This is a genomic window from Roseicyclus sp. (assembly GCF_965662675.1).
Taxonomy (GTDB): domain Bacteria; phylum Pseudomonadota; class Alphaproteobacteria; order Rhodobacterales; family Rhodobacteraceae; genus Roseicyclus.
The window spans coordinates 1-44,951 of sequence record NZ_CBFIIK010000011.1 but is presented as its reverse complement, the minus strand read 5'-3'; the positions used below and the strand labels follow the sequence as shown (position 1 = coordinate 44,951).

Genomic DNA, 44,951 nt, shown 5'->3' with positions numbered 1-44,951 from the left:
TGGTCTGAGCGCATCGATCACCGGCAACGACGGTACGGGTGCTGACGCAGGTGCCAAGCTGAACGCAAGCTATGCTATGGACGCGATCACTGCTTCGCTCGAGTATAAGGCTGGTGATGTTGGCGACGCGATCACCAAGGTCGGCCTGGCATATGCCGCAAACGGCATGTCGGCCAGCGTATCCGCTGACACCAACGACGACTGGGATCTCAGCGTTGGCGCAGAATTGGGCGGCATCTCGCTCGGCTACGCCACCGACGAAGAGTCGGCTTGGGAAGCAACCTTCTCCTACGCTCTCGGCACGGGCGCTTCGCTCGCCGGTGGCGTGAATGCGGCTGAATCGTCCTTCGTTGGCGTTCGCTTCTCGTTCTAATCCTAGCCAGGATTGGAAACAGGATTGGGGTGGGCTTCGGCTCACCCCTTTTCTTTTGGTGCATCGCCGATCTACTGGCCAATCACATGCCGATCGCGCTTGGTGTGGCAATTGATCATTCGCATGCTGCCTTGCAAAGCGCTTCATATGCGCCCTGTGGCGATAAGTGTTTGAACGTTGCATGGAATTCCCGGTTCCGCATTGATCCAATCGTTCACGCTCAATTGCGTGAGTGCGAAACATCGCGAAACCTTCATGCAATTGCGGCGATATCATGAATTGGTATGGTGGGTATCAACCGCAATTCGCCTCAATGCCCGATCAAATTGAAATTGACATCCTGTCAAAGGATATTTTCTCGTTCGAAATTGCCAGAAATCATTCTCTTTCGTCTGGAGGGCGGTTTAAAAACCAGATGCCTCATCGCGATCTGAACCGGGTGCGCCCCCATCGCGCGCGGTCGTATTCCAAGCAACCCCCGTCGCTTTCCGCCTTGGAAACAAGCCAAGATGGCTTAGCTTCACCTCATGTTTCTCAGCGTCTTCGACATCTTCAAGATCGGCGTCGGCCCGTCCTCGTCCCACACGATGGGGCCGATGACAGCGGCTGCGCGGTTCTTGGATGATTTGCGTTCGGGCCGCGAGAAAGAACCGGGCGCGGGCGATCTGGCCGCTTTGGGCGCCAGTCTGCATGGCTCACTCGCCTTTACCGGCAAGGGGCACGCCACAGACCGGGCGGTGATCTTGGGGTTCGCGGGCTTCGTGCCCGCCACGCTCGACCCGGACCGTGCCGAGGTGATCGAGGCCACGGTCCGCGCCGATGGCATGGTCACGCCACCGGGTCTGCCGCCGCTGCGCTTCCATCCCGACCGTGATCTGGTCTTCGACTATGGCCCGCCCCTGCCGGGTCATGCCAATGGCATGATTTTGCGCGCCTATGACACGGCGGGGCGGCTTTATCTGGAAGAAACCTATTATTCCATCGGCGGCGGTTTTGTCGCCACCGCGCGCGAGTTGGAAAGTGCCGCACAAGGTGGCGTGTCGGCCGATACGCCGGGCGGCTACCCTTATCCTTTCTCGTCGGCGGCCGAGATGCTGGCGATGGGGGCGACTGCGGGCAAATCCATCGCGGCGATGAAATGGGCCAATGAAACCGCCCATGCGCCGCGCGCCACGGTCAAGGCCAAGCTCGACGCCGTCGCGCAAGCGATGGATGACTGCATCGACCGTGGCCTCAGGGTCGATGGCGAATTGCCCGGCGGTCTGCGCGTGAAACGCCGCGCCAAGGCGATCCATGAACAGCTTGTGGCCGAGCGCGGCTCGAACCTTGCGCAACCGCATACCATCACCGATTGGCTGTCGGTCTATGCCATGGCGGTCAACGAGGAAAACGCCGCCGGTGGCCGTGTCGTGACCTCGCCCACCAACGGGGCGGCGGGTGTGGTGCCCGCCGTGCTGCGCTATTACCGCGACCATTGCATCGGTGCCACGGATGCAGGGCGCGAGATATTTCTCATGACAGCCGCCGCCATCGGCGGGCTGATCAAGCACCGCGCCAGCATTTCCGGCGCCGAGGTCGGCTGTCAGGGCGAGGTCGGATCGGCCAGCGCAATGGCCGCTGCCGGGCTATGCGCGGCCTTGGGCGGCACCAATGAACAGGTTGAGAACGCCGCCGAGATCGCACTCGAGCATCACCTTGGCATGACCTGCGACCCGGTGGGCGGGCTGGTCCAGGTGCCTTGCATCGAGCGGAACGGTCTGGGCGCGATCAAGGCGGTCTCGGCGGCATCCCTCGCGCTACGCGGTGATGGCACGCATTTCATGCCGCTGGATAACTGCATCGAGGCGATGCGCCAGACCGGCCGCGACATGTCGATGAAATACAAGGAAACCAGCCTTGGCGGGCTGGCCGTCAACCTGCCTGAGTGTTGAGGACGTTTCTTACCCGCGCACGGTATCGCCGGGCAAAAACACCGGATCGAGCGTGATCACCGCATCGGTCAACTCATTGGCCGCGATCAATTCCGCCGCGCGGCGTCCGATCTCGTGGCGTTGGCTGTCCATCGTGGCGATCCGCATCGGCAGACCGTCCAGCACCTCGAAGGAGTTGAAGCCTGCAAGCCCGATCTGGCCGGGGATATCCATCCCCTGTTCCAGACAGTAAAGCAGCCCGCCCGCCGCGTTGATATCGCTGTTGAAATAGAGGAAATCGAGGTCGGGTGTCCGTGTCATGATCTCGGCGGTCATCGCCCGCCCGGTGCCGAACCCCGAGGTACCCGCGTAAAGGCAGCTATCGGTCAGTTGCAGCCCTGTCTCGGCCAGCCCCGCGACAAAACCCTGACGCCGTTTTTGTGCCCGATGATCGGCGATGGAGGATGAGCCGCAATAGCCGATCCGGCGATAGCCGCGTTGGGCGATCTCTCGGGCCATCTTGCGTCCGGCTTCATGGTGGCTGATGCCGACGCAGGCCGCGACCGGGTCGCCATCGACATCCATCACCTCGACCACGGGGATGCCGGCATTGGCCATCATCGCGCGGGCGGCATCGCTATGTTCGAGCCCCGCCACGATCAACCCCGAGGGCCGCCAGCTGAGCATTTCATAGATGACCTTTTCTTCGAGATCATCGTCGTATTTCGACGTCCCGATGACCGGCTGCAAAGGCGTTTCGTCCAACACCTCGCTGATGCCCGAAAGCACATCGGGAAAGACCATGTTCGACAGCGACGGAATGACCACGCCGACAAGGTTGACCCGGTTCGAGGCCAAGGCCCCCGCGATCTTGTTGGGCACATAGCCCAGCTTGCGTGCCGCGATATGCACCCGGTCGCGCGTTGCGCCCGACACATCGCCCCGGTTGCGCAAAACACGGCTCACCGTCATTTCGGACACGCCCGCAGCTTCGGCCACATCGCGCAGCGTCATCTGGGGTTTGCCATCGAATGGGTTGCGTCCGCGCAATGGGCCAATCCTGCATGGGTGCGGCTGTTACCGCCGTGATAGGTGTCGTAGCCTAAGCCCGCAAGTGCCACGACGCAATTCCGGGTTGCCCGTTTCGTCCGAATGACCGACAACACCCACGGCTGGCCCCGTGGCTCAAATGGATAGAGCAATCCCCTCCTAAGGGATAGGTTACAGGTTCGAATCCTGTCGGGGTCACCAAAGAGCCCCCATGAAACAAGCTTTCTTGCACCTGTCCCAAAAGCTTCGCGGGGTCCGGTCGCAATGGCTTCGCACCCCGGGCATGTCGCAAGCCCGTGTTGGCGCGGCGTGGGATGGTTCGGATCGGGTCGCAGGGCCGCCCGCCCCTCGGGTTTTTCCGCATCGCCACGGCATGGCGGCGTATCGCGACAAAGCGCGCAACCATCGCACACGGCAGGTCCGATCACAGGCGCAGCTCACGGTCCTTTGATGAAGCGTCAGCCAGAATTTGGCGCATCCTTGCGATCTTTCAGCTAGATGCCTCCTGTCGCTGCGGCTACCGTTTCATGCGCGCAAATCGCCCGCAAGGTGACGGCAGCGCAAGTATGGCCGTGGTCATGGCGGCCAGAAAACCGACCACCGCCGTAGTGACGGCTTTGCGTAGAAGTCGTATCAGTACCACCCTGAAAGAAATGGACCAGTCATGCGCCTTATTTCCACCCTCTCGATCCTTGCGACGCTCTCCGCTGCCCCGGCCATGGCCGATTGGCAGGCGACGCGCGATGCCGCGCGCGGCCAGACGGTCTTTTGGAACGCTTGGGGCGGGGATGCGCGGACCAATGCCTTCATTGATTGGGTGGGCGCGCAGACCGAAGAGCGTTACGGCGTGGCCATCAGCCATGTACGCCTGACCGACACCGCCGAGGCGGTGATCAGGGTGGTCTCGGAACGGGCCGCGGGGCGCGATAGCGGCGGGTCGGTTGACCTTATCTGGATCAACGGGCCGAATTTCCTTGCGATGAAGGAGCAGGGGCTATTGTTCGGCCCCTTTGTCGACGACCTGCCTAATTCTCAGTTCGTCGATCTTGTGCCGCCCGCCCCCGCGGCATTGGATTTCACCGTGCCGGTCGAGGGGATGGAAAGCCCGTGGCGCTTGGCGCGTTTCGTGTTCAACTATGACAGTGCGCAGGTCGATGCGCCGCCGCGCGACATGGCGGCTTTCGTCGATTGGGCCGCGGCCAATCCGGGCCGCGTCACCCATCCCGACCCGTCGAACTTCATGGGTGCCACCTTTCTCAAGCAAGCATTGATCGAGCTGGCCCCCGATCGCGCGGTGCTTCTGGAGCCGGCCAGCGATGCCAGCTTTGCCCAGCAGACCGCGCCGCTTTGGGCGTGGTATGACGCGCTGCGCCCGAACCTGTGGCGCGGAGGCGAAACCTTTCCCGAGAATGAGAGTGTGCAGCAACAATTGCTGAATGATGGCGAGATCGATATCGGGATGTCGTTTGATCCGGCCTCGACCGCTGCGGCCATTGCGCAGGGCCTTTTGCCCGAGACCGCGCGCGTTTTCGTGCCCGAGGGTGGCACGATCGGCAATATCAGCTTCGTTGCCATCCCCTACAATGCCGCCAACGCCGCCGGCGCACAGGTCGTGGCGAATTTCCTGCTCGACCCCATGGTGCAGGCGCATATGCAGAATATCGAGGTTCTGGGGTCTTTCTCGGTCCTCGATCCTGCGCGGCTCGATGATGCGGCGCGTGCGGCTTTCGATGCGCTGCCGACTGCGCCTGCCTTGCCAAGCCTCGAGGATCTGGGCCCCACCTTGCCTGAACCGCATGCAAGCTGGATGACCCGCCTGACCGAGGAATGGGCAAGGCGCTACACAAGGTGAAGGCCGCTTTTGCCGATGGGCGTGGGCTGCGGGCTGGCGTGTTGGTCACGGTTGCCCTTGGGCTAGTGCTGCCTATCGCGGCTGGGCTGTGGCAAACGGCACGTGCCGGGGCAGGTATGCTGCCCGCCATCGGCGCGACCGATCTTTCCTTCGGCCCGGTTCTTGATCTGATCGCGCTGCCGGGCTTTGTCTCGGCTTTGCGGCTGACGCTTGTCACCGGGCTTTTGTCCAGCGTGCTGTCGCTGCTGCTGGCCATCGGCGTTTGCGTGGTGATGCATGGGCGGATCTCACAGCGGGCCAGTGGGCGGCTTTTGACCCCGTTTCTCGCGGCGCCCCATGCGGCGATGGCGATCGGTCTGGTCTTTTTGTTATCGCCATCTGGCTGGATCGCGCGCGCCTTTGCGCCGCTCATGGGCTGGGACCGACCGCCGCTTTGGGCCAGTGTGAATGATCCGGGCGGGGTGGCGCTGATCCTTGGGTTGATGGTCAAGGAGGTGCCGTTTCTTTTGCTCGTGATGCTCTCGGCGCTCAGCCAGATCCCCGTGCGCCAGCATCTCGCGGCGGGCCGGTCGCTGGGCTATGGGCGCAGTATCGTCTGGATCAAGGTGATCATGCCGCAGCTTTGGCCGCTGATGCGGCTGCCGGTGATGGTGGTCTTGGCCTATTCACTGTCGGTCGTCGATATGGCGTTGATCTTGGGCCCATCTCATCCGCCGACCTTGGCGGTGCTGCTTTTGCGCCTGTTCACGGCGCCCGATATCGGGCTGTTGTTGCCCGCTTCGGCGGGTGCGCTGTTGCAGGCGATGCTTGTTGCGGCGGCCTTTGCGCTGTTGTGGGTGCTGGAACGGGCCGGGCGCGCGATCGGGTGCTGGTGGGTGCGGCGCGGCGGCCGAGGGTCGTCGGTGGAACCGGGTCTATGGGTGGCCACGGGCTTGGCGGTCTTGCTGTTTGCAGCGGGGGCGCTGGCGATGATGTCCTTGCTTGTCTGGTCGCTGGCGTGGCGCTGGCCTTGGCCCGGTGTCTGGCCCGAAAGCTGGTCTCTGCGCGCATGGTCGATCCAAGGCGGCGGCTGGGCCGCGGCGCTGGGCAATACGCTGATCTTGGCCATGGCCACCACCGCGCTGTCGTTGACGCTGGCCATCGCTTGGCTCGAAGGCGAAGACCGCGCAAGGCGCGGGCGCGCGGGCTGGGCCGAAGCGCTGATCTATCTTCCGCTTCTGGTGCCCCAGATTGGCTTCTTGTTCGGGCTGAACGTGCTGTTCTTGCGGCTTGGGCTGACGGGCGGGTACCTGGCCGTGATCTGGGCGCAGGCGCTGTTCGTCTTTCCCTATGTGATGATCGCGCTCTCCGATCCTTGGCGCGCGCTGGACCCGCGGCTTGGGCGTGCGGCGGGTGCGCTGGGTGCGGGGCCGTGGCGGCGGTTGTTCACCATCAAGTTGCCCGTGCTGTTGACCCCGATCCTGACGGCGGCGGCCATCGGCATCGCCGTGTCCGTCGCGCAGTACCTGCCGACGCTGTTCATGGGGGCAGGGCGGATCGCCACCCTCACGACCGAAGCGGTGACGCTCTCCTCTTCCTCGGATCGGCGGGTGACCGGGGTCTATGCGACGCTCCAGACCGCGCTGCCCTTCGCGGCCTATGGTGCGGCCTTCCTGATCCCCGCGCTGCTGCATCGCAACCGCCGGACCCTTTTGCCGGGGCATGCGACATGACGCTGTGCCTGCATGCGGTGAGTGTGACGGCAAAGGCGGGTGGCGCGCTTTTTCCGCCCATCACATTGACGGTGCAGCCGGGTCAAGTGGCCACCGTCATGGGCCCCTCGGGTATCGGCAAATCTACCTTGCTCGACGCGATCGGCGGACATCTGGCGCATGGTTTCACCCTGTCGGGGCGCATCCACCTCGATGGGATCGACATCACCCCCCTACCGCCCGAAGCGCGGCGGGTGGGGCTGATGTTCCAAGATGCAGTGTTGTTTCCGCATCTGTCTGTGGGCGACAATCTTGCCTTTGGGCTGGCCCGCAGCGTCCGAGGGCGTGCAGCGCGGCGCGCGGCGGTCGAGGCGGCGCTCACACGGGCGGGGCTCTGCGGCCTTTATGATCGCGATCCGGCGACGCTATCGGGCGGGCAACGCTCGCGCGCGGCACTCATGCGCACGCTTCTCGCAGAACCCCGCGCCCTTTTGCTTGATGAGCCCTTTTCCAAGCTCGACGCCACCCTGCGCGACGACCTGCGCGCATTCACCTTCGCGCATATCCTCAGCCGCGCCATCCCGGTGCTGATGGTCACACATGACCCCGCCGACGCACAGGCCGCAGGCGGTCCGGTCATCGAGCTGACACGCTAGTCCGCAGCGCCCCAAGGCGCATCGCGACGGATCGGCACCCGCTTGACGGAAAGCCGGTTTTTGACATCACCGGATGATTTCGGAGAGAGGAATGTTGCGCTGAAGGGATTGGGGTCTAGGGTATAAGATGTTGAATTGATAATATTAAAATTTCGACATTTTTCGGCGCCCCCAAAAATGCCCCTAGCCGTACGCCTTTTGCTGTCTCTGCGATGTCAAGCTGATCCGCTCTGACAGCGCAGCTGCGAGCCCAAATCAAGCCTATGACCAGCAATCTTCGCGATAGGCACTCAGGCCGGGGGCGCCACAGTCAGGCCTTGCACGCGGTGCTTTTCAATCAGCTGCGCAATGAAGCCAGATGACTTGAAATCTTCAACCACACCGGCCAACCAAGCTGCTGCATGGGCGTTGTGGCGCGGTGTTCCGACTGCCTGCTGGACCGCGCTGAACTGCCCTTCCAGAATGCGTGCTCCGGGAAGGCGCTCGACGTCTTGCAGCAATCGCGGCTTGAGCCCGGCCAAAGCATCGAGTTCCTGTTCGACAAAGACCTCAAACGAACCGTCTATCGTGTCTGTTCGAAGAAGCTCGGCATGGCGGAGGTTGTTCTCTAGCCATAATCCGTAGGCCGCGCGCCCCTTGGTCGCGATGCGAACACCGGGACGATCCACATCTTCGATCGAGCGGATCGAAGACCCTGCTGGAACGAGGTAGGTCGCTTCAATCTCGCAATAGGCGGGAGTGAATGTGATTGTCCGCGCGCGCTGGGGCTCGGCGCCGATATTTCCGATGTCCCATTCGCCGCGCTCTGCCGCGTCGGCCAGACTCCCGGGGTCAGCATATGGGATCATCTTGAGCGCAACACCAAGGCGGCGCGCGATTTCAGCGGCGACATCCGGTGATACGCCCACAGGATCGCCATTTTCCGCGCGATCCGTCACCAGAAGGAAGTTACCGGTGTTGATGCCTGCGCGAAGAATGCCTGTCGGTGCAAGCTCGGCCCGAACGCTTGGGTCTGCTTCGAAAGTGGTCACGAAAGATCTCCTTGGTGTGCTGGCCGCTCGCCGATCGCATAGAGCGTTTTGCGATCTAAATTGCTGCGCCAATCGACCCAACGATGCACTCGACGGCATGCCTGATGTCAACACTCATCGGGGGAACGTGGCCCACCCTCCGCCAAGAGCAGCAAGACGCATAGGCACCGAAAGACATGCGTTTCTCACGCCCTGCAACGCGATACTTCATGTGCCAGAGCCGCGAGCCGGTTGGCGTGACTGTCATGTAGAGCCCATCGAAATCGCCGACCTTGTAAGGCTTTGCCTTGGGCTTGAGGTTCCTAATCTGAACGTCCGACAGGGGCATGATGGGGGCATCCTATTTTACGCCTACTCGCGATGCCCCCAAGAAAGCCCCCAATTTGGGGGTATTTCAACGCACTTGCCCGGATGGTATCGGACAAAAGAGTTTCGCAATCCCCTTATAAACATGGCGTTCTAGGATATCACTGGATGATCTCGGAGAGAAGAATGGTGCCGCTGAAGGGACTCGAACCCCCGACCCCATCATTACGAATGACGTGCTCTACCAGCTGAGCTACAGCGGCATTCTTCTCTGCGCGGGACATTGGCCCGCCGTGCCGTGTGCGATCGAGGAACGACCGCGCGGCGGCACACTGCGCGGCCTCTTAGCAAGCTGTGCAGGGCGTGCCTAGCCCTAATTTCGGGCGGTTTCCGAGGTGACGCCGGTGTCGTCCTGCGCCGTGTCCTCGACCGGGGCGCCATCCATGATCTCCGCCTCCTCGGTGTTTTGCTGGCGGCTATCCTCCAATGCGCCCACGATCAGCGGCAGCATCTGTGCCGGGCCCATCAGCGCCGCGTCGCTTTGGGCCACCTCTTGCCAGCTGAGCCTGTCGAAGCTGCCGCAATGGCTGCACACCGGGCGCCATTCGGCATGGATATGGCCACAGCCGCCACAGACCCATTGCATACCGCGCGGGGCCATCACCGCCTTGGCCAGCCATGCGCGCACCAGCCGATCCTCGGCACCGGCGCCACGCTCGATCGCGGCCATGATCGTCAGGGTGCGCGCGGTTGGATGTTCCTCGGCCAGATCGCCCAGCGCGCGGCGCGCGGCGGGGAAATCCTCGGCGGCGATCTGCAATTCGGCTTCGAGCATCTTGGCCTCGGGGTGGCCCGCATGTTTGGCGATCAGCGGCTTGAAACGCTTCACGCGCTCGGCGGGCGTCTCGCCCGGTGCGATCTCGGCGAAGGCGGCCGCCAGATCGGGGTGCGGGTCGGTTGCCCAAGCCGCTTTCACGATCTTTTCGGCCTGTTTCGCCTTGCCATCGGCAATGGCCAGACGCGCGGCCATCACCGCGGCGGGCACCAGCCCCGGCGCCATGCGTTGGGCGGTTTCCGCGTCACGCTTGGCCTCGGCGATCTTGCCCTCGGCCATGGCGTCGCGCGCATGGGCCAGTGCCAGCACCGCATCGCGCCGCTTGTGCACATCGCGCGGCAGGTTGCCAGATTTCAGGGCGGCCGCCAGCGTTGCGCGCGCGCCCGCCCAATCCTCGTGCCGCGCTTGCAGCTGCAACAGCGTGGTCTGCACCTCTTCGTTGCGCGGACGGATCGCAAGCGCCTTTTCGGCCAGCTTCATGGCGGTATCGGTGTCACCGGCCGCCAGCTTTTGCTTCATCAAGCCACGCACACCGACGAAACGGGTGCGATCATCGGCGACCAGCGCCTTGAAGGTCTGTGTGGCAAGTGCTGCATCCCCCACCATTTCCGCGCCCTGTGCGACCACCAGCTTGGTCAGTTCGGGGCGGCCGAGGTATTTCTCGGCCCGTTCTGCCTTGCGGATGGCCAAGCGCCCTTCGCCCGCGGCGAGCGCCATCATCCCCTCAGCCAGCGCCTCGTAGCCCTTACGCTCGGCACGGCGGTTGAAATAGCGGCTGATCGCTGTCTCGTCGCCATTGAGAAAGCGCAGCGTCGCGACCAACAAACCGACCAGCTTGAACAAGAGCCAGACCGCGATCAGCAACACGATCGCACCGAGGATCGCCAAGAGCGGTGTCAGCACGAATTCGCGCCCCATCACCGTCAACAGTGCAAGATCCCCCATCCCCATGAGATGGTCCGCGCCATAGGTGAGCCCTGCAACCAAGGCGATGAAGATAAAGACTTTCAGTAAGGACCAAAGCATCTTTGCGCCCCCCTCAATTACCGTTGGCCGCAAGCGCGGCGGTCAGGGATGCAAGCCCCGCCTCGGCTGCACGACGCGCTTCGACATCGGCGACCCATGGTGCCAGCACAGCGCGCGCCCCTTCGGGCAAGGCCGCGATCTCGGCAATCGCGCCCTCCAGATCGCCGCCCGATACCGCGGCCCCCACGCGGCTCAGCACCGCATCGGGGTCATCGCCCTCGCGCGGCGCCACAGCGCGCCCGCCGATCTGACCCATGACAAAAGCGCCCAACCGATCGCCCACGCTGTCGCCGGCGGTTTCTTGCAATGCCACCGGAAGGGCGGCACGCGCCAAGGGGGCAAAGCTGCGTGTCAGCGTGTCTTGTGTCGCTACACCCGTCTCGGCCAGTGCTTGCAACGCCTCCGGGATCGTGACCGTGGCCGCGATCGTGGCCAGTGGCGCGGCGAAACCTGATCCGCTGGCCAGCGCCGCCTGAACTTGGCCAAGGGCCGCTTCGGCGGCGGCGCGGGCAAGGGCGGCCTGTGCTGCTGCTTCGGCCTCGGCGATGGCCGTTGTTGCGGCGGCCTCGGCCTCGGCGGCTTGAGCGGCGGCTTGGGCGGCGGCCTCTTGCGCGGCGGCGGCCTCGGCGGCAATGGCGTCGCGTTCGGCGGCCAGTTCGGCCGCGCGCGCATCGGCGGCTTGCTGCGCCGCCAAAAGATCCTCATCGGCATTGCCGGTAAAGACAGGGCGATTTTCCAAGGCACCGACCCGCGCGGCCAATGTCGCGATCCCGTCGGTCGAGGCGCCGATCTGGCCCGACAGCGCCGCGATCTGGTCGATCACCGGCGATAGGTCGAGATCGACACCGGCTGGCGCTGCGGCCGGCGATGGTGCTTGCGTCACGGACGCGCTCAGCGCCGCGATCTGGTCCTGCATGGCCGAAAGTGCTGCGCCCTGCTCGGCCAAGGCCGCAGCCAAGGCAGGATCGGCTGCATCGGCCCTTTGGCCGGTTGGCAACCAGCCCATATAGGCCGCGCCATAGCCGATCCCGGCGGCAACCAGCCCGCCAAGCACCAGCGGCACGATCCCGGCCCGCTGTTGCGGCGCTGCTTGTGGCGCTGGCGCGGGCGGTGGTGTGACGATTGCATCCTCGATCACGGTCGCATCTTCGATATCGGCGGGCTGTGTGGTCTCGTCGCTGATGGCCGCGGCGGCCTCTTGCGCGGGATCGGGATCTGGCGTGGTGATCGCGGGTGTATCCTCTGCCACGGGTTGTGTGGCCGAATCGTTCGCTTGGGTCTCGGCACTGGCCATTGCGGTGTCGGTCTTGGTTTCAGCGGTGTCGGAGCTGGGCTTTACCTTACGCCGATTGCCTGTACCGGTTGAGCTTTTCGAGCTTGCGCGTACCACCTGATCCCGTCCTTCGAATGTACACCCTACCATGTCAAACGCAGCTTACAGTTGCGCTCGGGCAAGCCTAGACCAGCCTTACCAACCCCTCAAGCCGCGGAATGCGGTGAAATCACCGCAGCCATGGCACGGATCATCGCAGGGGCATCGGGTTGGGCGGCGACATGCGCACGCGCGGCCATCGCGGGGGGCAGGGCCGCGCGCACCGCATCGCTCAGTACCACGGGCATGACCGGCGCATGACTCGCAGCCTGCGCGAAAAGCGTGGCACTGCGCGGCGAAAACAGCGGTACGATCACCGGCCCCGGATGGGAAAGCGCAGCAGCAAAGACCGCGTCAGGCGCCACAGCCCTTTGGTCGTAGATCGGAGCGGCCACAGCCTGCAGCCCGGCGGCGCATAGCCGGGCGGCCACATCGCCGCGCTGATGGATGCCGCAAAGATGCACCAGCCGCCCGCGTGGTGCGGCATGGCTCAGGAGTGCGACCAGCGCCTCGGCGTCGCCCTCGGCGCTGTGTGCCGTCAACCCGATCGCCGCCGCCGCCGCCGCTGTGCGTGCACCCACGCACCATGCGGGCAGATCGCGCCGCGCGCTTTTCGCGGCAAAGACATCCACCCCCGCCGCCGAGGTGAAGATGAGCCCGGCCGCCACATCCAGATCGGGGACATCGCCCTGCGGCACGATCTCCATCAAAGGCGCGATGCTGACTGCGACGGGCCCAAGCGCCTTGTGCAAGGCTTCGGCGAATTGCGCCGAGGCTGCCCGCGGACGGGTCAGCAAGATCAATGGGGGGAAGGCTGCGGCATTGTCAGACATGGGGTGCAGTGTTACCTGCCAAGTCCTGATCTGACAACGCGTGCCCATGACCATTGCCCTGACCATCCTCGGCCTTGAATCCAGCTGCGATGATACCGCGGCCGCGGTGTTGCGCGCGCGCGACGGCGGGGCGGATATCTTGTCCAGCATCGTGGCGGGCCAAACCGATCTGCACGCGGCCTTTGGCGGTGTCGTCCCCGAGATCGCGGCGCGCGCGCATGCCGAAAAGCTCGATCTGGTGGCGGAACAGGCGCTGTCGGCGGCTGGCGTGGCCTTGTCCCAGATCGACGCCATCGCCGTGACCGCGGGGCCGGGGCTGATCGGCGGGGTGCTTTCGGGTGTCATGGCAGCCAAGGGGTTGGCGATGGGCTTGGGCAAACCGCTGATCGGCGTGAACCATCTGGCGGGCCATGCGCTGACCCCGGTTCTGACCGACGGCTTGGCTTTCCCCTATCTGATGCTCTTGGTCTCGGGCGGTCACTGCCAATTCTTGCGCGTCGATGGCCCGGATGCCTTCATCCGCCTTGGCGGCACCATCGACGACGCACCGGGCGAGGCCTTCGACAAGGTCGCGCGGCTGTTGGGCCTGTCGCAACCCGGTGGCCCTGCGGTCGAGGAAGCAGCCGGTGCCGGCGATTCCGCGCGCTTCGACCTGCCACGCCCGCTTTTGGACCGCCCCGGCTGCGATCTTAGCTTTTCGGGGCTGAAAACCGCCGCCCTGCGGCAGCGCGACCAGCTGATCGCGGCCCAAGGCGGGCTGTCCGAACAAGACCGCGCTGACCTTTGCGCCGGGTTCCAGGCGGCGGTGGCCGATGTGCTGGCGATCAAATCAGCCCGTGCGCTCGCGGATCAACCGGGGCTGACAGGCTTTGCCGTTGCAGGGGGGGTGGCCGCGAACCGCGCCTTGCGCGCGCGCCTGATCGCCGTGGCGCAAGAGGTCGGCCTGCCCTTTGTCGCGCCGCCCTTGGCGCTTTGCACCGACAATGCCGCGATGATCGGCTTTGCCGGGCTTTTGGCGCTGCAATCGGGGCGGATCGACGATATGACGCTGTCGGCCCGGCCACGCTGGCCGCTTGATACGGCAGCCGCGCCGCTGATCGGATCGGGCAAGAAAGGGGCCAAGGCATGAAGGGGCGTATCGACATCATCGGCGCGGGTGCCTTTGGCACGGCGCTGGCCATCATCTATGCAAAGGCCGGGCATGCGGTGACGCTTTTGGCCCGCGATGATGCCGACGCGATGGCGCGCGCCGGTGAAAATACCCGCCGCTTGCCGGGCTTTGCCTTCCCCCCCGGCCTGCGCGTGACCAATCAGGCCGCCGATCTGAGCGCCGATCTGGCGCTTTTGGCGCTGCCGACGCAAAGCCTTGGGGCCTTCTTGGCGCAAACCCCGCTGGGCGCGCAAAGGCTGGTCTCTTGCGCCAAGGGGATCGACCGCACCACCGGGCTTGGCCCCACGGCGCTGATCGCGCGCCACAGCGCGGCGCTGCCCGCACAGCTGACCGGCCCAAGCTTCGCCGTCGATATCGCGGCGGGGCTGCCCACGGCGCTGACGCTGGCCTGTGCCGATGATGAGGCAGGGGCGGCACTGCAAGATCGCCTGTCCACGCCGCATCTGCGGTTATATCGCAGCACCGATGTGCTGGGCGCGGAACTGGGTGGCGCGTTGAAGAACGTGATCGCCATCGCCGCCGGTGCCGTGATCGGGGCGGGCTACGGCGAAAGCGCGCGCGCTGCGCTGATGACGCGCGGTTTGTCCGAGATGACGCGCCTTGCCATGACCCTTGGCGCGGAGGAGGCGACGCTGCGCGGCCTGTCGGGCTTGGGCGATCTGATCTTGACCTGCAGCTCCGAGAAATCGCGCAATTTCCGCTATGGCTTGGCTTTGGCGCGCGGCGAGCGGCTCGCGGCTGATATCACCGTCGAAGGGCTGCACACCGCCCGCGAGATCGCCGCGCGAAGCGATCTCGACACCCCGATCGCCGATGCGGTGGCCGCCTTGGCCGATGGCCGCGCCAATTTGGCGGCGCTGGCCGATATGTTGCTCAACCGCCCCCTGAAACCCGAGTAACCGCGATGCGCCATTGGCTGTTCAAATCCGAACCCGACACATGGTCATGGGACCAGCAATGCGCCAAGGGCGAGACCGGCGAGGAATGGTCGGGCGTGCGCAACTACCAAGCGCGCAACTTCATGCGCGACATGGCGCTGGGCGATCTGGGGTTCTTCTATCATACCCAAAGCGAAAAGGCGCTGGTGGGCATCGTTCAGGTCATCGCCACCGCCCATCATGACAGCACCAGCGATGATCCAGCGTGGGACTGTGTGGACATCAAGGCGATGCAGGCACTCCCGCGCCCGGTGACGCTTGCCGAGATCAAGGCCCAACCCGCATTGGCCGATATGGCGCTTGTCAAAAGCCCGCGCCTTTCGGTGCAGCCGGTGACAGCCGAACAATGGGCGATCATTTGCAAGATGGCCGGGTTGTAGGCGCGCGATATGAGGGCGGTGCGCCTGACGGCGCGCCTTCTCTCACGGAAAAAAGGAGGGCCCCGACAAGGCGAGGCCCTCCACCACCCACGCGCTCACTCGCTCCGCGTGTTCTTGATGTCGGGCCCGTCCATCCTGGTCGGGCGTTGTGGCTGTCATACTGCAAGCTGCAAGCGCAGGCAAAGAAATAGCCCGTCCCATTCAAGAAGTATTCGCCTCAAATGCGAATGGCCCACCCCGATTGGATAGGCTCAGCCGTAAATGCTTTCTTTTTTGAAATGCTTGGCCAGCATGTAGTAAATCACAGCGCGGTACTTGTTGCGCTCGGATTTGCCGTAGGTCTCGATCACGCTGTCGATTGCGGCGTCAAGCTCGGGACCGTCCTTGAGGCCCAGCTTCTTGATCAAGAAATTCTTCTTCACGGTTTCGATCTCGCCCGGCTGGCTACCTGCGACGGTCGATGCATCGGCGTCGTAGATCGAGGGGCCACAGCCGATGGTGACCTTGGTCAAAAGGTCCATATCCGGCGTCATGCCGCACTTGTTCTTCAGATCGTCGGCGTAGCGCGCGATCAACTCGTCCCGTTTGCCCATACTTTTTACTCCCAGTAACGCATGTCCCGACTTGCCCAAATCGGCCAAGCTCTTGCGCGACGTTACCCAAGGTGGCCCCGCTGTCAAAAGATTAATTCAAAAGAAAATAGATACGACGCAGCCAAGCCACAAAATCCCATGAAAAAAGCCGCCCCGTTGGGGGCGGCTGATCCAGCGCGATTTGCGCGCACTCAATAGCGGTAATGCTCTGGCTTGAAGGGGCCTTCCTGCGCCACGCCGATATAGTCGGCCTGATCCTTGGACAGCGGCGTCAGCTTGACGCCGATCTTGGCCAGATGGAGGCGCGCGACCTTTTCATCCAAGACCTTGGGCAGGACATAGACCTCGTTGCCATAGGCCTCGCCACGGGTCCACAGCTCGATCTGCGCCAGAACCTGGTTGGTGAAGGTGGCCGACATGACGAAGGACGGGTGGCCCGTCGCGTTGCCAAGGTTCAGCAAACGCCCCTCGGACAACAGGATGATCCGGCTGCCCGAGGGCATCTCGATCATATCCACCTGGTCCTTGATATTGGTCCATTTGTGGTTCTTCAGGGCGGCGACCTGAATTTCATTGTCGAAATGGCCGATATTGCCGACGATCGCCATGTCCTTCATCGCGCGCATATGCTCGATGCGGACCACATCCTTGTTGCCGGTGGTGGTGATGAAGATATCGGCGCTATCCACCACATCCTCCAAAAGCACCACCTCGAACCCGTCCATCGCGGCTTGCAGCGCACAGATCGGGTCGGCCTCGGTCACTTTCACGCGCGCACCCGCACCGCGCAAGCTGGCGGCAGAGCCTTTGCCCACATCGCCATAGCCACAAACCACGGCAACCTTGCCCGCCATCATCGTATCGGTGGCCCGGCGGATGCCGTCGACGAGCGATTCCTTGCAGCCATATTTGTTGTCGAATTTCGACTTGGTGACGCTGTCATTCACATTGATCGCGGGGAAGGGCAGCTGGCCCGACTTCTGCAATTCGTAAAGGCGATGCACGCCCGTGGTGGTTTCCTCGGACACGCCCTTGATCTGGGCCTTGATCTTGGTGAACCAGCCGGGGCTTTGGGCCATGCGCTTGGCGATCTGCGCCTTGATGACCGCTTCTTCTTCGGATTGCGGCACGGGGATGATCTCTTCACCCGCCTCGGCGCGCGCGCCCAACAAAACGTACAGCGTCGCATCGCCACCATCGTCGAGGATCATGTTCGGCCCGTCGGGGAACATGAAGGATTTGTCGAGGTAATCCCAATGCTCTTCAAGGCTTTGGCCCTTGATCGCGAAAACCGGGATGCCCGCCTTGGCGATGGCGGCCGCCGCGTGATCCTGGGTCGAAAAGATGTTGCAGCTGGCCCAACGCACATCCGCGCCCAGATCGGCCAGTGTCTCGATCAGCACGGCAGTCTGGATCGTCATGTGGAGCGAGCCCACGATGCGCGCGCCCTTGAGCGGCTTTTTCGCGCCGTATTCCTCGCGCAGCGCCATCAGGCCCGGCATCTCGGTCTCGGCGATGTCCAGTTCCTTACGGCCGAAATCGGCCAGCGCAATGTCCTTGACGATGTAATCGTTCACTTTGGTCTATCCTTACTCACGGTAATTTCGAGGGCCACTTAGCACTCGAACACCCCTCGGGCAATGCCAAGCGGCCTTTGGGGGCTGGCCGATCGGGTTGCAGGTGCTATCAATCCGCAAAACTCTCCTTGGGGGTCACATGCCCAAAACGCCACCCCGTGCTTGGCAACGCATGTTGTCGGGCCGCAGGCTCGACCTGCTCGACCCAACACCCGTCGATATCGAGATCGTCGATATCGCTCATGGGCTGGCCTTCGTCGCGCGCTGGAACGGGCAGACACGCGGCGATTACGCCTATTCGGTGGCCGAGCATTCGCTGCTTGTCGAGGCGATTTGCGGCCGCCTCAAACCCGATTGGTCCGCGAAGTGGCGGCTGGCCGCCCTTTTGCACGACGCGCCCGAATATGTGATCGGCGACATGATTTCCCCGGTCAAATCGGCGGTCGGCCCCGGCTATGGCGCGCTCGATGAGCGGCTGACCGCGGCGATCCATCTGCGCTTTGGCCTGCCCGCCATGCTGCCTGCGCCGGTCAAGGCACTGATCAAACGCGCCGACAAGCTTTCGGCATGGCTCGAGGCAACACAGCTTGCCGGGTTTTCCGCGCCCGAGGCGGATCGCTTTTTCGGCGCGCCCGATCCGGCCCTGATCGATGGGCTTGATCTGGTCTTGCGCCCGCCCGTTGCCGTGCGCGACGCCTTCACCGCGCGGCACGCGGCCTTGATCGCGGCCTTTTGATGGATCAGCGCCCCGTAATCCGCCGCGCAGCCCCGCTCGACACCCGCGAGATGGCCGTGCTGCTCAATGAGATCATTGCCGTAGGCGGCACCACCGCCCGCACCGAAACGGTCATCGCGGAAGATTTCCTGCCGCTTCTCGGCGCGCCGTGTGCAGCCTGCCACGTCGCTGAGGTCGGAACCGAAATCATGGGTTTTCAGTATATCGAACCCCATACCTCCCTTCCGCCCGAGGTTGCCGATATCTCGACATTCGTGCAGCGTGGCAAAACCGGGCTCGGGATTGGCTCGGCCTTGTTCGAAGCCACAGCACAGGCTGCGCGTGATCTAGGCTTTGACTGGATCAATGCCACGATCCGCGCCGATAACACAGGCGGGCTGATTTACTACCAATCGCGCGGCTTTCGCGATTGGCGCCACCTGTCGGATCAACGCCTCGCCAACGGGATGCGCGTCGACAAAATCTGCAAACGCTTTGATTTGGACTAGGGCGCGTTTCGCTTGACTGCGACACGGCTCTCAGCCGCGCCTTAGCGTGCGAAACAGACCCGTCCGGCCCAAAGCAACCTGATGGCTGCGTCACCCTCGGTCAACAGACCCGCGATATCGGAGCGCGCGAATTCCGTCCCGCGCGAGGTGATCTGGAAACTGACCGGCGGCATCTCGAGCCGCGACATGCCCGCGCGAAAACCGCCCGCCACAGCCAGTTCGGGGTCGGTATTCACCCAGCCCACGAAAGCGCCGTCTTGAAAGTTCAACGTCAGACCATCTTCCCAGCTGGCCGCCGTGATCGGGCCTGGTCCGCATTCGGCGGTGGTCGTGATCGCATCGGGGCCATCACCCAAAAGCCGCGAGACCGTGTCGATGACGCCGACCTGCGCGCGGCCGAAATCGATGCGGAGTCCGCTGATCGTGGGCTGAATACCCTGCGCATCCAGCGAGATCGGCGGCGGTGCAGGTTCGCGCGAGCCGGTGACGCAACCAGACAAGATGATCATCGCGCAGACAGCGATCGTTGCACGCAGGGACATCGGCTTCTCCGAGCAGGAAGTGGCGGTTTGGGTCGTTCTTATCGCGGCGAGCGCTTGGCGAGAATACGTTGCAGCGTGCGCCGATGCATGTTCAGCCGCCGTGCCGTTTCGCTGACATTGCGGTCGCACAGCTCGTAGACGCGCTGAATATGCTCCCAGCGTACCCGGTCGGCCGACATCGGGTTCTCGGGCGGCGGCGGCAATTCTTCCTCATCGGCCAAAAGGGCGGCGGTGATGTCATTTGCATCGGCGGGTTTCGACAAATAGTCGGTCGCCCCGATCTTGACGGCGGCCACCGCCGTGGCGATCGCGCCATAACCCGTCAGCACGACGATCCGGCAATCGGGCCGCTTGGCGCGCAGCGCCTCGACCACATCCAGCCCATTGCCATCTTCGAGCCGTAAATCAACCACCGCATAGGCAGGGGGGCGCGCATTGGCGATCGCCTTGCCGGCAGCCACGCTTTCGGCGGCCTCGACCGTGAAGCCTCGCTTTTCCATCGCCCGTTCAAGACGACGCAGAAACGGCTCGTCATCATCGACGAGAAGCAAGGTCTTATCGGGTCCGATGTCTCTGAGGCTGCGCTCTTGTGACATGCGGCGTCTCCTTCCGGGCGATTGCTTGTTGAACCCTCTTACAGGCAATCGACCGGAGCGGTCAATTTAACGTTGCAGATACAATGGTATCGGCTCAACTGCCTGCTTCCACGAAACATTCCGTCCGTTCGGCCATCTCTTGCGGTGTCGTTTCGCGGCTGAAGAATTCGACGAAACCATGCTCGGGCAGCACAAGATAGGTAAAGGCCGTGTGATCGACCAGGTAATAGGGGTCGTCACCCTCACGGTTCGACCGGAAATAGACCCGATAGGCCCGCGCGGCAGCGTCGGTTTGCTCTTGCGTACCGGTCAGCCCCAGCATGCGTTCATGGATATTGGCGGTAAAGGCGGCCATCACCTCCGGCGTGTCGCGTAACGGATCGACCGAGATCATGACCGGCAAGACGTCATGGCCATCTGCCTCGAGGATATCGACCGCCTCGGCATTGCGCACCGTATCCAGCGGGCAGACATCGGGGCAGAAGGTATAGCCAAAATAAAGCAGCGTGGGCGCCGTGATGACATCGGCATCGGTCACCGTTTGCCCGGTTTCGTCGACCAGCGTGAAGGGGCCGCCAATGGCCCCCGCACCGCCGGCCACGACACTGGCGCGGCATCCGGCAAAGGGATCGGCCGATCCGTCGCCGGTCTGGCCAAGGTAGACCGCGACACCCGCGCCAAGCATGAGCGAGCCGATCAAGGCGGCCGAGGCAAGGGCATAGATGCGGGTCATATTCGGGCTCTCCGGTTGCGAATGCTACGCGCCGACGTTGGCCGGCGTTGATTACTTAGCCCCTTGGCTCTATCAATTCACGACCTATCCCATGTGACAGAAAGCCCCTCCGATGGCCAATGCGCTGCCCGACCCAGCCCTTGATCTGGTCCGACAAGATGCGCGCAGCGATTGGGTCAGGTTGCGCACGCTGTTGGTGCTGCGCTGGCTTGCGATACTGGGCCAGACCGTGACGGTGGTTTTCGCCGCCTTCCAGCTAGGTCTCAGGATCGAGTTGGGGCTGTGCTTTCTGGCGATCGGGGCCTCGGTGGTGTCGAACCTCGTGGCGATGACGATCTTTCCCGAGAACCAGCGCCTGTCGGATCGTGACGCGATGCTGACGCTGCTTTTCGATCTGTCGCAGCTTTGCTTCTTGCTGTTCCTGACCGGCGGGTTGAACAACCCCTTCGCGTTGTTGATCCTTGCGCCGGTGACGATCTCTGCGACGGCGCTGACTGTGCGCTCGACGATCATTCTGGGCGTGCTGGCGGTGGCGATGATCACGCTCTTGGGGCTGTTTCATGTGCCGCTGACGTTGCAATCGGGCGATGTCTTGCAACTGCCGCCGATGTTCGTGATGGGTTTTTGGATGGCGATCACGATCGGCATCGTCTTCTTGTCGGCCTATGCGCGGCGCATCACCTCCGAGACACATTCGATGAGCCAAGCGCTTTTGGCGACGCAAATGGCCTTGGCGCGCGAGCAAAAGCTGACCGATCTGGGGGGCGTCGTCGCCGCTGCCGCGCATGAGCTTGGCACGCCCTTGGCCACCATCAAGCTGGTCTCGACCGAGTTGGTCGACGAGTTGGGCGCGCATCCGCAACTGGCCGATGATGCAAAGCTGATCCGCGATCAGGCCGACCGCTGCCGCGATATCCTGCGCTCCATGGGGCAGGCCGGGAAGGATGACCTGCACATGCGCTCGGCCCCCTTGGCTGCCGTGGTGCGCGAGGCCGCCGAACCGCACGCCGCGCGCGGCGTCGCGATCAATTACGATTTCGTCGCCGAAGGCGATGCAGCCGCATCTCAACCGGTGATCTGGCGCAAGCCCGAGGTGATCCACGGGCTGCGCAATCTTGTACAAAATGCCGTCGATTTCGCCGCAACTCAGATCTGGATCGAGGGGCGTTGGGATGCGGGCCAGATCAGGCTGCGCATCACCGATGACGGTCCGGGATACCCAACCGATCTTCTCGGGCGTCTGGGCGATCCCTTTCTCAGCCGCCGCGCGCGCGCCCAAAGCCCCGCCCGCCCCGGCTACGAGGGGATGGGGCTTGGGCTTTTCATCGCCAAGACCTTGCTCGAACGGGCCGGGGCGCGCGTCAGCTTCGACAATGCGACCGACCCTTTCTTGTCGATCGAGGACAAGACCGAGAAATCCGGCGCCGTGGTCGAGGTCGTCTGGGCCTATGCCGCCATCGGCTTGCCAGCCGATGCGGCCAGCGCGCCTTTGGGTGAAAACCGGCCTATCGCGATCTAGGGTCTGCCCGGCGGCGGCCTTTGTTGGACAAGAAATTCTTTCACGCCGCAGATCGACTTAACACCCTGTTAACTCTTCGCTGCCATGCTGTGTCCGGGGCACAGATGAGGGGCGTGGGATAATGCCTGAACTCTATACCGTGATCCTCTTCGCTGGCGTCAGCTTGGTCAGCGCTGCAATCGGGCTTGTCGCGGCCAGCTATGTGACGACTGCGCGTCTGCCGCAGACCGCCAAGGGCATCGTTTTCGCCGATGCGCCGCGCCGCTACGAATTCCGCGAGGGGTATTTGCTCTCTGCGATCGACCCCAATGACGCTTTCTTGCATGCCGATACCGACCGCAGCAGCGCCTTCGATCTGCTTGGCCGCGCGCTCAAGCCGCTCAACCCCGATCTGCCTGCGCGTTTCGCGGGCTTGGCGCGCCGGGGCGAGGCTTTCTTGCTGCCCGCGACGTTTGGGCAAGATCTACTGTCCATCGCGGGTCGGATCGAACAAGATCGGCTCGTCATCACCATCGGCCCGAGCGAGGCGGGTACAGGCCGACAGGTCGTCGACAGCGCAAGCCTTGCCGCGCTCGATGAAGAGATTTCCGACCTGCGACATGCCCTTGATGCGGCGCGCTGCCCGATCTGGCGGATGAGCCATGATGGTCGCGTGATCTGGGCCAATGCCCCTTACGTCGCCTTGGTCGAGCGTCTGGCCTCGATGCGCCAGCCACAAGTGCCTTGGCCGCTACCAAGCCTGTTTGCCGATCATCTCGACCCGCCACCCGAACCGGGCAGCATGCGGCGCTGTCATCTGGCGCTGCCAAAGCATGATGTGGGCATCGCCACCGCGCATGATGGCGCGCTCTGGTTCGAGGTCGCCGTGATGCGCCAAGCCGACAACAGCTTTTGGTGCACCGCATTGCCCAGCGACCGTCTGGTAGGCGCCGAGATATCCCTGCGCAATTTCGTGCAAACCCTGTCCAAGACCTTCGCGCAATTGCCCATCGGCTTGGCGATTTTCGACAAGCGGCGCGAGTTGGTGCTGTTCAACCCCGCGCTGGTCACCCTTTCGACCCTGACACCGCAATTCCTGTCGGCCCGGCCCGGCCTTTTCGCCTTTCTCGACGCGTTGCGCGACCATCAGCGCATGCCCGAACCCAAGAACTACCGCTCTTGGCGCGACGAGATCGCGCGGCTGGAACGCGGCGCCGTCGATGGCACCTTTCAAGAGCTTTGGACCCTGCCCGGGGGGCAAAGTTTCCGCGTCATCGGTCGCCCTCATCCCGATGGCGCGCTGGCCTTCATGTTCGAAGATATCACCGCCGAGGTCTCGCTGACCCGCAAGTTCCGCAGCGAATTGGACATGTACCAAGCCGTGATCGACGATCTGCCCGCCGCGCTGGCCGTTTTCTCGGCCGAGGGGCGGCTTTGCTTGGTCAACGCCGCCTATGCCGCCTTGTGGGAGGTCGAACCCGACGCGGTGATCGGTGTCTTGTCGGTGACCGAGGCCACCCGCACATGGCAAGCGCGCGCCCAGCCCAGCGGCATTTGGGGCGAAATCCGACAATTCGCCTTGCCCCAATCCGATCGCGCCGGCTGGAGCGATGAGATCATGCTCAGCCATGGGCGGGCCTTTCGCGTGGATGTCGTGCCGCTCTCGGGTGGGGCGTTGGCGGTCAGCTTTCATTGCCGCAATACCGCCCGCGAAAAACCGGTCGTGGAAATGCAAACCGACATTCCTGTCTATGAGCCACCGCCCGCCCAGCATCGCTTTGCCGAAGCTGCAAGCCCTTATCGCCCCGTTACCGACGCCGAGGAATAGCGTCGCTCGCCACGATCGCGCGTTGCAGCTTTGGATGGGATGGCTACACTTGCGCCGTGATGAGCGCCCCACATATTCCAACCGCCGATCCCGATCTTGCGCCGCTTCCCGCGGGTTGGATCGCCCATGCCAGCCGCGCGCTGGCCGGGTCTGATGCGACCGCCGCGCTGGCGCAGGCCATGGCCCCGCACCTCGGCCCCGGCGATTGCGTGCTGCTGCAAGGTCAGTTGGGCGCGGGCAAAAGCCATTTCGCGCGCGCCTTGATCCGCGCCTTGCTCGGCCCGGATGCGCAGAATACCGATATCCCCTCGCCCAGCTTCACCCTTGTCCAAAGCTATGACACCCCTTCGGGCGAGGTCTGGCATGCCGATCTCTATCGCCTCTCCGATCCGTATGAGATCATTGAACTCGGCCTTGATCTGGCGATGGATCAGGCGATCTGCCTGATCGAATGGCCCGACCGAATCGCCCCGGATTGGCCCGCCGATGCCGTCTGCTTGCGGCTCGAGACCCCGCCCCAAACCCCCGAGGCGCGGACCGCGACCCTGATCGCGCCGCGGCAGAACGATCTGGCGGCGCGCCTCACCCCTGCGATGGTGCGCCCATGACCGCGGCGCTGGTGCCGTTCTTGGATGCGGCCGGTTGGCACGATGCCGCGCAGATGCCATTGGCGGGTGATGCATCGTCCCGGCGATACCTGCGCCTTGCGCGCGGCGATGACAGCGCCATCGTGATGCAGGCCCCGGTCGCAACCGAGGCCGAGCGTGACAGCCTTGCCGCCTTTTTGCGCATCGGCGACCATCTGACCGCGCTGGGCCTTTCCGCGCCCAAGATCTTTGCCGCCGATCCGGCCGCCGGCCTGCTGTTGCTCGAGGATTTCGGCGATGCCACCTTGGCGCGGCTGTTGCAGCGCGACCCTGACCTTGCCCATACGGCCTATCTTGCCGCCTGCACGGTGATCGACGCGCTTGCAAAGGCCGCGCTGCCCGATTGGATCGCCCGCCCCGACCCCAAGGCACAGGCAGGCATGATCACGCTGACGCTCGATTTCTTGCCACAAGCCCATGGGCTGGCCGATCTTGAACCGATGCTCGCCACCGCGCTTGCCACCCATGCCGATGGCCCCCCGGTCATCGCCTTGCGCGATTATCACGGCGACAATCTGATATGGTTGCCCGACCGCGACGGCCCGGCGCGTGTCGGGCTCTTGGATTTCCAAGATGGCGTGGCACTGCCCTTGGGCTATGATCTAGCCGCGCTGCTCGACGATCCGCGCCGCGATATTCCCGCCCAATGGCGCGCCGCGCTGATCGCGCGTTTCGCGGCGGTCCACGGGTTTGCAACGGACCAAGCCGCCGCGCGCATCGCGACGCTGTCGCTTTTGCGCAACCTGCGCATCTTGGGCATTTTCCACCGCTTGGCGGGGCAGGGGGGCAAGCCGCAGTATCGCGCCTATCTGCCGCGCACGGGTGCCTTGATCGACCGCGCCGTGGCCGACCCGGCCTTGGCCGATCTGCGCGCGCCCGTGGCCGCATTGCGCGCCCTGACCGCCCCATGGGCCGAAGGCGTCGCTGCATGAGGCCCGACGTGATGATCCTCGCCGCCGGTTTCGGCACCCGCATGGGCGCGCTGACCGCCATGCGCCCCAAACCGCTGATCCCCGTCGCGGGCCGCGCGCTCTTGGATCACGCCATTACTGCGGCGCGCGCAGGCGGCGGGCGGATCGCGGTCAATGCCCATTACCGCGCCGATCAGATCGCGGCGCATCTGGCCGCCCACCACCCCGATATCGCCCTGTCGGTCGAGGCGCCCGCGATCCTCGATTCCGGCGGCGGCATCAAACGCGCGTTGCCGCATCTGGGCACTGACCCCATCGCCACGCTCAACGCCGATGCGGTCTGGTCCGGCCCCGACCCGCTGTCGCTGTTGGTGCAGGGATGGGATGGCGCGCGCATGGGTGCGCTGGTGCTTTTGGTGCCGCGCGCGCGCGCGGTAGGGCGGCAAGGCGGCGGCGATTTCTCCCCTGACGCGCAAGGGCGGCTCACATGGGACCGGGCGGAGGGCGGGCTGATCCATACCGGCGCGCAGCTGATCGCGCCCGCCCTTCTGGCCGACCACCCGGCGGATGTGTTCTCGCTCCGCGACATCTGGCAAGCGCTGATGGATGAGGGCCGCTTGTTCGGCGTCACCTATCCCGGCCATTGGGCCGATGTCGGCCACCCCGAAGGCCTTGCACTGGCCGAGGCGATGCTGACCGATGCGTGACCTCTTCCCTCCCGCCACCGGCCCCCGGCTTTACGCCACCCCCCTTGGCGTCGATTTCTGCGCGGCATTGATCGACGGGCTTGATACGCTTTTGGCCGATCACCCGCCCGAGGCGATCGCGCGCGTCGATCTCTATGTCGCCAATGCGCGGATGGAGCGCCGCTTGCGCAGCCTTTACGCACAGCGCGGTGCGGGCTTTCTGCCGCGCATCCGCCCGGTGCTGGCGCTGGGCGAGGATGCCGATATCGCGGGTATCCCCGCCGCCATCCCGCCCTTGCGGCTCCGGCTGGAACTGGTCCGGCTGATCGGCGCGCTGCTCGATCACAACCCCGAACTGGCCCCGCGCACCGCGCTTTACGATCTGGCCGATAGCTTGGCCGACCTGATGAGCGAGATGTACGAAGAAGGCGTCAGCCCTGCCGCGATCGCCACGCTCGACATCACCGAGCATGCCGAGCATTGGCAGCGCGCGCAGAGCTTTCTCAAGATCGTGACCAAATTCATGGCCGATGAGGCGGCGCTGACCCAATCGGCGCGCCAAACCCGGATCGTGGCGGCCAAGGCCGCGCGCTGGCGCGATGAACCGCCCGCCCATCCGGTGATCGTCGCGGGCTCGACCGGGTCGCGCGGGGCGACGGCGCAGCTGATGACGGCGGTCGCGGGGCTGCCGCAGGGGGCGGTGATCTTGCCGGGCCTCGACCGTGCCATGCCGCGCGATGTCTGGACGCGGCTTTTGCAAGACCGCCATGCCGGTCTCGATGGCGAAGATCATCCACAATACCGGCTTGCCAAATTCGCCGATCGCTTGGGGATCGACCCCCATGACATCCCCGATTGGCCCGCCGCATCCCGGCCCGTGGCGGGACGCGGCGCCATCGTGTCGCTGGCTCTGCGCCCCGCGCCCGTCACCGATCAATGGCTGGCCGAGGCGCCGCTTCTGCGCGATGTCGGCGCCGCGATGCAAGGCGTCACCCTGCTCGAAGCCCCCAACCCGCAGGCCGAGGCGACCGCCATCGCGCTGCGTCTGCGCCAAGCGGTGCATGAGGGCCAGCGCGCCGCCGTCATCGCGCCCGACCGGGTGCTGACGCGCCAGATCACGGCTGCCTTGGCGCGCTGGGGCATCCGCCCCGATGACAGCGCGGGCCAACCCCTTTCGCTTGTCCCGCCGGGCCGTTTCCTGCGTCATATCGCGGCGCTCGAAGCGCGCCCCGCCGACCCCGAAAGCCTTGCGGTCATCCTCAAGCATCCCTTGTGCCACACCGGCATGGCACGCGGCGATCACCTCAGGCGCACCCGCGATCTTGAGTTGCAACTGCTCCGCCGCAAGCCCGGCATGCCCAGCCGCGCCGCGCTTGTCGCTTGGGCTGCAAAGCGCGAAGGGGATGAGGGTGTCATGGATTGGGTCGCGTGGCTGGCCGATCATGTCCTCGCCCCCGTCGACCCCGCCCCCATGCCGTTTGCCGACCGCGTCGCGCGCCATGCCGCGCGCGCCGATGCGCTCGCCGCCGGACCGGGCCAAGCCGGAAGCGGCGATCTCTACAAGGAAATGGCGGGCGAGGCCGCCGCCGCGCTGATGGCCGAGCTTCAGGCCGAGGCCGCCCATGGTGGCCCGATCTCGGCGTTGGATTACCGCGATCTTTTCGATGCCCTCACCCGCGACCGCGAGGTGCGCCAGCCGCTTTTCCCCCATGCCGATGTGCTGATCTGGGGCACGCAAGAGGCCCGCGTCCAAGGCGCCGACCTGTTGATCTGCGCGGGGCTGAATGATGGGGTCTGGCCACCCGCACCCGGTGCCGATCCGTGGCTGAACCGCGCCTTGCGCGCAACGGTCGGGCTGCGCTTGCCCGACCGGGTGATCGGGCTGTCGGCGCATGATTTCCAACAGGCGATCTGCGCCTCCGAGGTCTGGCTGACCCGCGCCGCCCGCAATGCCGAGACCGACACCATCCCCTCGCGCTGGCTCAACCGCCTGATCAACCTGATGGAGGGCGCCAGCGATGAGACCCGCACGGCGCTTGAACAGATGCGCGACCGTGGCGCCGGAAGCCTTGCGATGGCCACGGCCTTGCTGACGCCCAAGGCGACCATCCCCTTCGCGCCGCGCCCATCGCCGGCACCGCCGCTTGCCGCAAGGCCCAAACGCCTTGCTTTGACCGAGGTCGAGAAACTGATCCGTGATCCTTACGCGATCTATGCGACCCATGTGCTGGGCCTGCGCGCGCTCGACCCGCTGCGCAGTGACCCTGATGCTAGGCTGCGCGGCACGATCTTGCACAAGGTGCTTGAGCTGTTCCTGAAGGAAACACGTGACGCCCTGCCGCCCCCGGAGGCGGCCTTGGCGCTGTTGCTCGGGCTCACCGATCGTGTGCTGGACGACGAGGCCCCTTTTCCAGCGGTGCGCCGCATGTGGCGCGCGCGCATGGGCCGCGCGGCGGGCTTTTTCCTCGAGACCGAGATCATCCGCCGCCAGCGCGGCACACCCCTTGCCCCCGAGGCGAAATCGGAATGGCTTGTTCCCGGCACCGGCGTCACGCTGGTGGGCAAGGCCGACCGCATCGACCGCATGCAAGATGGCCGTTTCGCGATCTACGACTACAAGACCGGCGCGCCGCCCACGCCCAAGGAACAGGAATTCTTCAACAAACAGCTTTGGATCGAGGCGCTGATGGTTGGCGCGGGCTGTTTCGGTCTGCCCAAGGGTAGCGTCGCGGGCCATATCGCCTATATCGGCCTCGGCGCGAAACCCGATGTGGTGGCCCATGATCCCAGCGCCGATGAACTGGCCGCGATGTCTGGCAAGTTGATCACACGGCTGGGGCATATGAGCGACCCGTCTTGGGGCTTTTCCGCGCGCCGCGCCGTGCCCGATACACGCTTCAAGGGTGATTTCGACCAACTCGCCCGGCATGGCGAATGGGATGAAACGGACCCGCCCGTGATCATCCCCGTCGGTCAAGGCGGTGAGCCATGAACGAGGCAAGCCGCGCCCAGATCAAGGCCGCAGCGCCCGCCACCTCGGTCTGGCTGTCGGCCAATGCTGGTTCGGGCAAGACCCGCGTGCTGACTGACCGCGTGGCGCGGCTTTTGCTGCAAGGCGTGCGGCCCGAACGCATCTTGTGCCTGACCTATACCAAGGCCGCCGCGATGGAGATGCAGAACCGCCTGTTCAAACGCTTGGGCGAATGGGCGATGATGCCCGACGCCAAGCTGCGCGCCGCGCTGCAAGAGATCGGCGAGGATGCGATCGACCCCGACAGGCTGGGCCGGGCGCGTACGCTGTTTGCCCGCGCGATCGAGGCACCGGGCGGCCTCAAGATCCAGACCATCCATTCCTTCTGCGCCGCGATCTTGCGCCGTTTCCCGCTCGAGGCGGGCGTCAGCCCCGGTTTCACCGAGATCGACGAGCGTGTGCAGGCCCGGCTGATCGCCGATCTGCTGGATGATATCGCCGATGGCGCCGCCGCCGATGCCATCGACGCGGTCGCCGATCTGCTCAGCGATGATGACGGTTTGCGCAAGCTGGCCCGCGCCGTGGCGGGCGCGGCCGATGCGCTGGCCGATCCATGGGATTGGCCCGCCATCTGCGACTGGGCAGGTATCGCGCCCGGCCTGACCACGGACCGCATCTTCGCAACTGCCCTTGATGGTGGCGAGGCCGATCTTGCCAAGGCGCTGATCGCCCATCTCGACCCCGGGACGACGACACAGGCCCGGCTGATCGAACGGCTCGAAACGATGCCATGGGATGCCATGACACTCGCCGATCTGGCCGCGTTGGAGGCCGCCTGTCTGACCATGTCCGGCAAGGACGAGGGCCTGCCCAAAGCCATCGCCAATGCCGCCGTGCGCAAGGCGATGGGCCCCGATCTGGTCGCGGCCTATGACGATCTGGCCGAACGGGTGGCCGAGGCGCGCCCCCTGCGCCTTGGGCTGATGACCGCGCGGCGGACCCATGCGCTGCACTGCTTTGCCGCCGCTTTCCTGCCCCGCTACGCGCAGGCCAAAGCCTTGCGCGGCTGGCTTGATTTCGACGATCTGATCCGTGCCACAAGGCGGCTGCTCACCACCGAGAAAATGGCCCAATGGGTGCTTTTCCGCCTCGATGGCGGGATCGACCATATCTTGGTCGACGAGGCGCAAGATACCAGCCCCGCGCAATGGGAGATCGTCAAGACGCTCGCCGCCGAGTTCGCCGCGGGCGAGGGGGCCCGCCCCGAAATCGACCGCACCATCTTTGTCGTGGGTGACAAGAAACAGTCGATCTATTCCTTCCAAGGGGCCGATCCCAAGGGCTTCGACCTGATGCGCGACCATTTCGCCGCGCGCTTGGCCGAGGTGGATATGCCCTTCCATCCCGGCGAGTTGCTGTATTCCTTCCGGTCCTCCCCGGTGATCCTGTCGCTGGTCGACCGCGTCGCCAATGGCGCGGGCGCGCCGGGTGTGGGGCCCGATGTCTTGCACAAGGCCTATCATGGCACCCATCCCGGCCGCGTCGATCTCTGGCCCGCCATCCCCGAGACGCGTCAGCCCGAAAAAGTCGCGTGGGAAGACCCCCAAGACCTCGTGACCGAGGATCATCATACCAGCCTCTTGGCCAATGCCATTGCCAAGCGCATCGCCGCCATGATCGCTGCGGGTGAGCCGATCACCATCAAGTCCGAACGCCGCGCCGTGACGGCGGGCGACATCTTGATCTTGGTCCAGCGCCGCTCGAGCCTGTTTCACAAGATCATCGCCGCCCTCAAAACCGCCGAATTGCCCGTCGCGGGTGTTGATCGCGCCGCCATCGCCGAGCCTTTGGCCGTCAAGGATCTGATCGCGCTCATGCGCTTCTTGGCCCTGCCCGAGGATGATCTGTCGCTGGCCACGCTGCTGCGTTCGCCACTTTGTGGCTGGAGCGAGGGGGCGCTTTACGATCTGGCCCAGCCAAGGCCGCAAGGCAGCACGCTCTGGGCGGCATTGCGCGATGCCGAAGGCCGCTGGCCCGAGACGCTCGCCATGCTGCGCGATCTGCGCGATCAGGCCGATTACCTGCGACCCTACGACCTGCTGGAACGGGCCTTGATCGATCATGGCGGGCGCGAACGGCTGATCGCGCGGCTCGGCCCCGAGGCCGAGGATGCCATCGCCGCCATGCTCGACCAAGCACTGTCCTACGAAGCGATGGAGGTGCCGAGCCTGACCGGTTTCGTCGGCTGGCTCGAGGCGGGCGAGGTGACGGTGAAACGCGATCTGGCCAAGCCCAACGGCCAGATCCGCGTGATGACCGTGCATGGTGCCAAGGGGCTCGAGGCACCCGTGGTGATCTTGCCCGATACCGCCATCCCGCATCATGGCGGCGGCAACCGGATCGATCTGATCACGCCCGATGATGGCCCCTGTCTCTGGCCCAAACGCGACAGCGCCACCGCACCCGTGCGCGACGCGCTGGCCGCGCGCGCAAGCGCGCAAGACGAAGAGCGCAATCGCCTGCTCTATGTCGCGATGACGCGCGCCGAAAGCTGGCTGATCGTGGCCGCGGCGGGCAAGGTCACCAACCAAAACCCCGATCCCACCCATAGCTGGTATGCCACCATCGCCGATGCCATGCAGGGCTGCGGTGCCACCCAATATGCGCCGCCCGAAATTCCGGGTGATGGCGGCCTGCGTCTGCAAACCGGCGATTGGTCGCCCATGACCGCACCGCCCGCGCCGCCGCCGCCCCCCGTCGCCCTGCCCGATTGGGCGATGACCCCGGCCCCGCCGGCCCGCAGGCAAGAGCAAGGGCGCAGCCCCTCGGACCTTGGCGGCGACAAGATCATCGCCGATGCCGATGACGGGCTTGCCGAAGCGGCCGCCTTGCGCCGTGGGCGGTTGATCCACCTGCTGTTGGAGCATCTGCCGCCGATCCCGCCCGCCGCATGGTCCGCCGCCACCCCCGCGATCCTTGCGCGCGAACCCGGCGGTGTGCAGCCCGACGAGGCGGCGACCCTTCTGGCCGAGGCGACGACAAATCTGACCGATCCGGCACTTGCCCATCTCTTCGCCCCCGATACGCTGGCCGAGGTCAGCCTGACCGCCGATACCCCGGCGCTGGGCGGCCAGATGTTGGGTGTGATCGACCGGCTGATCGTCGCCGATACCCATGTGCTGGCCGTCGATTTCAAGACAAACGCCGCCATCCCCGATGATCCGGCTGCGGTGCCCGAGGGGCTGTTGCGCCAAATGGGGGCCTATGCCGCGATGCTGGGGGCGATCTATCCCGATCGCCGGATCGAGACCGCGATCTTGTGGACGCGCGGCGCCCGGCTCATGCCTTTGCCCGGCCCGCTGGTCGCTGCGGCACTGACGCGCGCGGCCGGTGCTTGACCCTGAACCGTGCCATCCTTACCTTCGCCACGATCCCATTCGCCAGGAGGGCAGATGCCATGGCCACACACGCCGTTTCCGACGCTACATTCGACGCCGAAGTGCGCCAGTCCGACATTCCCGTCGTCGTCGATTTTTGGGCCGAATGGTGCGGCCCCTGCAAACAGATCGGCCCAGCCCTTGAAGAGCTGTCCGAGGAATATGCAGGCCGCGTCAAGATCGTGAAGGTCAATGTCGACGAGAACCCGCAAGCGCCGATGCAGATGGGCGTGCGCGGCATCCCCGCGCTGTTCATGTTCAAGAACGGCGAGGTCGTGTCGAACAAGATCGGTGCAGCCCCCAAGGCCGCGTTGCAAAAATGGATCGACGAGGCAGTTTGACCCACCTCCGCGCCAAGGATCAAAGGCGCCCCGCGGGGCGCCTTTTTCGTTCAGTAGCGGTGCGGTAGCGGCACTTGCGTGCCATCGGCGCGGATAATCAATGTCGCGTAAATTTCGCGCGGGAAATCATCATCGACACGGCCCGAAACGGTGATCGTCTCGCCCTGTGTCGCGGGCACCATGTTCGGGCCGACATAGACGGGTATCTGCCCGCTGGCATCCGAGAGGATGAATTCATCCTCATCCGTGATCCTCAGTACCACGCCGCGCAGCGTGACCTCTTGGCCGGGTGCGAGCGCGGCGATTTTCTGGTTCTGGGCCATCTCGCCCTTGCCCGCAGCCGCGGAAACGAGTGCCGGGCCGGCAAAAGCGAAGGTTGCGGTCATCAGGGCCGCCAGCGCGAATTTCGGTTTCATGACCAGACCCCTCAGTCCAGTGCCACAAGCAACAGCACAAGCGCCGCAAGGCCAGCGGCCACCAGCGCCCAACGCGGCAAGCTGAGCGTCACCGTCTCACGCAGCCAAGCCGAAACATCATGTGTTTGCGATTTCGAAACGGTCTGCGTTTCCGTCTTTTCCTCGATCATCACGATATTCCCCATCTGAAAAACACCAATTCCTGTCAGGTGGCCCTGTGGCGGTGTGGCGACAAGAGAGCCGTGGCTGCTGTCGCGATAGGAAAACCCAATGATCTTGTCAGTTCCGCCCCAAAAGCCCGTTCAAAACCCGCATCAAGATCTGCTCGGCCTCGTCTTGCGGAGCGGTGCCCAAAAGCGTGCCACGCGGTGGCACTGTTTGCGGGCGGGCCAGCACCTCGGCCACCGGGTCGATGGTCATGAGCGCGCTTGCGGGCAGGTCACGATGGATGCGCTCCATCGTCTGGCGCCAGATCTCGGCCGGAAGACCGCCGCCGGTCACCCCGGTCAAGGGGCTGTTGTCATCATAGCCCATCCACACGCCCGCGACGTAATCGCCGGTGAAGCCGATGAACCATGCGTCGCGCTGGCTGTTCGTCGTGCCGGTCTTGCCCGCGACGGGCCGGTCCCGCAGACGGGCGCGCTGGCCTGTGCCCTCGGCCACGGCCATCGACATCATATAGGTCAGTTGCCGCGCGGCATTCTCCGAGATCACGCGCTCTTGTATCCCTGTCACCTGTGCGAAGAGCGGGTCCGCATCGCCCACCAGCCGCAATTCCTGCACACCGTAGGGCAAGACGGCCGAGCCACCGTTAAGAATGCCCGCATAGGCCCCGGTCATCTCGATCAGTGTCGCCTCGGACGCGCCAAGCGCCAGCGCAGGGCCAGCGGCCAGATCGCTTGCGATGCCGAATTGTGCCGCGACGGTGCGCACCAGATCGCGGCCCACATCTTCGGACAGGCGCACCGCGGCGGTGTTGAGCGACCGCTCCAGCGCCTCGGTCAGCGTTACCTCGCCGTAGAATTCGCCTGTATAATTCTCGGGCGACCAAGGGCCAGAGCCAGGAATATTGATCGTCAGCGGCGCGTCGAGGACCAGATCATCGAAGTTCCAGCCAAGATCGAGCGCTGCCGCATAGACGAAGGGCTTGAAGCTCGACCCCGTCTGCCGCATCGCCTGTGACGCGCGGTTGAATAGCCCCGTGCCGGCCGTGTCGCGCCCGCCCACCATCGCGCGCACGGCGCCATCAGCCGACATCACCACGATCGCGGCCTGCGCCTCAGAGCCCTCGCGCACTTGGTTGCTGAAGACGCTGGCCAGCGCCTCTTCGGCGGCTTGCTGCATCGCGGGGTCGAAGGTGGTGCCGATGATCACATCCTCGGTCGTATCGCGGGTCAGGAAATCGGGGCCGGTCGACATGATCCAATCGGCAAAGGCCCCGCCGCGATCCTGCCTTGCAGCACTTGACAGCGTCGCGGGCGCGGCCTGCGCGATCGCGGCTTCGGTTGCGTTCAGATAGCCCTGCGCCTCCATCAGCCGCAGCACGGTGGCCGCCCGCCGCTGGGCGCGTTCAAGATTGCGCGTCGGCGCATAGTAGGAGGGCGCGACCAACAACCCCGCCAGCATCGCCGCTTGCTGTGGGCTGACCGCCGCCGAGGAGACACCGAAATACCGCTGCGCGGCCGCTTCGAACCCGCGCGTGCCCGCCCCCAGAAAGGCGCGGTTCATGTAGATGGAAAGGATCTCATCCTTGGAATAGCGAAATTCCATCGCCAGCGAAAACGGCACCTCTTGCAGCTTGCGCCACAGCGTGGTGCGGCGGCAATCTTGCTCATAGGCGGCTTCGTTTTCCCACGCGGTCGGCACAAATGGCACGCCAAGACACATCAGCTTGGCCACCTGTTGGGTGATCGTCGATCCGCCATGCCCCGATAGCGGGCCGCGCCCCTCGCTCAGGTTGATCCGGATCGCCCCGGCGATACCGCGCGGGCTGATGCCGAAATGGCGATAGAATCGCCGATCCTCGGTCGCGATGATGGCATGCACCAGATGCGGGCTGACGCTGGCCGGGTCGATTGCGCCGCCGAATTGATCGCCGCGCCACGCGAACACCGTGCCATCGCGGTCCAGCATCGTGACCGAGCCACGATGGCGCGCATCCACCACCGCCGCCAGATCGGGCAATTGCGCATAGTAATAGCCCGTCGCGGCCCCCAAGATCAGCATCACCACCGCGGTGCTGCGCCAGATAAAGCCCCAGATGATCCGCCAGATCAGCCTGAAAAACGCCCCGATCCATCCGCGCAAACCCTTTGGCCGAGGCCGCGCTGCGCGTTTGCGCCGGGTCTTGCGTGGTTTGGGCGGGCTGGGCGGTGCGCCGTTGCGCGCTGACTGCGATGCGGGCGCGCTGCGCCTGTCCGCGACAAGGCGGCGACCGCTGGAGCTGGGCCTACGCCCGTTGCCGGTACTACTCATCTCACTGACCTGCCTCTTTTGGACGAAACATATTCAAATTCGAGTCGCTTGTGCACCCATTTCGCTGCGCTGCCGCATCTTTACTTCGCACAAAAAATAATCATCAAAATCAAATTGCGCAAAAATAATGCAACTTCGCCTTCCGGTTGCGCGGATTCTCACCTCCGTCATTGCCCTCAGCCCGACCGCTGCATGTTTTGAGGCGGTGTCGGCCGCAAATGGTCGTGTCGGCCGAAAGAACCGGAACAGCAACCGGAAGGGGTAAGACGTGAAACTCATTATTGCAGCGATCAAGCCGTTCAAGCTCGAGGAGGTCCGGGAAGCCCTGACCACCATCGGCGTACGCGGCATGATGGTGACCGAGATCAAAGGCTTTGGCTCGCAATCCGGTCACACCGAAATCTATCGCGGCGCAGAATACGCCGTGAACTTCGTGCCGAAAGTAAAGCTCGAGATCGTGGTGTCCGATGGCATGGCCGACCAGGTGGTCGAGACCATCCAAAAGACCGCCAAGACCGACAAGATCGGCGACGGCAAGATCTTCGTTCTCGATGTGGAAAGCGCAGTGCGCGTCCGCACGGGCGAGACCAACGACGACGCGGTCTGAACCCGCGCCCTTTCGACGAAAAGGATATCGTAGAGATGAATACAAAGTTTCTTCTCCCGCTCGCAGCCGTGGCGACAGCCGCGCTTGTACCGAGCATGGGCCTTGCCCAGGAGGCGTCGACCGCGCCAGCGGCTGAAACCTCCTATATCTTCACAACGCTGCTGTTCTTGATCGGTGGCTTCCTCGTGTTCTGGATGGCCGCGGGCTTTGCGATGCTCGAGGCGGGCCTTGTGCGTTCCAAGAACGTCACGATGCAGCTGACCAAGAACATCGCGCTCTTCTCGATCGCGGCCGTCATGTATTGGTTGGTGGGCTTCAACCTGATGTATCCCGGCGATGGCTGGATGATCGCAGGCTGGCTCGGCCCGTTCTTCTCGATCACCTCGCTCGAACCCATGGGTTTGGCCGCCGCCGATGCAACAATCGATTACGCCTCGGTCGGCTCCGACTTCTTCTTCCAGCTGATGTTCTGCGCCACTACCGCTTCCATCGTCTCGGGCACCTTGGCCGAGCGGATGAAGCTGTGGCCCTTCCTTGTCTTCGTTGTCGTGCTGACCGGCTTCATCTACCCGATCGAAGCATCGTGGCAGTGGGGCGGTGGCTGGCTCTCGGAAGCGGGCTTCCACGATTTCGCGGGCTCGACCCTCGTACATGCCGCAGGCGGTGCTGCCGCTCTGGCCGGTGCCATCATCCTCGGGCCGCGTATCGGCAAGTACAAGGACGGCAAGGTTGTCCCGATGCCGGGCTCCAACCTCGCACTCGCCACGCTGGGTACCTTCATCCTGTGGCTGGGTTGGTTCGGTTTCAATGGTGGTTCGCAGCTGGCCATGGGCACAGTGGGTGACGTCACCGATGTGTCGCGCATCTTCGCCAACACCAACATGGCGGCTGCCGCCGGTGCCATCGCGGCGCTGATCCTGACGCAGGTGCTTTACGGCAAGGTCGACTTGACCATGGTGCTGAACGGTGCGCTGGCCGGCCTCGTGTCGATCACCGCCGAGCCGCTGGCACCCTCGCTGTTCTTGTCGCTGATCATCGGCGCAATCGGTGGCTTGATCGTCGTCTTGACGGTTCCGCTGCTCGACAAGTTCAAGATCGATGATGTCGTCGGCGCCATCCCGGTGCACTTCTTCGCCGGTATCTGGGGCACGCTGGCCGTGGTCTTGACCGGTGGCTACACCGGCGAGGCGACGCTGGGCGCGCAAATCCTCGGGATCGTCTCGATCATCGCCTTCGTCTTCGTGACCTCGCTGATCGTCTGGGTCGTCCTCAAGGCGGTGATGGGCCTGCGCGTCAGCGCCGAGGCCGAGGTCAACGGGCTCGATGTCTCGGAACTGGGCATGGAAGCATACCCTGACTTCACCAAAGGCTGATCCATCTCCTCCCTTCGGATCATCTCGGGGGCGCCTTTGGGCGCCCCTTTTTTCTTCCGCCCTCTCGATCCGCCATAGCGTGCGCCTTCATGCACACCCTAACGGCCAGATCCCACATGCCGCTCGCCACGCGCTGCGGCCAGCTTGATCTGGCGCTGGCGTTCGCGAAACCGCACCCGGTCGGCCTCGGTATAATCATCGACGCAGCGATGGCACTGCACCCCTTCCTCATAGGCGGGATGGCCCGTATCCACGGCCTCAAGCGGCCGCCTGCAGGCCCGGCACAGCCCATAGGGCAGCACTTCCAGCCCGTGTCCAACCGCGACGCGCTCGTCAAAGACGAAACATCCGCCTTCCCAAAGGCTGTCTTCTTGCGGCACCTCTTCGAGATATTTCAAGATGCCACCCTTGAGGTGATAGACCTCCTCAACGCCTTGCGCCTTGAGAAAGGCCGTCGATTTCTCGCAGCGAATACCGCCGGTGCAGAACATGGCGATGCGCTTGTTGTGAAAGCGCGCGCGGTTTGCCTCCCACCATGCCGGGAAATCGCGAAAGCTGGTTGTGGCGGGGTCGACCGCACCATGAAAGGTGCCGATCGCCACCTCGTAATCATTGCGGGTGTCGATCACGGCGACATCGGGCGCGGAAATCAGCGCGTTCCACTCGGCAGGCGCGACATAGCTTCCCACGATCGCGCGCGGGTCGGTGCCGGGTACGCCCATCGTCACGATCTCGCGCTTGATGCGCACCTTCATCCGGCCAAAGGGCTGGCTTGCGGCCCCGCTTTCCTTCCACTCCAGATCGGCGCAACCAGGCAGCGCCCGGATATGCGCCAGCACCGCATCGATCCCTTCGCGCGGCCCGGCGATGGTGCCGTTGATCCCCTCTTGCGCCAAAAGCAGCGTACCCATCACCGCATGGGCGGTGCAGACCGCGAATAGCGGTTCGCGCAACGCTTCGGGGTCGTCAAAGGGGATGAATTTGTAAAGTGCGGCAACGGTGATCATCTCCGCCAGATACGCCGTTGCGCCGCGCCGCTCAAGCCGTAGGGTAGGGCGACCACGCCCATCTTGGCCGGAGGCCCCCATGCACGACACTACCCATGCGCTTCTCGTCATCGATGTGCAGAACGATTTTTGTCCCGGCGGCGCGCTGGCCGTGGCCGGGGGCGACCAGATCGTGCCCGGTATCAACGCGCTGATGGGTGATTTCTCCGCCGTGATCCTGACACAAGATTGGCACCCCGCAGGCCATTCCTCCTTCGCCGCATCCCATCCCGGCCGCGTCCCCCTCGAGATGATCACCATGCCCTATGGCCCACAGGTGCTGTGGCCCGATCATTGCGTGCAAGGGACGCGCGGTGCCGCATTTCATGCCGATCTTGCGACCGACCGCGCCGATCTGATCATCCGCAAGGGGATGAACCCCGCCATCGACAGCTATTCCGCCTTTTTCGAGAATGATCAGTCAACGCCCACGGGTCTCGATGGCTATCTGCGCAGCCGTGGCATCGCGCATCTGACCATGGTCGGCCTCGCCACCGATTTTTGCGTGAACTATTCCGCCGTCGATGCCGCCAAGCTTGGCTTTGGCGTGACGGTTCGCCAAGATCTCTGCCGCGCCATCGATCTGGGCGGCTCGCTTGCAGCCGCGCAAGACAGTATGCGCGCCTGCGGTGTCATCCTCGCCTAAAACAGATTTAGGCGCTTATTCAGCCGGCATCAAACCACGGCCCGTGCCGCGCCGTGCCAGAACCGCATCGGCGGCATAGATCCCGGCGATGACTGCGCCAAAAGCGATGATCGCGCTCACCCCAAGGGTCGGCAACCCGGCCAAGCCCGCGCCCACGGTGCAACCGCCAGCCAAAACGCCACCCACACCCATCAAGGCAGCCCCGCCAAGGCTCCGCCCCATCTGGCCGGTGGTCGCGAACCCTTCCACGCGGAATTGCCGTGTCGCGCCCGCCGCGACCAGCGCGCCCGCCAAAACCCCACCGACCAGCCCGCCACCAAAGCCCACGCTGGTGACCTGCGCCGCGACGCCCCAGAACAGCGCCTCGGCCCAAGGCCCGGTAAAGCCCAGCCCCTCCATCGCGATCGGGTCGAATTCATCGTAGAGTACAAAGCCCGTGCCGACCCAAGCCAGCGGCACCAACCCACCGATCAGCGCACCACCCAGCAACAGCGGCCAGCGCGCGCCTGTACGCAGTACGACCAGCATCGCCGACCCCGCGATCACCGCTGCCCAAAGCCACGCCGCCCCGGGCAATGACCCCAGCGGCACCACAAAAGCGCCCAAGCTCATCCGCAGCGGCGCAAGCGCGCCCTGCAACGTCGCCTGCGCGGCGAAAGCTGCGACCAAGATCGCCACCAAGGCGCGCAAATTCCCCGTCGCCGACAGCACCGTCAGCCGCGACAAGCATCCCCGGGCCAGCACCGCGCCCAACCCGAACAGCAAGCCGCCCAACACCAAGCCCAGCACCGGCACCGATCCTGCGGTGAAGCGATGCGCGTCGAACGACACCAGCCCCATCGCCACCGCGCCCTGCGTGCCGATCACCGCGACAACTAGCGCCATGGCCCAAACCGCCCGGGCCTCGGCCCGCTCGGCCAGTGGGCCGATCAACGCGCGCCGCAGACAAAACCGTGTCAGCTGCGCCAGCGCGCCGAAACACAGGCCGATCGCCGCCCCAAACCAAAGCGCGGCCACCTGTGGCGTGATCCCAAGACCCAATGTTTCGAACATGGAAAAGCTCCGACAGGCAGGAATAGCCCAGCCCGCGATCTAGGCCTTGGCCGCGCGCATGGCAAATCCCTGCAACGGACGAAAACCTCGGAAAATCGTCGTAAATCGAAACAAGCGTTCCAAAACGCAACCCGATGAACAACATGATCGGTCCCCGCGTCCCATTCCCCTGACAGCGGTCCCTTTTTGCAAGGTTCAGCCGATCGCCCCACGCCAAAGCCAGACCTTGGTGCCGGAATGATCCACCGGCCCCAGCGCCTCCAGCGACAGGCCTGTGGCCTGCGCCAATCCCTTGTCGGATGTCACGATGCCAACCTGCCAGCCCGCGAAGCGCGCGCGCAACGTTGCGCCCAAGGCACCATAGACCGCGAACAGCAGCTTGCGCTCCCCGATCCGCGCCCCATAGGGCGGGTTGGTCAAAATGATCCCCGGCGCGACCCCCTCCGGCGGCATCAGATCGCTGACGGCTTGCCGGGTGAAGTGGCAAACGGCCGATGTTCCCGCGCGTGCGGCATTGCCTTGCGCCCCGCGGATCGCGCCATCATCGCGGTCAAAGCCGAAAAAGCGCGCGCGCCCATCTTTGCTTTCCAAATACTCCGGGGAGCGCGAGGGGCAGCGCCCCTCGTCCCCGCCGCCTGCCAGATGCGCAAAGGCGAAATCGCGCGACCGCCCCGGCACAAGCCCCAAGGCAATCTCGGCCGCCTCCAGCACGATCGTGCCCGATCCGCACATCGGGTCAATCACGCTTTGGGTGCCGTCAAACCCCATCTGCCACAGAAATCCCGCCGCCATCGTCTCGCGCAAGGGCGCCTTGCCGACAAAGGTCTTGTGGCCCCGCCGGTGCAGCGGCTCGCCGCTTGTGTCGATGGAAATGGTGCAAAGATCATCCTCGATCCGCGCCTTGATCACCAGTGCCGCGCCCGATGCGACGGTCATACCCGCCGCCGTGATGGCGCCCGCGATCCGTTGCACCGCTGCCTTGTCATGATAGATTTTCGAGCTTCGGCACACCGCCTCGACCTTGACCGGCACATCGGCGCGCAACCAATCGGCCCAAGGCAGCTTCTTCGCCCGCTTGTCCAGCTGCGCCAGATGCATCGCCCGAAAGCTGGCCACCCGCCACAAGACCCGCACCGCACAACGCAAGACGCAATTGGCGCGCACCGCTTCGGTCAGATCGCCCGCCACTTCTACGCCACCGGCGACGGCCCGCACATCGGCAAAACCCGCGCGCACGGCCTCATCGGCCAAAGGCGCCTCCAGCCCCGGCTGGGCCACCAAAAAAAGACCGCCCGGCACCGTCACCGGGCCGGGCGCATCATCGGCCATCGAAACGATCCTTCAGTCCTTGGCCCGCTCGACATAGGTGGCGTCCTCGGTATTGACCACGACGCGGGTGCCCACGCCGATATGGGCGGGCACCATCACGCGCACGCCATTATCTGCCGTCGCCGGCTTGTAGGAGGATGACGCCGTCTGACCTTTGACCACCGGCTCGGTCTCCATGATCTCGACCGTCACTTTTTGCGGCAATTCGATGGCGATGGCGATCTGGTTATGCACCGACAGATGCACCGACATGCCGTCCTGCAGCCAGACCTTGGTGTCGCCCACCACATCCTCGGTCACGGTGATCTGCTCATAGCTTTGCGGGTCCATGAAATGGAACCCTTCGCCATCGGCATAAAGAAAGGTGAAAACGCTGTCTTCGACATGGGCGCGCATCACGCCCTCGGTGGTTTTCCAGCGTTCGCTGACCTTGGTGCCGTTATCGATCCGGCGCATATCGACCTGCGTCACGGGCGTGCCCTTGCCGGGGTGGAAATTCTCGGCCTTCAAGATGACGTAAAGCACGCCGTCGATATCGACGACATTGCCCTTGCGAAGCTGGGATGCGATGACCTTCATGGAAGCCTCCGGAATTGATGCCGCTTGAGGGGCCGCCGCCCCCGCGTTAGACGCAGCCGTTACCCCATCCGCCGCGAAAGGGCCAGCCATGACATGGTGGCATCGTGATACCCATGCCGACCGTCGCCCCGCGCTCATGGCGCGTGGCCGTATCATGGCCGCGATCCGCCGCTGGTTCGAGGATCAAGGCTTTGTTGAGGTCGATCCCGCCTATCTGGTCGCCTCGCCGGGCAACGAGACGCATCTGCACGCGTTCGAGACCGTGGCGATGGATGACGCGCTCATGCCGCGCAGCCGCTACCTGCACACCTCGCCCGAGTTCGCGATGAAAAAGCTGCTCGCGGCGGGCGAAGAAAAGATCTTCACCCTCGCCCGCGTCTGGCGCAATCGCGAGGGGGGCGCGCGCCATGCGGTCGAATTCACCATGCTCGAATGGTATCGCGCTGGCGCAAGTTACGAGACGCTGATGGAAGATTGCGCCGTCATCCTGCGCCTCGCCGCAACGGCCGCAGGCGTGACCGAATTCCGCCACCGCGACATCACCTGCGACCCCACAGCCGCCCCCATCCGCACCACGCTGGCGGCTGAGGCCGCCCGCCATGGTGTCGACCTGCTCGGCACGCTCGACAATCCCGCAGCCCTCGCCGCGCAACTCAAGGCCATCGGCATCACCCCCGGCGACGATGACACATGGTCCGACCTCTTCTCGCGCCTTCTGACCGCGCGGATCGAACGGGGCTTGGGTTCCGGCCCCGTCATCCTCGATGCCTACCCGGCACCCGAGGCGGCGCTGGCCCGCAAATCCGCCACCGACCCGCGCACCGCCGAACGGTTCGAGCTGTTCGCCTGTGGCGTGGAGCTGGCCAATGCCTTTGGCGAACTGACCGACCCCGCCGAACAGCGCGCGCGCTTCATGGCCGATATGGATGCCAAGGAACGGATCTACGGCACCCGCTACCCGCTGGACGAGGATTTCCTCTCGGCCCTCGCCCATATGCCCCAAGCCGCGGGCTGCGCGCTGGGCTTTGACCGGCTGGTGATGCTCGCCACCCACGCCCCGCGCCTGTCCGACGTGCAATGGACACCGCCCGCCTAGACAAGCCCCGCCCCCCTTGGTCTAACCTCGGGCGCGCGCAAAGGAATCCACCATGGTCGATATCGCCACCCGTGTTCACAATCACAAATGGAAGATCGACCCGATCGTCCGCTCGCTGATCGATACCGATTTCTACAAACTCCTGATGTGCCAGTCGGTGTTCCGCAACCGGCCCGACACCACCGTCACCTTTTCGCTCATCAACCGCACCACGCGCATCCCGCTGGCCCATCTGATCGACGAGGGGGAACTCCGCGAACAGCTCGACCATATCCGCACCCTGCGGCTCACCCGCGGCGAAAGCACTTGGCTGCGCGGCAACATGTTCTACGGCAAGCGCCAGATGTTCACGCCCGAATTCATGGAGTGGTTCGAGGCGCTGCGCCTGCCGCCCTACCACCTCGAACGCGTCGGCGATCAATACGAACTCACCTTCGAGGGCGCGTGGCCCGAAGTCATGCTGTGGGAAATCCCCGCGCTTGCCGTGCTGATGGAACTGCGCTCGCGCGCCGTGCTGCGCCAAATGGGCCGGTTCGAGCTTCAGGTGCTCTACGCCCGCGCCATGACCAAGCTGTGGGAAAAGATCGAGCGCCTGCAACCCATCCCCGACCTGCGCATGGCCGATTTCGGCACCCGCCGCCGCCACTCCTTCCTCTGGCAGGATTGGTGCGTGCAGGCGATGCAAGAGGGGCTGGGCCGCACCTTTGCCGGCACCTCCAACTGCCTGATCGCGAAAAACCGCGACCTCGAGGCGATCGGCACCAACGCCCATGAACTGCCCATGGTCTATGCAGCACTCGCCGATAGCGACGAAGGCCTCGCCCGCGCCCCCTATAGCGTGCTGTCGGATTGGCACGAGGAGCATGACGGCAACCTGCGCATCATCCTGCCCGACACCTATGGCACGGCGGGTTTCCTGAAAAACGCCCCCGACTGGCTGGCCCAATGGACAGGCATGCGCATCGACAGCGGCGATCCCATAGCCGGGGCCGAAACCGCGATCCGCTGGTGGCAAGAGCGGGGCGAGGACCCGCGCGAGAAACTCCTGATCTTCTCCGATGGTCTGGATGTCGACGTGGTCGAGGCGCTCCACCACCGCTTTTCCGGCCGCGTCCGGGTGAGTTTCGGCTGGGGGACGCTGCTGACGAATGACTTCCGCGGGCTGGTCGCCGACGACGCGCTTGCGCCGTTCTCGCTCGTCTGCAAGGCTGTCGCGGCGAACGGCCGCCCCACGGTCAAGCTCTCCGACAACCCCGAAAAGGCGATGGGGCCGGAGGCAGAGATCGCCCGGTACAAGCGGGTGTTTGGGGTGGGGGAGCAGGT

Annotated in this window: 41 protein-coding genes and 2 tRNA genes; 24 read left to right on the top strand and 19 right to left on the bottom strand. The window is 64.6% G+C overall.

All coding sequences use genetic code 11. The features are described 5' to 3' along the window. Together ACTG4J_RS03965 and ACTG4J_RS03960 are read left to right on the top strand one after the other, a co-directional pair. On the top strand, nucleotides 1-373 hold a 373-nt coding region (locus tag ACTG4J_RS03965; protein WP_439137293.1), incomplete at its 5' end, for a hypothetical protein. Between the two features lie 527 nt (nucleotides 374-900). After that, nucleotides 901-2,304 (top strand): L-serine ammonia-lyase, encoded by a 1,404-nt coding sequence (locus ACTG4J_RS03960; protein ID WP_439137292.1) that lies wholly within the window; start codon nucleotides 901-903, stop codon nucleotides 2,302-2,304. A 9-nt stretch (nucleotides 2,305-2,313) separates the two neighbouring features. Here ACTG4J_RS03960 and ACTG4J_RS03955 read toward each other — a convergent pair whose 3' ends face one another. Further along, nucleotides 2,314-3,297 (bottom strand): LacI family DNA-binding transcriptional regulator, encoded by a 984-nt coding sequence (locus tag ACTG4J_RS03955; RefSeq protein ID WP_439137291.1) that lies wholly within the window; start codon nucleotides 3,295-3,297, stop codon nucleotides 2,314-2,316. Between the two features lie 160 nt (nucleotides 3,298-3,457). Between ACTG4J_RS03955 and ACTG4J_RS03950 the strand changes: the two genes are divergently transcribed. The 4 genes from ACTG4J_RS03950 (at nucleotide 3,458) to ACTG4J_RS03935 (ending at nucleotide 7,532) form a co-directional block, all read left to right on the top strand. Continuing rightward, a tRNA-Arg gene (locus tag ACTG4J_RS03950) sits at nucleotides 3,458-3,534 on the top strand. 463 nt (nucleotides 3,535-3,997) lie between these two features. After that, entirely contained in the window at nucleotides 3,998-5,185 is a 1,188-nt protein-coding gene (locus tag ACTG4J_RS03945) for an ABC transporter substrate-binding protein (protein ID WP_439137289.1), read from the top strand. Further along, on the top strand, nucleotides 5,182-6,897 hold the full coding sequence (locus tag ACTG4J_RS03940; RefSeq protein WP_439137288.1) for an ABC transporter permease: 1,716 nt from the start codon (nucleotides 5,182-5,184) through the stop codon (nucleotides 6,895-6,897). Before ACTG4J_RS03945 ends, ACTG4J_RS03940 begins: the two co-directional genes overlap by 4 nt. Further along, on the top strand, nucleotides 6,894-7,532 hold the full coding sequence (locus ACTG4J_RS03935; RefSeq protein ID WP_439137286.1) for an ATP-binding cassette domain-containing protein: 639 nt from the start codon (nucleotides 6,894-6,896) through the stop codon (nucleotides 7,530-7,532). Before ACTG4J_RS03940 ends, ACTG4J_RS03935 begins: the two co-directional genes overlap by 4 nt. 290 nt (nucleotides 7,533-7,822) lie before the next feature. Here the strand turns inward: ACTG4J_RS03935 and ACTG4J_RS03930 are convergent, their stop codons facing one another. The 6 genes from ACTG4J_RS03930 to ACTG4J_RS03905 all read right to left on the bottom strand — a co-directional run bounded on the left by ACTG4J_RS03930 (nucleotide 7,823) and on the right by ACTG4J_RS03905 (nucleotide 12,935). After that, a complete protein-coding gene (locus tag ACTG4J_RS03930) occupies nucleotides 7,823-8,563 on the bottom strand; it encodes a transporter substrate-binding domain-containing protein (protein ID WP_439137284.1) in 741 nt (246 codons plus the stop codon). A 55-nt stretch (nucleotides 8,564-8,618) separates the two neighbouring features. Beyond that, nucleotides 8,619-8,891: an Arm DNA-binding domain-containing protein gene (locus tag ACTG4J_RS03925; RefSeq protein ID WP_439137283.1), complete on the bottom strand. Its 273-nt coding sequence runs from the start codon at nucleotides 8,889-8,891 to the stop codon at nucleotides 8,619-8,621. Between the two features lie 165 nt (nucleotides 8,892-9,056). After that, nucleotides 9,057-9,132, bottom strand: a tRNA-Thr gene (locus ACTG4J_RS03920). Between the two features lie 110 nt (nucleotides 9,133-9,242). Beyond that, entirely contained in the window at nucleotides 9,243-10,730 is a 1,488-nt protein-coding gene (locus ACTG4J_RS03915) for a heme biosynthesis protein HemY (protein ID WP_439137281.1), read from the bottom strand. Nucleotides 10,731-10,743: 13 nt separating this feature from the next. After that, the gene (locus ACTG4J_RS03910; RefSeq protein ID WP_439137279.1) at nucleotides 10,744-12,120 is read right to left on the bottom strand and encodes a COG4223 family protein; all 1,377 of its coding nucleotides are present in this window, start codon (nucleotides 12,118-12,120) and stop codon (nucleotides 10,744-10,746) included. A gap of 89 nt (nucleotides 12,121-12,209) precedes the next feature. Then, nucleotides 12,210-12,935, bottom strand: coding sequence for a uroporphyrinogen-III synthase (locus ACTG4J_RS03905; protein WP_439137278.1), 726 nt, complete (start codon nucleotides 12,933-12,935; stop codon nucleotides 12,210-12,212). Nucleotides 12,936-12,981: 46 nt separating this feature from the next. On the opposite strand from ACTG4J_RS03905, the gene tsaD reads away from it, so the two are divergent. From tsaD to ACTG4J_RS03890, 3 genes are read left to right on the top strand one after another with little or no spacing between them, the layout of a single operon-like run. Continuing rightward, nucleotides 12,982-14,064, top strand: coding sequence for a tRNA (adenosine(37)-N6)-threonylcarbamoyltransferase complex transferase subunit TsaD (gene tsaD / locus ACTG4J_RS03900; RefSeq protein WP_439137276.1), 1,083 nt, complete (start codon nucleotides 12,982-12,984; stop codon nucleotides 14,062-14,064). Next, complete coding sequence (locus ACTG4J_RS03895; protein WP_439137275.1) at nucleotides 14,061-15,005, top strand: NAD(P)H-dependent glycerol-3-phosphate dehydrogenase; 945 nt, start codon at nucleotides 14,061-14,063, stop codon at nucleotides 15,003-15,005. Before tsaD ends, ACTG4J_RS03895 begins: the two co-directional genes overlap by 4 nt. Nucleotides 15,006-15,010: 5 nt before the next feature. Then, nucleotides 15,011-15,424: an EVE domain-containing protein gene (locus ACTG4J_RS03890; protein ID WP_439137274.1), complete on the top strand. Its 414-nt coding sequence runs from the start codon at nucleotides 15,011-15,013 to the stop codon at nucleotides 15,422-15,424. 251 nt (nucleotides 15,425-15,675) lie between these two features. Here the strand turns inward: ACTG4J_RS03890 and ACTG4J_RS03885 are convergent, their stop codons facing one another. Then, the gene (locus tag ACTG4J_RS03885) at nucleotides 15,676-16,017 is read right to left on the bottom strand and encodes a DUF2853 family protein (protein WP_439137273.1); all 342 of its coding nucleotides are present in this window, start codon (nucleotides 16,015-16,017) and stop codon (nucleotides 15,676-15,678) included. 191 nt (nucleotides 16,018-16,208) lie between these two features. Then, nucleotides 16,209-17,594, bottom strand: coding sequence for an adenosylhomocysteinase (gene ahcY / locus ACTG4J_RS03880; protein WP_439137272.1), 1,386 nt, complete (start codon nucleotides 17,592-17,594; stop codon nucleotides 16,209-16,211). A 139-nt stretch (nucleotides 17,595-17,733) separates the two neighbouring features. Here ahcY and ACTG4J_RS03875 point away from each other — a divergent pair, with 139 nt between their 5' ends. Both ACTG4J_RS03875 and ACTG4J_RS03870 read left to right on the top strand, forming a co-directional pair. After that, nucleotides 17,734-18,330: an HD domain-containing protein gene (locus tag ACTG4J_RS03875; RefSeq protein ID WP_439137270.1), complete on the top strand. Its 597-nt coding sequence runs from the start codon at nucleotides 17,734-17,736 to the stop codon at nucleotides 18,328-18,330. Beyond that, nucleotides 18,330-18,818 (top strand): GNAT family N-acetyltransferase, encoded by a 489-nt coding sequence (locus ACTG4J_RS03870; protein ID WP_439137269.1) that lies wholly within the window; start codon nucleotides 18,330-18,332, stop codon nucleotides 18,816-18,818. The genes ACTG4J_RS03875 and ACTG4J_RS03870 overlap by 1 nt, the downstream gene beginning before the upstream one ends. Nucleotides 18,819-18,859: 41 nt before the next feature. Here ACTG4J_RS03870 and ACTG4J_RS03865 read toward each other — a convergent pair whose 3' ends face one another. The 3 genes from ACTG4J_RS03865 to ACTG4J_RS03855 all read right to left on the bottom strand — a co-directional run bounded on the left by ACTG4J_RS03865 (nucleotide 18,860) and on the right by ACTG4J_RS03855 (nucleotide 20,689). Next, nucleotides 18,860-19,360 (bottom strand): hypothetical protein, encoded by a 501-nt coding sequence (locus tag ACTG4J_RS03865; protein WP_439137267.1) that lies wholly within the window; start codon nucleotides 19,358-19,360, stop codon nucleotides 18,860-18,862. A 38-nt stretch (nucleotides 19,361-19,398) separates the two neighbouring features. Next, a complete protein-coding gene (locus tag ACTG4J_RS03860; RefSeq protein ID WP_213685573.1) occupies nucleotides 19,399-19,956 on the bottom strand; it encodes an ActR/PrrA/RegA family redox response regulator transcription factor in 558 nt (185 codons plus the stop codon). A 94-nt stretch (nucleotides 19,957-20,050) separates the two neighbouring features. Beyond that, a complete protein-coding gene (locus ACTG4J_RS03855) occupies nucleotides 20,051-20,689 on the bottom strand; it encodes an SCO family protein (RefSeq protein WP_439137266.1) in 639 nt (212 codons plus the stop codon). 112 nt (nucleotides 20,690-20,801) lie between these two features. On the opposite strand from ACTG4J_RS03855, the gene regB reads away from it, so the two are divergent. From regB to trxA, 8 genes are all read left to right on the top strand, one after another. After that, nucleotides 20,802-22,208, top strand: coding sequence for a sensor histidine kinase RegB (gene regB, locus ACTG4J_RS03850; protein ID WP_439137265.1), 1,407 nt, complete (start codon nucleotides 20,802-20,804; stop codon nucleotides 22,206-22,208). A gap of 121 nt (nucleotides 22,209-22,329) precedes the next feature. After that, on the top strand, nucleotides 22,330-24,015 hold the full coding sequence (locus tag ACTG4J_RS03845) for a PAS-domain containing protein (RefSeq protein ID WP_439137263.1): 1,686 nt from the start codon (nucleotides 22,330-22,332) through the stop codon (nucleotides 24,013-24,015). A 59-nt stretch (nucleotides 24,016-24,074) separates the two neighbouring features. Next, nucleotides 24,075-24,623 carry a tRNA (adenosine(37)-N6)-threonylcarbamoyltransferase complex ATPase subunit type 1 TsaE gene (gene tsaE, locus ACTG4J_RS03840; RefSeq protein WP_439137262.1) on the top strand — a complete coding sequence of 183 codons (549 nt, stop codon included), beginning with the start codon at nucleotides 24,075-24,077 and terminating at the stop codon, nucleotides 24,621-24,623. Next, nucleotides 24,620-25,594 carry an aminoglycoside phosphotransferase family protein gene (locus ACTG4J_RS03835; protein ID WP_439137261.1) on the top strand — a complete coding sequence of 325 codons (975 nt, stop codon included), beginning with the start codon at nucleotides 24,620-24,622 and terminating at the stop codon, nucleotides 25,592-25,594. Before tsaE ends, ACTG4J_RS03835 begins: the two co-directional genes overlap by 4 nt. After that, nucleotides 25,591-26,280, top strand: coding sequence for a nucleotidyltransferase family protein (locus tag ACTG4J_RS03830; protein WP_439137259.1), 690 nt, complete (start codon nucleotides 25,591-25,593; stop codon nucleotides 26,278-26,280). Before ACTG4J_RS03835 ends, ACTG4J_RS03830 begins: the two co-directional genes overlap by 4 nt. After that, nucleotides 26,273-29,251, top strand: coding sequence for a double-strand break repair protein AddB (addB, locus tag ACTG4J_RS03825; protein WP_439137258.1), 2,979 nt, complete (start codon nucleotides 26,273-26,275; stop codon nucleotides 29,249-29,251). The genes ACTG4J_RS03830 and addB overlap by 8 nt, the downstream gene beginning before the upstream one ends. Continuing rightward, entirely contained in the window at nucleotides 29,248-32,628 is a 3,381-nt protein-coding gene (gene addA / locus ACTG4J_RS03820) for a double-strand break repair helicase AddA (protein ID WP_439137256.1), read from the top strand. The genes addB and addA overlap by 4 nt, the downstream gene beginning before the upstream one ends. Nucleotides 32,629-32,687: 59 nt before the next feature. Continuing rightward, nucleotides 32,688-33,008, top strand: a complete 321-nt coding sequence (gene trxA / locus ACTG4J_RS03815; protein WP_439137254.1) for a thioredoxin — start codon at nucleotides 32,688-32,690, stop codon at nucleotides 33,006-33,008. Nucleotides 33,009-33,058: 50 nt separating this feature from the next. On the opposite strand, the gene ACTG4J_RS03810 is transcribed toward trxA, so the two are convergent. The 3 genes from ACTG4J_RS03810 to ACTG4J_RS03800 all read right to left on the bottom strand — a co-directional run bounded on the left by ACTG4J_RS03810 (nucleotide 33,059) and on the right by ACTG4J_RS03800 (nucleotide 35,899). Then, entirely contained in the window at nucleotides 33,059-33,424 is a 366-nt protein-coding gene (locus tag ACTG4J_RS03810) for a NirD/YgiW/YdeI family stress tolerance protein (RefSeq protein WP_439137252.1), read from the bottom strand. Nucleotides 33,425-33,435: 11 nt separating this feature from the next. After that, nucleotides 33,436-33,609: a hypothetical protein gene (locus ACTG4J_RS03805; protein ID WP_439137250.1), complete on the bottom strand. Its 174-nt coding sequence runs from the start codon at nucleotides 33,607-33,609 to the stop codon at nucleotides 33,436-33,438. Between the two features lie 94 nt (nucleotides 33,610-33,703). Next, nucleotides 33,704-35,899: a transglycosylase domain-containing protein gene (locus ACTG4J_RS03800; protein WP_439137248.1), complete on the bottom strand. Its 2,196-nt coding sequence runs from the start codon at nucleotides 35,897-35,899 to the stop codon at nucleotides 33,704-33,706. 268 nt (nucleotides 35,900-36,167) lie between these two features. Between ACTG4J_RS03800 and ACTG4J_RS03795 the strand changes: the two genes are divergently transcribed. Further along, nucleotides 36,168-36,506 (top strand): P-II family nitrogen regulator, encoded by a 339-nt coding sequence (locus tag ACTG4J_RS03795; protein ID WP_213685584.1) that lies wholly within the window; start codon nucleotides 36,168-36,170, stop codon nucleotides 36,504-36,506. Nucleotides 36,507-36,541: 35 nt separating this feature from the next. Then, nucleotides 36,542-37,879 (top strand): ammonium transporter, encoded by a 1,338-nt coding sequence (locus ACTG4J_RS03790; protein ID WP_439137246.1) that lies wholly within the window; start codon nucleotides 36,542-36,544, stop codon nucleotides 37,877-37,879. A 98-nt stretch (nucleotides 37,880-37,977) separates the two neighbouring features. On the opposite strand, the gene trhO is transcribed toward ACTG4J_RS03790, so the two are convergent. Then, nucleotides 37,978-38,886: an oxygen-dependent tRNA uridine(34) hydroxylase TrhO gene (trhO, locus tag ACTG4J_RS03785; RefSeq protein ID WP_439137245.1), complete on the bottom strand. Its 909-nt coding sequence runs from the start codon at nucleotides 38,884-38,886 to the stop codon at nucleotides 37,978-37,980. A gap of 79 nt (nucleotides 38,887-38,965) precedes the next feature. Between trhO and pncA the strand changes: the two genes are divergently transcribed. Further along, nucleotides 38,966-39,571 carry a bifunctional nicotinamidase/pyrazinamidase gene (gene pncA, locus ACTG4J_RS03780; protein WP_439137243.1) on the top strand — a complete coding sequence of 202 codons (606 nt, stop codon included), beginning with the start codon at nucleotides 38,966-38,968 and terminating at the stop codon, nucleotides 39,569-39,571. 15 nt (nucleotides 39,572-39,586) lie between these two features. Here pncA and ACTG4J_RS03775 read toward each other — a convergent pair whose 3' ends face one another. The 3 genes from ACTG4J_RS03775 to efp form a co-directional block, all read right to left on the bottom strand. Then, nucleotides 39,587-40,624 (bottom strand): YeeE/YedE thiosulfate transporter family protein, encoded by a 1,038-nt coding sequence (locus ACTG4J_RS03775; protein WP_439137241.1) that lies wholly within the window; start codon nucleotides 40,622-40,624, stop codon nucleotides 39,587-39,589. A gap of 195 nt (nucleotides 40,625-40,819) precedes the next feature. Next, the gene (locus ACTG4J_RS03770) at nucleotides 40,820-41,953 is read right to left on the bottom strand and encodes a THUMP domain-containing class I SAM-dependent RNA methyltransferase (protein WP_439137239.1); all 1,134 of its coding nucleotides are present in this window, start codon (nucleotides 41,951-41,953) and stop codon (nucleotides 40,820-40,822) included. Nucleotides 41,954-41,965: 12 nt separating this feature from the next. Then, nucleotides 41,966-42,532 (bottom strand): elongation factor P, encoded by a 567-nt coding sequence (gene efp, locus ACTG4J_RS03765; RefSeq protein ID WP_439137237.1) that lies wholly within the window; start codon nucleotides 42,530-42,532, stop codon nucleotides 41,966-41,968. Nucleotides 42,533-42,620: 88 nt separating this feature from the next. Here efp and epmA point away from each other — a divergent pair, with 88 nt between their 5' ends. Together epmA and pncB are read left to right on the top strand one after the other, a co-directional pair. After that, a complete protein-coding gene (gene epmA / locus ACTG4J_RS03760) occupies nucleotides 42,621-43,628 on the top strand; it encodes an EF-P lysine aminoacylase EpmA (RefSeq protein ID WP_439137236.1) in 1,008 nt (335 codons plus the stop codon). A 52-nt stretch (nucleotides 43,629-43,680) separates the two neighbouring features. Then, nucleotides 43,681-44,951 (top strand): nicotinate phosphoribosyltransferase (pncB, locus tag ACTG4J_RS03755; protein WP_439137234.1); only part of this gene is annotated, 1,271 nt, incomplete at its 3' end.

Coding starts and splice junctions, on each gene's coding strand:
- pncA (WP_439137243.1), top strand. CDS start 38,966: ATGCACGACACTACCCATGCGCTTCTCGTCATCGATGTGCAGAACGAT.
- trhO (WP_439137245.1), bottom strand. CDS start 38,886: ATGATCACCGTTGCCGCACTTTACAAATTCATCCCCTTTGACGACCCC.
- ACTG4J_RS03915 (WP_439137281.1), bottom strand. CDS start 10,730: ATGCTTTGGTCCTTACTGAAAGTCTTTATCTTCATCGCCTTGGTTGCA.
- regB (WP_439137265.1), top strand. CDS start 20,802: ATGGCCAATGCGCTGCCCGACCCAGCCCTTGATCTGGTCCGACAAGAT.
- ACTG4J_RS03955 (WP_439137291.1), bottom strand. CDS start 3,297: ATGACGCTGCGCGATGTGGCCGAAGCTGCGGGCGTGTCCGAAATGACG.
- ACTG4J_RS03870 (WP_439137269.1), top strand. CDS start 18,330: ATGGATCAGCGCCCCGTAATCCGCCGCGCAGCCCCGCTCGACACCCGC.
- ACTG4J_RS03935 (WP_439137286.1), top strand. CDS start 6,894: ATGACGCTGTGCCTGCATGCGGTGAGTGTGACGGCAAAGGCGGGTGGC.
- trxA (WP_439137254.1), top strand. CDS start 32,688: ATGGCCACACACGCCGTTTCCGACGCTACATTCGACGCCGAAGTGCGC.
- addA (WP_439137256.1), top strand. CDS start 29,248: ATGAACGAGGCAAGCCGCGCCCAGATCAAGGCCGCAGCGCCCGCCACC.
- ACTG4J_RS03925 (WP_439137283.1), bottom strand. CDS start 8,891: ATGCCCCTGTCGGACGTTCAGATTAGGAACCTCAAGCCCAAGGCAAAG.
- ACTG4J_RS03960 (WP_439137292.1), top strand. CDS start 901: ATGTTTCTCAGCGTCTTCGACATCTTCAAGATCGGCGTCGGCCCGTCC.
- ACTG4J_RS03860 (WP_213685573.1), bottom strand. CDS start 19,956: ATGTCACAAGAGCGCAGCCTCAGAGACATCGGACCCGATAAGACCTTG.
- epmA (WP_439137236.1), top strand. CDS start 42,621: ATGACATGGTGGCATCGTGATACCCATGCCGACCGTCGCCCCGCGCTC.
- ACTG4J_RS03835 (WP_439137261.1), top strand. CDS start 24,620: ATGACCGCGGCGCTGGTGCCGTTCTTGGATGCGGCCGGTTGGCACGAT.
- ACTG4J_RS03770 (WP_439137239.1), bottom strand. CDS start 41,953: ATGGCCGATGATGCGCCCGGCCCGGTGACGGTGCCGGGCGGTCTTTTT.
- ACTG4J_RS03845 (WP_439137263.1), top strand. CDS start 22,330: ATGCCTGAACTCTATACCGTGATCCTCTTCGCTGGCGTCAGCTTGGTC.
- ACTG4J_RS03830 (WP_439137259.1), top strand. CDS start 25,591: ATGAGGCCCGACGTGATGATCCTCGCCGCCGGTTTCGGCACCCGCATG.
- ACTG4J_RS03875 (WP_439137270.1), top strand. CDS start 17,734: ATGCCCAAAACGCCACCCCGTGCTTGGCAACGCATGTTGTCGGGCCGC.
- addB (WP_439137258.1), top strand. CDS start 26,273: ATGCGTGACCTCTTCCCTCCCGCCACCGGCCCCCGGCTTTACGCCACC.
- ACTG4J_RS03895 (WP_439137275.1), top strand. CDS start 14,061: ATGAAGGGGCGTATCGACATCATCGGCGCGGGTGCCTTTGGCACGGCG.
- ACTG4J_RS03790 (WP_439137246.1), top strand. CDS start 36,542: ATGAATACAAAGTTTCTTCTCCCGCTCGCAGCCGTGGCGACAGCCGCG.
- tsaD (WP_439137276.1), top strand. CDS start 12,982: ATGACCATTGCCCTGACCATCCTCGGCCTTGAATCCAGCTGCGATGAT.
- ACTG4J_RS03865 (WP_439137267.1), bottom strand. CDS start 19,360: ATGTCCCTGCGTGCAACGATCGCTGTCTGCGCGATGATCATCTTGTCT.
- tsaE (WP_439137262.1), top strand. CDS start 24,075: ATGAGCGCCCCACATATTCCAACCGCCGATCCCGATCTTGCGCCGCTT.
- ACTG4J_RS03810 (WP_439137252.1), bottom strand. CDS start 33,424: ATGAAACCGAAATTCGCGCTGGCGGCCCTGATGACCGCAACCTTCGCT.
- ACTG4J_RS03775 (WP_439137241.1), bottom strand. CDS start 40,624: ATGTTCGAAACATTGGGTCTTGGGATCACGCCACAGGTGGCCGCGCTT.
- ACTG4J_RS03805 (WP_439137250.1), bottom strand. CDS start 33,609: ATGGGGAATATCGTGATGATCGAGGAAAAGACGGAAACGCAGACCGTT.
- ACTG4J_RS03890 (WP_439137274.1), top strand. CDS start 15,011: ATGCGCCATTGGCTGTTCAAATCCGAACCCGACACATGGTCATGGGAC.
- ACTG4J_RS03885 (WP_439137273.1), bottom strand. CDS start 16,017: ATGGGCAAACGGGACGAGTTGATCGCGCGCTACGCCGACGATCTGAAG.
- efp (WP_439137237.1), bottom strand. CDS start 42,532: ATGAAGGTCATCGCATCCCAGCTTCGCAAGGGCAATGTCGTCGATATC.
- ACTG4J_RS03945 (WP_439137289.1), top strand. CDS start 3,998: ATGCGCCTTATTTCCACCCTCTCGATCCTTGCGACGCTCTCCGCTGCC.
- ACTG4J_RS03855 (WP_439137266.1), bottom strand. CDS start 20,689: ATGACCCGCATCTATGCCCTTGCCTCGGCCGCCTTGATCGGCTCGCTC.
- ACTG4J_RS03905 (WP_439137278.1), bottom strand. CDS start 12,935: ATGTCTGACAATGCCGCAGCCTTCCCCCCATTGATCTTGCTGACCCGT.
- ACTG4J_RS03800 (WP_439137248.1), bottom strand. CDS start 35,899: ATGAGTAGTACCGGCAACGGGCGTAGGCCCAGCTCCAGCGGTCGCCGC.